Source organism: Xanthomonas cassavae CFBP 4642, from assembly GCF_000454545.1.
GTDB lineage: Bacteria > Pseudomonadota > Gammaproteobacteria > Xanthomonadales > Xanthomonadaceae > Xanthomonas > Xanthomonas cassavae.
This window is the reverse complement of sequence record NZ_CM002139.1, coordinates 1,908,725-1,958,685: the sequence shown is the minus strand read 5'-3', so window position 1 is coordinate 1,958,685 and position 49,961 is coordinate 1,908,725. Positions and strand designations below refer to the sequence as shown.

The window sequence follows — 49,961 nt, the reverse complement described above, 5'->3', positions numbered from 1 at the left end:
CCGCGTACCAGGATCGGGGGCGGCCTCCCGGATCCTGGTACGCCCATGGCTGCCGACCTGGCAGCGTCCAGCACCGTGATGTGGGAACAAGATGTGGACCCCTTCGCAGGGGCAGCGGATGATTTCCCGGCATTCAACGAAGAGGAGCTCGCATGGTTGATGGAGCTATTTCCTCAGTGAGGCTCAGTCGGGGGGACTATCTGAGGGTTGGCAGGGATTCGTGTAAGAAACCTTTACTGACAGCAAGTTAGCCCACTTTTGGCTGTGTTTTACACGAATCCCTGCCAACCCTCACATCCGCCTGTACCAAAACCCCGGATCGCAGCTGTACGTGGGCACGCAGCACGCCGCACCTGCCGGACGCTTTGGCGTGTTCACCGAGCAGACCGATACCAGCGCGCGGCTGACCTTCGGGCAGGATGCCGAACTGTATCTATGGAACAACCTCAACCCGATCGCGCAGGCTCCGTTCGAGGGCGGCAGCGTCATGGCCTACCGCGCCAATGCCGGGGCCTGGTTCGGGCTGGGCATCCAGAGCGATTACCGTAATCTGGCCGCCTACGCCGGTGGCGCGCTCAAGTTGCACCTGAAGACGACCACGCCATCCACTTTCAAAATCGGCATCAACACCAGTTTTGGCGATAGCTGGGTGGATTTCGTGGCTGGTGGCAACCAGTACGGACTGGTGCGCGATGGAGCCTGGCACGAGGTGAGCATTCCCTTCAGCGCGTTCTACGATCTGGACCTGCAGGCAGTGAAACAGCCTTTCATGCTGGTGGCCGATCCGCCTGCAGCGGCGGTGGAGATCGCCATCGACAAGGTCTATTACCAGAGCCGGTGAACGCGGCGATGCACTGCAGCCAGCGATCAGCGCTGGCTGCAGGCACCGTTCGACACCAGGGTGCCCCGCTGCCGGGACGGAATGCAGCCGCTCAAGGCGCGATAACCGCCGAAGCTCAGGCGCTGGCGGCCACGCCCTTCAACAGGTCGATGAGCTGGCGCAGGCGATACGGCTTGGGCAGGAAATCGACCCGCGCCGGCAGCGGCGGCAGTTGCGCCTTGGCAAAGCCCGATGCCAGGATCACGCGCGCCTGCGGCAGCAGCTGCGCCACCTGCTCGCTCAATTCGATGCCCGACATGCCGTTGGGCATGCGGATGTCGCTGAACACCACATCGTAAGGACCACTCTCGCGCAGCATGCGCAACGCGCCGTGGCCATCGTCGGCGGTGTCGACGCTGATGCCGGCGTCGCGCAGGGCTTCGCCGATCAACTCGCGCAGTTCCTCTTGATCTTCCACCATCAGCAGGCGCAGGGGTTCAGTCATGCTCGGCCTCCTCGATGGCCGGGAGAAACAGGGTCACAGTGGTGCCGCGTCCTGGTGCGGTCTGGATCTCGGCAAAACCGCCGGACTGGGATGCAAAGCCGAAGACCTGGCTCAATCCGAGGCCGGAGCCCTTGCCAACATCCTTGGTGGTGAAAAACGGTTCGCTGGCGCGCTGCGCCACGTGCACCGACATGCCCGGGCCGTCGTCGCGCACCGCAATGCCGACATAGCGACGCGCGGCGCCGTGCGGGTCCAATGGCGCAGCGCGTTGCTGCACGGCGGTGCTCAAGGTGATCGCGCCACCGTTGGGCATCGCATCGCAACTGTTGAACACCAGGTTGAGCAGTGCCGATTCGAGCTGACCGGGATCAACGCACACGTCCGGCAATGCGTCGGGCAGCTGCAACGCCAGGCCGATCCCGGCCGGGCAGGCGCGGCGCAGCAGCTCCAGCGCGCGCGTCACCACCGCATTGGCGGCGTGTCGTTCCGGTGCCAGCCGTTGACCGCGCGCAAACGACAGCAGTTGCCGCGTCAGCAAGGTGCCGCGATCCACCGCCGTCTGCGCCGCTTCCACCAGCATGCGCGTGCGCGCATCGTCGCCGGCGCGCAAGGCGATCAGGTCCAGGCTGGTCACCATCACCGTCAGCAGGTTGTTGAAATCGTGCGCCATGCCCAGCGTCAACCGGCCCAGCGCTTCCACCTTCTGCGATTGCAACAGCGCATGCTGCGCCTGTTGCAGCAGTCGCTGCGCTTCGTGGCGCTCGGTGACATCGCGGGTGATCTTGGCAAAGCCGACCAGCACGCCGAATTCCAGCACCGGTTCGATCACCACGCTGGCCCAGAAGCGGCTACCGTCCTTGCGCAGGCGCCAGCCTTCGGTGGCCAGGCGCCCCTGCTGGCGGGCAAGCTCGAGATTGCGCATCGGCTCGTTGCGCTGCACATCCTCGGGCAGGTAAAACCGCGAGAAATGCGCGCCGAGTACCTCATCGGCGCGGTAGCCCTTGATGCGCTCGCCACCGTATTCCAGCTGCGCACATGCCCTGCCACATCGAGCATGTAAATGGCGTAGTCGGAAACGCTTTGCACCAACAGCTGGCACTGCCGGCTGTCGTGAGACAGCGGCCCCGCGTTGTCGATGGCCGTCTGGGCATCCATCTGGCGATGTTTTCCCCGAAAAGCGCGCGACCATAGTGACGTGCGCGTGAAGGTTGCGTGCAAGCCGTCACAGCCGTAAAAGCGTCAAAAACCCGGCGATTTGCGCGTGAAACTTATCGGCTACCATGACCGCCCTCCCAGTTTCGGTCCGCGCCTCATGCAGAACATCTCGACCACACGCGACCGCTGGATCTGGGTGTGCGCGGCGGCCTTGATGGCGGGGACATTGGGCGCAGAGCTGGTGACGCCGCTCGGCTATGCAGTGTGGCTGACCTATTTCATAGCCGTTGGCGTCACCGTGTTCCAGAACCGCCCGCAGGCTCCCATCGTGGTCGGCGTGCTGTCGTGCGTGCTGCTGGCAACCGGCTTTCATCTGGCGCCGCCCAGCACCAATTCGAGTTTTTCGTCGATCAATCGCAGCATCGGTGGCGTGTCGTTCCTGGCGATGGCGCTGGTGGTGACGCAGGCGATTCGGGCGCGGCGCCAGGCCGAAGTGGCGCTGTGGCTGCAGCAGGCCGAAAACACCGTGGAAGCCAGCCTGCGTGGCGACCAGAGCCCGCAAGACCTGGCCGATGCCGCGGTGCGCGCCCTGTGCGAGACGCTGGATGCGCAGGTCGGTGCGTTGTATCGCATCGAAGGCGATCGCCTGCGCCTGACAGGCGGCGCCGCGCTGCCGGTGGACATGCCGGCCTCGCTGCCGACCACTGCCGGCCAATGGGGCGAGGTATTGCAGCGGGCGGCGGTGCGCCGGGTGCGCGGCGTGGATGCCGGGCATCTGCAGATCGCCTCCGGCCTGGGTAAGAGCGCCTGCCAGGAACTGTTGCTGGCCCCGGTCACCGCCGATGGGCGGGTAATCGGCCTGCTGGAGCTGGGCCGTGTCAGCGCTGCGCGCCCGGCCGCCACGCGCGAGGAAGAACTGCTGACACGCTGTGGCGAAAACATCGGCCTGGCCTTGCGCACCGCGCTGCTGCGCGCGCAGTTGGTGGCCCTGCTGGAAGAAACCCAGCGCCAGAGCGAGGAACTGCAGACGCAGCAGGAGGAACTGCGCGTTGCCAACGAAGAATTGGAAGAACAGAGCTGCAGCCTGCAGCAGTCGCAGAGCGATCTGGAGCAGCAGCAGGCCGAACTGGAACAGACCAATGTGCAGCTGGAAGAGCGCACCCAGGCGCTGGAAGCGCAGAAGCAGGCCTTGCTGGTTGCGCAGAACCAGCTGGTGCGCAATGGCAATGAGTTGGCGACCGCGTCGCGCTACAAGTCCGAGTTCCTGGCCAACATGTCGCACGAGCTGCGCACGCCGCTCAACAGCGCGCTGATCCTGGCCAAGCTACTGGCCGACAACAAGGACGGCACGCTCAGCGCCGAACAGGTGAAATACGCACAGGCGATCCTGTCGTCCAACAACGACCTGCTTGCGCTGATCAACGACATCCTGGACCTGTCCAAGATCGAGGCCGGGCATGTGGAGCTGGCCGATGAAACCGTGGACACCGGCAGCATCGTGCAGCGGCTGCGCGACACCTTCGAACCGCTGGCGCGGCAGAAGGGCCTGATCCTGGAGATCGAAGCCGAGGTCGGCGCCCCCAGCCAGCTGGTGGTCGACAACCAGCGCCTGCAGCAAATCCTCAAGAACCTGCTGGCCAACGCGGTCAAGTTCACCGAACACGGCAAGGTGCGTCTGTCGCTCCAGGCGCATACGACCGGGCGGGTGCTGTTCAAGGTGGAAGACACCGGCATCGGCATTGCGCGCGAGCAGACCGAGGTGATCTTCGAAGCATTCCGGCAGGCCGACGGCAGCACACGGCGGCGCTATGGCGGCACCGGCCTGGGGCTGTCGATCTCGCGCGACCTGGCGCAACGCATGGGCGGCAGCATCCGCGTGGATAGCGAACCAGGACGCGGCAGCTGCTTCACGCTGGAACTGCCCACCGACGGTGCACCGGCAGAGCGCGTCACCACCCCTGACACCGACCTTGCTGCCACTGCACCAGCATCGGCAGCCGGATCTGCGCAACGCCCGCACGCGGGCCTGGCGACTGCAGCGCGACCTGGCGAAGCCAGCACCGCCGTGCTCACGCCGCCGTTGCCGATTCCCGCCGCCAGCGCCGTGCCACTGCAGCCTGCGCTGGACGACCGCGATCAACGGTTGCGGCCGGGACGCCTGATCCTGGCGGTGGAAGACGACACCCGCTTTGCACAGGCGCTGGTCGATCTGGCGCATGAGCTGGATTTCGACTGCGTGGTGGCGCCCAGTGCCGAAGAGGCGTTACGCCTGGCCGCCGAACTGCGCCCGAGCGGTATCCTGCTGGACATCGGCCTGCCGGACGCCTCCGGCCTGAGCGTGCTCGAACGCCTCAAGCGCGACCCCGCCACCCGCCATATCCCGGTGCATGTGGTGTCCGCACTGGAACGCAGCCAGATTGCGCTGGAACTGGGCGCTGTGGGCTATCTGATCAAGCCGGCCACACGCGACTTGCTGGCCGGTGCCATCCGCCAGCTGGAAGAAACCAACGAACGTGCAGTGCGACGCCTGCTGATCGTCGAGGACGACAGCGCCTTGCGTGCCAATCTACAGCTGCTGCTGGCACGCGACCAATTGGAGATCGTGGCCGTAGGCACGATTGCCGAGGCGTTGGAGCAACTGGCCGGCTCCACCTTCGATTGCATGGTCACCGACCTGGCACTGCCGGATGGCAGCGGCTACGACTTGCTCGAACGCATGGCCGGCAACGATGCAGTGGCCTTCCCGCCGGTGATCGTCTACACCGGCCGCGCACTGACGCGCGATGAAGAGCAGCAGCTGCGTCGTTACTCCAAGAGCATCATCATCAAGGGCGTGCGTTCGCCCGAGCGCCTGCTCGACGAAGTGACGCTGTTCCTGCACAGCGTGGAAGCCTCGCTGCCGAGCGACCAGCAACGCCTGCTGCGCGAGGCGCGTCGCCGCGATGCGGTGCTCGACGGCGCTACCGTGCTGCTGGCCGAAGACGATGTGCGCAACATCTTCGCGCTGTCCAGCGTGCTCGAACCATTGGGCGTGACACTGGAAATCGCCCGCAACGGGCGCGAGGCGCTGGAGCGCCTGGCCACGCGCGACGTGGACCTGGTGCTGATGGACATCATGATGCCGGAAATGGATGGTCTGACCGCGATGCGCCAGATCCGTGCCAATCGGCAATGGCAGGATCTTCCCATCATCGCGCTCACCGCCAAGGCCATGGCTGACGACCGCGAACGCTGCCTGGAAGCCGGCGCCAACGACTACATCGCCAAGCCCATCGACGTGGACAAGCTGGTGTCGCTGTGCCGCGTCTGGTGCTCGCGGCAATGAACCCGGTGGAGCTGTTCGACCTGGAATTGCGGGTGCTGCTGGAGGCTGTCTACCAGCGCTATCACTACGATTTCCGCGATTACGCGGTGTCGTCGCTGCGGCGGCGCATGCGCCATGCGATGGCGCGCTTCGAGTGCACGCGCGTGGCAGACCTGCAGCACCGCCTGCTGCACGAGCCGGATACCTTCGCACAGGCGATGCAGTTCTTCACGGTGCAGGTGTCGGAGATGTTCCGCGACCCGGCGTACTTCCGGGTCCTGCGCGAACATGCGCTGCCGGTGTTGCGTACCTATCCTTCGATCAAGCTGTGGGTCGCCGGCTGCAGTACCGGCGAAGAAGTCTGGTCGCTGGCGATCCTGCTGCACGAGGAAGGCCTGCTGGAAAGAGCGGTGATCTATGCCACCGACATCAATCCCGAAGCGCTTGCCACGGCCGAAGCCGGTGCCTACGGCATCGACCGGATCGCGCAGTTCAGCCGCAATTATCTGGATGCCGGCGGCCTGGGCTCCTTGTCGGATTACTACACCACCGCCTACGACGGTGCGGTGTTCGACCGTCGCCTGAAGCGCAATATCGTGTTCGCCGATCACAGCCTGGCCACCGATACGGTGTTCTCGGAGGTGCATCTGGTGTCCTGCCGCAATGTGCTGATCTATTTCAACCGCAGCCTGCAGGACCGCGCGGTGGGACTGTTCTTCGAGGCACTGGTGCACCGCGGATTCCTGGGCCTGGGCAGCAAGGAATCGTTGCAATTCGGCACGCATGCGCAGGCATTCGAAACCTGCGCGCGCGAGCAGCGCCTGTACCGGAAGGCCGCATGAGCGCCCTGCCTGCGCACCCGCGCTTCGATGCGGTGGTGATCGGTGCATCGGCCGGCGGGGTCACCGCGCTGCAGGCGCTGTTGTCCAGCCTGCCGCCTGCCTTGCCGATGCCGGTGCTGGTGCTGCTGCACCTGCCGCGCGACCGCGCCAGCCACGTGGCCGAACTGATGGATGCGCGCTGCGCGCTGCCGGTGCGCGAGGCCGAGGACAAGCAGCCGTTGCTGGCCGGCACGGTCACCATCGCTCCACCTGATTACCATCTGCTGGTGGAAAGCCGCACCAGCCTGGCGCTGTCGATGGATGCACCGGTGCTGTTTTCGCGCCCGGCGATCGACCCGCTGTTCGAGTCGGCCGCCGATGTGTTTGCCGAGCGCCTGCTGGCGATCCTGCTCACTGGCGCCAGCAGCGATGGCAGCGCCGGCGTGGCGGCCGTGCGCGCCGCCGGCGGCACGGCCTGGATCCAGCGGCCCGACGATGCAGCCTCTCCCTTGATGCCCGCCTCCGCGCTTGCCCACGCCGGCGCCGATGCGGTGCTGACCCTGCAGGCGATCTGCAGCGAACTGGAAACCTTTCGCCCATGAACCTCACTGCGACCGGCCCTGCTGCGCCCGGCGACGAACCCGCCAGGATCCTGATCGTGGACGATGTGCCGCAGAATCTGGTGGCGATGGAAGCGCTGCTGCAGCGCGACGGCATCGAAGTGCTGTGCGCCGCCTCCGGTGCGCAGGCGCTGGAGCTGCTGCTCGAACACGACGTGGCGCTGGCCCTGCTCGATGTGCACATGCCGGAGATGGATGGGTTTTCGTTGGCCGAACTGATGCGCGGCTCGCAGCGCACCCGGCATGTGCCGATCATTTTCCTCACCGCGTCGCCGAACGACCCGATGCGCGCCTTCCAGGGCTACGAGACCGGCGCGGTGGATTTCCTGCACAAGCCCATCGAGCCGCACGTGATCCTGAGCAAGGTCAATGTGTTCATCGAGTTGTACCAGCAGCGGCGCCTGCTCAAGGCACGCAACGCCTCGCTGGAACGCGCGCTTACGCTCAACGAAACCATGATGGCGGTGCTCACCCACGACCTGCGCACGCCGTTGTCGGTGATCCTGTTGTGCGCCGACAAGCTCAGTCTGGACATGGAGACCAATGGCTCGGCGGCACGCACGCTCGACCACCTGGAAAACAGCGCGCGCCGCATGGCGCGCATGGTCGAGCAGCTACTGGATTTCTCGCGCCTGCGCACCGATGGGTTGCCGATGCAGTTCGGCCCCTGCAATGTCGGCGAGGTGACGCATGGCGCGGTGGGTGAGGTGGCGCAGGCCAATCCGCACACCACCATCGACCTGCGCACCGAGGGCGACCTGCACGGCGATGGCGACGGCGACCGGTTGGCGCAGGTGGTGTCCAACCTGGTTGGCAATGCCGTGCTGCATGGCGGCCAGCATCCGGTGCAGGTGCATCTGGACGGGCGCGAGGCCGACACCCTGCGGCTGTCTGTACGCAATGCCGGGCATATCCCCGACAGCCTGATGCCGCGGCTGTTCGAGCCGTTCAAGGCCAGCTTCCATGCCAGCCAGGGACTGGGGTTGGGGCTGTTCATTGCCGATCAGTTCGTCAAGGCGCATGGCGGCACGCTGCAGGCGCGCAACGAAAACGGCGAGGTGGTGTTCGAAGCCCGGCTGCGCCGCCACAACCTGGCGGCCTGACCGCCGCACCGGTTCCGGCACCCGCACCTCACCGCAGGTACCGATCGCATCCTGCGGCCGCGGCCCGCCAATGGGTGTCCTGCCCCATCAGCGGAGTTTGGGCACCGTTATCGGCCAGACCGAGCCTGCGCGGGCCGCGCGCAGCCGCCGAGCGAGCCCGACAGGCGCTGCCCGCGGCGCACGCGGCGTGACAGCCGACTCAAGCAGTGCCGACCGGCCGCATGCGCCGTATGCTCGTATGGCAAGCGCGCTGGACGCACGTTCCTGTCCTCTTGGTCGCACCAACATCCCTTGGTCATCCTCAGGTGCACGCCGTGCACCCAGTCTGCGGAGGTGGTTATGTCGTATATCGATGGGTTTGTGCTTGCCGTGCCTACGGCCAACAAGGACGCGTTCATCGCCCATGCCCGCATGGGCGATGCGGTCATCATGGAATACGGCGCGCTGCGCGTGGTGGAGTGCTGGGGCGACGATGTCCAGCACGGGCAATGGACCGACTTCTATCGCGCGGTCCAGGCCACCGAGGACGAAACCGTGATGTTTTCCTGGATCGAATGGCCGGACAAGGCCACCCGCGACGCAGGCATGCGCAAGATGATGGAGGACCCGCGCATGGACCCATCGGTCAACCCGATGCCCTTCGACGGCAAACGCATGATCTATGGCGGCTTCGTTCCGGTAATGACTTTGCCGGAATAGCGCTGGAAGAGAGGTCCGCTCGCCTGGACGACAGCGCCAGGCGCATGACATCACTCAGTGCACGGTGCCTTGTGGATGGCGAGGTCACGGCACCGCACAGCCCGGTACTTCGGACTGCTCCCATTGGTAGGTATCGACCGGCGCGCCACGCGGCAAATACCTGACTTCGTAAATCTTCCCTTCCCTGGACAATTGCAGCCTCAGGGTCTTGGTCGGGTCCAGCATCACGCGATCACCCACGCCGCCCTTGAGCAGCATATCTCCCTCGCGAACTCCTGCCTTCTCCGCTTCCGATCCATGCACCAAGTCGACAATCTTGCCCGGCGGCGTGAAGGCGCTCATCGAAAAACCAGGGTCGAACGGGCGGGTCTTGCGAAGTACACGCCGAAAACAGGGGCCGTAAGCATCGGAGGGCGGGAGCACCAGTCCGCCGGCCATCATGGATTCAAAGTCCGCAACACCTTGCGGACCCAGTTCATCGCTCAGTATTTTGCGCCAGAGGGCCGCGTTGACGGGAGTGCCGGCAACATGCGCGTCGATCACTGTGTGAATCAAATTGTCCAGCGAACGCTTACCGCCGGACTTTGCAAGCACCGCTGCATCAACTTGCGCGAAATACAGTGATCCCCGCTGGTAGGGAAGCAGGCGCACACGGGCATCGCTCCAGAACTTTTCCACCACCTCGGCGTTGGTCCCGTTGCGTTTGGCACTGGTGTAGTACTGCGCGGCAGTACGATTGAGGTCCTCCAGGAAAACGGAAGCGTCGATCAGCCCCGCCCTCAGCGGCAACGCACGCTGGTAGTACACGGCCAACCCTTCGTTGAACCATGCAGACTTGGTGTTGCCTGGATCGTTCTCTTCGTCCAGGCTGACCATGAGTGCATGCACCATTTCGTGCCCAAGTAACAAACGGACGCCCTGTTCGGTGGTGTCGGGGCCGTAGGTAAATGCGAAGCCGTCCTTCAGGCCAATTCCGCTTCCCGGATTCACTGGATTAGGACGGGCAAATATGCTGAATTTCGCGGCTTGACTGCGAAAAAAATGCGCATAGAAGCGCCGCAGATCCGCACTCCAGCGCATGACCTGGTCCATCGCGAATGTCGGGGTCCCGGCCCAGCTTCCGGTCAAGGCTCCGTCCTCGGACTGGAACACCCCCACCGCACCATGCATGAAGAAAAAATCACGCAGGGCATCGACAGTGAGCGGCTGCCGGGACTTCTGATCGCCGACGCCCAGGTTACTGATAGCCCGGGTGCTCTTCGCGCCAGGCGGCAGCACCCAGCGAATCCATACGGTGCGTTGAAGGTCATCATCGGGCAGTGCCAAAAAAGACGCGCCAGCGCCCGAGAAGGCATATTCGCCGGTTCGCAACTCGGTCATCGGGCTGCCGACCAGCGGCTTTTGCGCATCGATGGAAATTCGGTATCTCACCCGCACCGTGCCAACGACCGTGCGATCTGCCTGCCAGCGACGCATGACATCGTTAGGCGTCAGCTCGAGATCCTGCACCGTCAGCCTCAGCGGCCCCTTGGCATCTGCCACCTGCAGATCGCTCAGCTGATCGGCACTGGTCACGGTTGAGTCGCTAACCTTGCTCAGTTGCAACACGGTCTCGCCTCGGTCGGCTGTCACTCCATCAATGTCCAATGCAACATCAAGATAGGGAAGAGCGCCGTGTGCATCGAACTCGGCAGGACTCAACTCCAATATCAGACGGTGACCGTTGACCGGCGGAGTCGCAGCGGCAACCGCCCCCCCCCAGATTACCAACCCCGCCAGGCAAAACCGCACCACGCCTTTGATGACGTGCGCTACGCGCTCAAATCGGTCGCTCACAAGACCGGCATCTACTAAGCCAACGCAGAAGCGAGGGGCAATCGTCGTGTTGTGCATGGGAGTATTGTCGGGTTCGGGCACTACGGCGAGAGTTTGCCAGCGAGAAAAAGACGCCACCTATGCAAAGGGTCATCTTGCGCCAAAATCTACTGAAATGAGAACGCAACTGCGCTTTTTCGGAGAGAAGTCGTAACGTCGAACAATACACCTGCGACCAGTTTGTTATCGATACCCGGACAGTCGCCATGCCCACGATTCCACTGCTGGTCAGCTGGTCGGCTGCCCCGCCTGTGCCGCATTGAATCGTCTGCCGGAAGTGCGCTTGCGCGATGCTCCGCGCTGCGGAAGCTGCCGTATGGCCCTGCTCACCGGCGCGCCGGTGGCGCTGTCGGCTGTCGATTTCGACAAGCACGCCGTGCGCAGCGAACTGCCGCTGGTGGTGGATCTGGGCGCGGTGATGCGGGCGGTGCCTGAGCATGGCACCGCACTTCGCCGCCGCTGCGGCCACGCTGGAGCCGCAGATGCGGCTGGCCAGGGTGGACACCGACCAGCATCCGGCGCTGGGCAGGCGCTTTGGCATTGGCAGCATTCCCACTCTGCTGGTACTGCGCGGCGGGCACGAGATTGGCCGGCATTCCGGCCCGGTGAGCAGCGCGCAGATCGTCAGCTGGGTGCGCTCGGTCCTGAGCCAGGGCTGACAACGCCGGCGGCGCATCAACGCCACTGGCTTGGCTGACACACCAGACGGGGCCGCGACGGCTGCGCCGCGGCCTTGCCTCAGACAGGCGTTACTGCCAGTTGACGTTGACCGACACCCCCACGATGCGCGGCTCGTTATAGACCGCCGCCATGTAGTTTTCGATCACGCCCTTGACGTTCTCTTCGTTGGTGATGTTACGTGCGAATGCCGCCACCTCCCACGCACCGTAACCGCCGGTATAGCCCAGCTTGAGGCCGCCTTCGAAGTTGCCGTCGGCGCGGAACTCGGTGGAGTCGTACAGCACGAAGCTGGTCTCGCCCTGCCTGTTCCAGTCGGTGGACACGAAGAACGCGCCGTCGTTGCCCACAGGGATGTCGTAGCGCGCCGCCAGGTTGAGGGTGTACTTGGGCGCATTGGGCAGCGGGTTGCCGTCGATCTGCGCAAAGGTGTTGGCACCCACGCGGATGGTCGGGTCGTTGACCGTGCACACCACCACGCCATTGAGTGCGCAGGCCTGTGCATAGACGCGCGTGTCGTGGATTTCGCTGTGCAGCAGGCTCAGGCCGGCAGTGAGCGACAGGTTGGAGATCGGGCGCCAGTCCAGGTCCGCTTCCAGGCCGTAGGCCTTGGCCTTGTCGGCATTGAACAGCACACCGTTGCCGTCCGAGTCGTTGCCGTTGAGCTGGATGTCATCGACGGTGTAGGTGAAGCCGCTGACATTCAAACGCAGGCGATTGTCGAACAGGCTGCTCTTGATGCCGGCTTCCCACGACAGGATGGTTTCCGAATCGGCGGTGGTGAAGTCCGAATTGAACACCGCGCTGCGACCCTGGATGGTCGGGCCGCGGAAGCCGCGCGCAACGCGTGCATACACGCTCAACTCCGGGTTGAACGCATACATGGCGCTCAGATCCCAGCTGGGCTGGGTGTCGGACAGACGTACCTCGCGCCGGCCGCGGTAGGTCACCACGCCGGCGGCGGTGTCGGCGCTCTTGAGCAGGCGGGTCTCCTTGGTGTCCTTGGTCTGGCGGATGCCGGCGGTCAGCGTCAGTGCGTCGGTGGCCTTGTAGCTGAGCTGGCCGAAGCCGGCCCACGAGGTGTTGGTGTTGCGCAGGCGCACCCAGTTGTTGGGATTGCGCGCGGCGGTCTGCAGGAAGTACGCACGCTGATAGAAATCGGTGGTGTCGCGGCCATCGAAGTAGAACGCGCCCAGCTGCCACTGCAGGGCGTCGTCGCCTTCGCTGGCCAGGCGCAGTTCCTGGGTGTACTGGTCCAGGTCGCGGATCTGGCCCATCGACTGGCCGAAGCCGTTGGGCACGCCGTTGACCGGGTAGTTGGCCGCTGCGCCGCCATCGGTGTCGCCACGGCTGTAGCCGGAGGTGGTTTCGTAGGCGGTGATCGAGGTCAGCGACACGCCGCCGAAGTCGTAGATCGCCTTGAGTGAGCCGCCGTCGGTCTGGTACGCCTGCGGGTTGTCATGCGCTTCATCGTAGGCCACGCGATCGCGCGGCACGTCCACCTTATCGCTGCCGCGGGTCACCGCATTGCGCAGGAACAGCGTGGAGGTGCCGTCGTAATCGCGTGTGTGCACCGAGCCCAGCAGCGAGAACGCATCGTTGGGCTTGAGCAGCACCTGCAGACGCGCATTGCGGTCGTTGTAGCCGCCCATCGCATCCTTGCGCGGAGTGCGCGTGCCATCGGCGCTGCTGCCGGCGAAGGTGTTGTCCACCCAGTCGTCGCGGTGCTGGTACAACGCCGAGACGCGGAACGACAGCACATCGTTGATCGGGCCGCCGAAGCCGCCGTCCAGCGATACGGTGTTGTAGCTGCCGTAGCTGGCATCGAGACGGCCGGTGTAGCTGTCGCTCGGCCTGACGGTGTCGAACTTGACGATGCCGGCGGTAGTGTTGCGACCGAACAGGGTGCCCTGCGGGCCGCGCAGCACTTCGACCTGGTCCACGTCGTAGACCGGGTTGGACTTGAGCACCACATGCTCCAGCACCACGTCGTCCTGGATGATGGACACCGGCTGCGAGGCGCCCAGATAGAAGTCGATGTTGCCCAGGCCGCGGATGTAGAAGCGCGGGAAGATGCGCCCGGTGGTGGTCTCGGCATAGAAGCCCGGCACGCGGCCGGACAGTGCCAGCAAGGTGTCGTCGCCACCGGCGGTGTACTGGCGCATGGCCGCGCCCTGCACCACGCCCACCGACACCGGCACCTCCTGCAGGTTCTGCTCGCGGTGCTCGGCGGTGACAGTCACCGTATCCAGTGCCGTCGGGCTGCCCTCGCCCTGGGTCGTCGGCGCCTGCTGCGCGGCGGCGGCCGCCGCCATCCAAGCCAGCAGCAAGCCGGCGCAGGCGCGTGCCAGCGGCCTGCGCTGCAATGCGGTGCGGCTGCGCACGGCGTGCGGGGTAGCGGGCGTCAGCGACGGCGAGACAGGCGAGTACAACGACATGCGGGTGGGTCCTTGGGTGAGTGACGCGAGAATGAGTCCGTTCGGCATGGGCATGCCGGAAGGGGGCGCAGCATGGCGACGCGCGCACGATATGTCAGCAATGTTGCAGCGAAGTGGCAGCCGCGACCGCCCCGGCCGGCGGCCGTGGTACAGGCAGTCGTGCTGGGCTGCCATGGCAGATCGTCTGCGCCCTGTCCTGCCACGAAGTGTCATGCTGCCGCGGGGCTGGCGCCGGGCCAGTGCAACGAATGCGGAAGCGGGTGGATTCCGGGTTCAAGCCCGCGACCAATCCAGAACACATCGAAGGCCCGCACCTGTTCCGCCGCGATGGCTATTACTACCTCACCGCGGCCGAAGGCAGCACCGGTGAGCAGCACGCGCAGATGATCTACCGCAGCCGCCAGATCAGCGGCCCATACGAGCCCTGGAGCGGCAATCCGGTGCTCACCCAGCGCGACCTGGACCCCAGCCGCAGCGCACCGATCACCTCGGCCGGGCATGCGCAATTCGTCGAGCTCAAGGACGGCGCGTGGTGGGCGGTATTTCTGGCCACCCGTCCGTACCAGGGCGATCAGTACAACCTGGGCCGGGAAACCTTCCTGTTGCCGGTGACCTGGCGTGACGGCTGGCCGGTGGTGCTGCCGCACGGCAGTGCGGTGCCACCGGTCGCCACCCGTCCCGTCCTTGCCCGCTGGCACGCAGGCCCTGCCCACCAGCGGGCCGATGCAGTGGAGCGAGCGTTTCCAGGAGGCGCGGGTCCCGATGCAGTGGATGACCATACACCCGCCGCCCCCGCCGTGGCACCTGCCTGGCCCGCAGGGCTTGCGCATCGCGCCGTCGAAGGTGGCGCTGGGCGATCTCGGCCGCGGCCAGCCGGCGTACCTGGGGCACCGCCTGCAGCATCACCACGCCACTGTCGTTGCGCAGGTGGATGGCAGCGCGCTGGCACCCGGCGGGCAGGCCGGCCTGGCTATCGTGGCCAAGGAAAGTCACTTCCTGGCGGCGATGCTGGTACGCGACGATGCCGGCGCGGCGGTGGTGCTGTATCGCCGCGCCGGGCTGCAGGACCCAGGCATCGGCACGGAGCTGGCGCGTGCACCCCTGCCCGACGCAACCCAACCGGTGCAGCTGCGCTTCGCGCCGGATGGCCGCGCGACTGCAGGTGGATGACGCCATCGGCACCGGCCAGTGGCAGACCTTGCTGGAACAGGGCGACGCCAGCGTGCTGAGCACCGACACCGCCGGCGGATTCCTGGGCGCCACGTTCGGGCCGTACGCGTCTTGGCGCTGAGCGCAGCCGCGCTACCGATGCGAATTGTGGGGCGGGGGCTGAGGCGGGAGATTAGGGATTAGGGATTAGGGATTAGGGATTAGGGATTAGGGATTATCGCAACGTACACGTGCGAGCGCATCGCCCCGCGCGCGGCGCGGAACCACGCCGCTGTAGCGCGCCTCTCCATGCACGACCTCGCTCCGCGTGCACACAGGAAACACCTGCAGCAGGCTAATGCGGCATCTCACGCGCTGGCGATCGTCGCGCGTCACGCACCAGACGATGTCGAAGAACGCATCGCCCTCCAGCGCCACTGCCGCGCACCGCTCCAGGCGCCACCCTCTTGCGTCTGTACCACGCGTCCGGCCTGGTGGTTGCAGCTAATCGCAGCCAGCCGTCGCTGCGGCCAGCGCAGCGGCCGCTACGCGCGCGCCAGCGCGCTGCTGTCGAGCATCTGCCCGACGGTATTGAGCAGGTCGTTGAGGCTGAAGGGCTTGGGCAACAGGGCCATGCCGTCGGCCAGGAACTCCTGCCGGGTGATCGCGTTTTCTGCGTAGCCGGTGATGAACAAGATCGGCAGTCCCGGCCGCAACACCCGTGCCAGATCGGCCATGTCGCGCCCATTCATGCCCGGCAGGCCGACATCCGACACCACCAGATCGATCGGCACCTCGGTGCGCAGATGGGTCAGCGCGCCGTTGGCGTCTTCGGCTTCGAGCACGAGATAGCCCGCATCGGTGAGTACCTCGCTCACCATCATGCGCACCACGTCGGTATCGTCCACCAGCAGGATGCGCGCATTGTGCGTGCGCGGCGTGCTCGGTGCCGGCGCCGGTGGCAGCTCGCTGGCGGTCAGCCCACGCGGCAGCAGCAGCGTCACCGTGGTGCCCTCGCCCACCTGGCTGGTGATGCGCGCGGTGCCACCGGACTGACGCGCAAACCCGTAGGTCATCGATAGGCCCAGACCGGTGCCTTCGCCAATGGGCTTGGTGGTGAAGAACGGCTCGAACACCTGGTTGAGGATGGCCGGCGCGATCCCGCTGCCGTTGTCGATCACCTTCACCGCCACGTACTCGCCGTCGTCCAGCTCCGGGTCGTCGAGCGCGGTATGCGCGGTGGTCTGCACGCGGATGCTGCCCTGGCCCAGCAGCGCGTCGCGGGCATTGATCACCAGGTTGAGCACCACGTTTTCCAGCTGGTTGGCATCGGCCACTGCCACCAGCGTGGCGTCGGCCAGGTCCAGTTCCAGCACGATGTTTTCGCCGATCGAGCGGCGCAGCATGTCTTCCAGCGAGCGCACGCGCAGGTTCACGTCGAACGGCTGGGTATCCAGCGATTGCTTGCGCGCAAACGCCAGCATGCGCTGGGTCAGTGCCGCCGCGCGGTGCGCCGAGCCGGTGGCGATCTCGGCCAGCCGTGGCACCCGCTCGATGCGATTGGATTCCACTGCCAGCTGGATCATGTCCAGGCCGGAAATGATGCTGGTCAGCAGGTTGTTGAAGTCGTGCGCGATGCCGCCGGTGAGCTTGCCCAGCGCTTCCATCTTCTGCGCCTGCAGCAGCTGGATTTCGGTGCGTTGCCGCTCGGCGATCTGGTGCGCCAGTTCGGTGGTGGCGGTGTCCAGTTCCTGGCGCTGTTCGCGCTCGCGCAGCCGCTGTTCGGTCACGTCCTCGACCATCAGCAAGCCCAGATCCGGCTCGCGGTACGGCGATACCCGCCACTCGGTTTCGCGTGCCCGGCCATCGTGCAGCAGGGTCAGGGCGCCGCTCCAGCGTTCGCGTCGCCGCAGCGCGGTGGTCAGCGCCTGCACGGTCGCGGACTGGTCCAGCCCGGCCGCCTGGATCGCCTTGGCCGGGCTGGCGCTGCCGATCAGGCGCTGAAACGCCGCATTGACCTCGTGCGTGTGCAGCTGCGCATCGACCACCGCGATCGGTGCGCTGATGTGTTCGAAGATCTCGCGAAAGCGTGCCTCGCTGGCCCGCAGTTCCTCTTCGGCGTGGCGCGCGCGCAGCAAGGTGCGCAGCGTGGCGACCAGCACGTTCGGGTCCACCGGATGGATCATGTACGCATCGGCGCCGGCATCCAGCCCAGTGATCATGTCGCCGGTGGCGATCGAGGCGGCCGAGACGTGCACCACCGGCAGCAACGCGGTGCGCGGCTCGGCGCGCAGCGTGCGCACGATATCGAAACCGCTCGTGTCCGGCAGGTTGACGTCCAGCACCACTGCCGCGAACGCCTGCACGGCCAGCTTGGCCAGGCCATCGGTGCCGGTGCCGGCCTCCTCGACCACGAAATGATGGTGCTCCAGCACGCGCCGCACCGAGTAGCGCGTTACCGCATTGTCGTCCACGACCAGGATGTGGTGCTTACTGCCCAAGTGCCTTCTCCGCTGCCAGCGTCACCGGCAGCACCACGAAAAATTCCGACCCCTGCCCCACCACGCTGTTGATGCCGACCCTTCCGCCAAGCAGTTCGGCGAAGCGCTTGCAGATCGACAGGCCCAGCCCGGTGCCGGTCAGGCGCTTCTGCAACGGCGAGTCCACCTGTACAAAATCCTCGAACAAGGCCTCGTGAAGCTCCGGCGCGATGCCGATGCCGGTGTCCTGCACGCTGAAGCGCACGTGGCGCTCGTCTTCCAGCTGCGCCAGCACGCGCACATGGCCTTGCGGGGTGAACTTGAGCGCGTTGGAAATGAAGTTGCGCAGGATCTGCGCCAGCTTCTTGTCGTCGGTGTACAGCATCGGCAGCACCGGCGGATCTTCGAAGATCAAGGTGGGGGTGCCGACATCGGTGAGCGGGCGGAACATGCCGCGCAATGCGGCGAACAGGTCCATCAGGTCGAACCAGCCCGGCGAGATGGTGATGCGCCCAGCCTCGATCTTGGCCAGGTCCAGCAAATCGTCCACCATCTCGCTGAGTTCGCGCGTGGAGGCGCTGACAAAGCGCACCTGCTTGAGCTGCTCGTCGTTGAGCGGCCCGTCCATGCCGTCTTCCAGCAGCCGGGTGATGCTCAGGATCGAGCCCAACGGGGTACGGAATTCATGGCTCATGTACGACAGGAAGCGGCTCTTGAGCTCGGACACATCGCGCAACTGCTCGGCCTGCTGGTCGAGCTCGGCGTACAGGGCGAGCACGCCCTGGTTGGTTTCTTCCAGCTCCTCGCGCAGGGCCTGGTTCTGCTGGCGCAGGGTCTCCAGTTCGGCCAGCGGATCGCCGGCCGGTACCGCATCGGGTGCGTTCATTGCAGGCCTCCCAGGCGCATGACGAAGACGCAGGCATCGTCGCGGCCGCGCGCGTAATCGCGCGCCAGCACCGCGGCGATGATGCGTGGATGGCGCGACAGCACGCCGGGGTGATCGCGCAGGTTCCAACGCGATTGCAGGCCGTCGCTATGCATCACCAGCACCTTGCCGGCGGCCTGTGGAAAGTCGAAGGGTTGCGCCTTGCGAAACTGCACGCCGACGATGCCCGGGTGCGAAGGCATGCCGCGCACGCCGTCGCCATCGCTCAGCGTCGCGGCGATATTGCCCACCCCGGCAAAGCGCACCCGGCCGGTTGCGACGTCGAACTGCATCACCGCCGCGGCGCCGCCGCGGGTGCCGGACATGGCGGCGTGCAGCCGTGCCAGACGCTCGCCGGGCTCGCCGCTGGCCACCGCGGCGGCGCGGGCACCCGCATCGGCGGCATCGGCGGCGCCGGGCCCGTGGCCTAGGCCATCGATCACGGTGACGGTAGCGCGCTGCGCATCGACACACAGCTGCCAGGCGTCGCCGCAGAGGGTTTCGCTGTGCAACGGCAGGCGGATCGCACCATAGGGCAGGTCCTCCGCCGTCTCCTGCGTGGCGTGCACGCGCGCCAGTACCACCGCACCGGTGGCATCCGAATACGCATCCAGCAGCGCGGCATGCCGCTGCACGGCGCCCAATCCGTTCCCGGGCGTGCTGCCGGTGGAATAGCCATCCGGCAGGCAGTCGGCGAGGACGAAGCCGGGGCCGTGATCGAGCGAGCACAATTCCACGCCAGGACCATGGCGGCCGGCCACGCTGCACAACTGCATCTGCCCGCCACCGGCATGGTTGAGCAGGTTGGTGCATAGCTCGGTGGCCACCAGCGCCACGCGCCCGCAGGCGTCTTCGTCAAATCCGCAGGCCTGGGCCAGCGCCACCGCGTCGCGGCGCACCTGGCCCACCTGGGTGGACTCCTCGACGCGGATCACCTGGGTGAGCGCGCCGGCAACCGTCACTTCCATTTGGTGATGGTGATACGGGTGCCCTTGCCGGCTGCACTATCCAGCACGAAATCGTCCACCAGCCGCCGGCTGCCGGACAGGCCCAGCCCCAAGCCGCTGCCGGAGGTCCAGCCGTCGGTGAGTGCCAGATCCAGGTCGGCAATGCCCGGGCCTTCGTCGCGAAAGGTCAGCTGCACGCCCTTGCGCATGCCGCTTTCGACCAGCGCCCAGTCCATGTCGCCGCCACCACCGTAGATCACGGTGTTGCGCGCCAGTTCGCTGGCCGCAGTCACCAGCTTGGTCTGGTCGACCAGCCGCAAGCCGCATTGCACCACCAGCTTGCGCACGGTCTGCCGCGCCAGCACCACATCCTGCTCGGTGCGGACCGGTTGCGAACCGGCGCTCATGATTGCGGGTCGGGTTGTTGCAGCAGGCGCATGCCACGTTCGACATCGAGCGCAGTGCGCACCGACGGCAGGGTCAGCCCCAGTTCGACCAGGGTGATCGCCACCGCCGGCTGCATGCCCACAACCACGGTCCGCGCACCCATCAGCGCCGCCAGCCCGGAGATGGTGCTGATCATGCGGCCGATGAACGAATCGACGATATCCAGTGCGGAAATATCGATCAACACGCCGCGCGCGGAAGTGGCGCTGATCTTTTCCGACAAGTCTTCCTGCAGCTTCAGCGCCAGTTGGTCATGCATGTCCACCTGGATGGTGACCAGCAGCAGGTGACCCATGCGCAGGATCGGGATGCGCTCCATGTCAGAGCACCTTGCTCACGGTCACACCGGTGCGCTTGAGCGCCAGCGCCAGCGCATCGGCCAGGTTGGCCTTGGTCACGATGCCCTGCAGATCCAGCCCCAGATGCACGATGGTCTGCGCGATCTGCGGGCGCACACCGCTGATGATGGCGTCGGCGCCCATCAGCCGGATCGCGGTGACGGTCTTGAGCAGATGTTGCGCCACCAGGGTGTCCACCGTGGGCACGCCGGTGATGTCGATGATGGCGATCTCCGAACCGGTATCGACGATGCGCTGCAGCAGCGATTCCATCACCACCTGGGTGCGCTGCGAATCCAGCGTGCCGATCATCGGCAGCGCCAGTACGCCTTCCCACAGCTTCACTACCGGCGTGGACAGCTCCAGCATCTCTTCCTGCTGGCGCACGATGATGTCTTCGCGGGTCTTCTGGAACGTCTTGACGGTGTACAGGCCCAGGCGGTCGAGCAGCTCGGACAGCGCCCACAGCTGCTGGCCCAGTTCGTCCGGGACGCTGGCGTATTCGCGCTGTACCAGCGCGAACAACACGCGCTTGAGCGAGAAGATGAAGTTGGCAGTTTCCTGCGAATCGAACCCGCGGGTGGCGCGGTCGCGCGAGAGGGTTTCCAGGAAGCGGCGTACCTCGCTCCACTCGGCGCTGTCCAGGCTGCTGCCATCGTCCTTCAACGCCGCCACCAGCAGACTCAGGAATTGCGCGCTCTGGGTTTCCAGCTCCTGCCGGGGCAGGCGCACGTCGTTACCGACATTGGATGCGAGCCAGGCGGCCAACAGGGCCGGCTCCTGGCCACGAATCGCATTGATCGAGCGCTGCTGCAGTGCCACCATGAGATCACCCGCCAAGAAAGAAAGAGAGGCTGGGCATGCGGGCTGGACTGCGCCCGGATCGACGCGGCGCCCCCACGCCGAAGCGCATCAGAGTAAAGCAATTCAGTTTCGGCAACCAGCGACCCAAGCTGTAGCGGTCATGGCCGCCGGCCGCTGCAGTTTGACATTGCCGCAACGGCGGGAACGTGCGCTGGCCCACGCCTGCGCAGATGCGCCGCTTGAGCCTGCCTGAGCGCCCGTCGCCGATCGGACCTGGCGCAGCCGGCTGGAAGGACGGCGTCTGCCCACAGCGCGCGGGGATGCTCACCGCGTGCACCGTCTCCCGGAGACACCTTGCCGGGCAAGATGCCTGGCCGGATCTGCCTGCCACGCAAGCGCCCGGCTCCGGGGCATGGCCACGCCAAGCACCCGCCGCCGCAGACCCGCGGACGCGCGCCTGCGCAGGCGCGCAAGCAGCGGCATCCTGGCGACCCATGCAGCGCGCATCACCGCGGGTGCGCGCTGCGGATACGCGCTGCAGCGACACAGCGTTGCAGCGATTCCGCTGCGCCCGCGGCAACGCCTCCACGCAGACATAGCACGGCTGCGCGCGCCGTCGGCAGGACTGCAACGCGGTGTGCCATCGGCGCCGGTGTCGCCCGGCAGCGCGGCATGCTCTGATCGCGCCCCTGCTCTCTCGGACCTCAATGCCCCATGTCATCGTTGTTTTCTGCGTACCAGCTGAAGGATGTCACGCTCCGCAATCGCATCGCGATCCCCCCCATGTGCCAATACACCGCCGTCGATGGCATGAGCAACGATTGGCATGACGTGCACTATGCCGCGCTGGCGCGCGGTGGTGCCGGGCTGGTGATCGTCGAGGCAACCGGCGTTTCGCCGGAAGGGCGCATCACGCCCGGTTGCCTTGGCCTGTGGAACGACGCACAGGCCGAAGGGCTGGCGCGCATCGCCGCCTCCATCAGCGCTGCCGGTGCGGTACCGGGCATCCAGATCGGCCATGCCGGGCGCAAGGCGAGCGCCAACCGTCCCTGGGAAGGCGACGACCATATCGCCGATGACGATGCGCGCGGCTGGGAGACCGTATCGCCATCGGCGGTCGCCTTCGGTGGCGGCCTGTCCAAAGTGCCGCGCGAAATGACGCTGGACGATATCGCCCGCGTGCGTGGCGATTTTGTTGCCGCCGCGCAACGCGCCCGCGATGCCGGCTTCAAATGGCTGGAGCTGCACTTTGCCCACGGCTATCTGGCGCAGAGCTTCTTCTCGGTGCATGCCAACCTGCGCCAGGACCGCTACGGCGGTGATGCCGACGGCCGCGCGCGCTTTCTGCTGGAGACGCTGCAGGCTGTCCGCGCGGTCTGGCCCGACCATCTGCCGCTCGCCGCCCGCTTCGGCGTCATCGAATTCGACGGCCGCGACGAACAAACGCTGGCCGAGGCGATCGACCTGACACGCGCATTCAAGCGCAGCGGCCTGGACCTGCTGAATGTCAGCATGGGATTCAGCACGCCGGCCGCACAGATTCCGTGGGGCCCTGCCCTGCTGGCGCCGATTGCCGAGCGCGTCAGCCGCGACGCGCAGCTGCCGGTCGCCTCGTCCTGGAACATCGACGATCCGCACGAAGCCAACCGCGTTATCGCCGATGGGCAGATGGAATTGGTGATGGTTGGCCGCGCACACCTCGCCAACCCGCATTGGCCGTATCAGGCGGCACTGGCGCTGGGCGAAGAACGTCCGTCATGGCAGCTGCCGCCGTCGTATGCACACTGGCTGGAGCGCTACGGCGCGCGCAGCTGATCGAGCGGCCGCGAGGTCGCCGCTGACCGCGGCGTCCTCGCGCTTGCAATCTCGCTGAGCCACCTGCCGCGATGGTATCGAAGGCATCGATGGCATCGATGGCATCGAAGGCAGCGCAGAGACCGCCAGCCGGTCGGGACGCACTACGCCCCGCCTGCCACGCCCACGTCTGGATCTTCGATCATTCCCCTGGCCGCACTGGTTGCAGGCGGCCGCCCTACAGCCCATAACGCTCCACCGCCTCCAGATGCGGGCGCGGATCCTGGTCGCAGGCCTCGGCCAGGCGCAGCCAGCACATCGGGTGCGACCAGCGCGAGGTGGTGCAGCGCAGGACGCGATGCAATTCCTGCGGCGACACGCTGTCCGGGAGCGCCACGGTGAACAACACCCCCGGCAAGCCCGACGTCGCATCGTCCGGATCGAACGCATCCGGCTGATCCGGATCCATGACACGGTAGTCGCCGCGACTGTGCACCCACATCTTCCAGCCGCGCGTTTCCATGTCTGCACGCATGGCCTCGACCACCTCGTCACCCGGATGCACGCCATCCACCAGCCAGCTGCTGCCATAGCCGCCGGTCTCCAGCACATGCACCTGCGCATACGTTGGCACGAAGCGCTCGCGTTCGGCCTCATCTTCCGGCGCCGGATACAGCAGGTCCGCATCGAACACCACCCTGTCGCCGACATGCTGGCGCCGGTGCGCAGGCGCGTTCTCGATGATGCGTGCGGTCACCGGGCCGGTGCGGCGTGCGTAGTAGTCGGCCGCCTCGCCATCGTCCACGCAACGCACGATCACCCAGCCCCAGTCTTCTTCGACAACCCCGCTGGGGCTGCTCAGTTCCATGCCGATCGCCGCTGCCGAGGCCCGCACCGCATCCCAGTCCTGTGCGGCGCTGGCGGCGGTCATATGGTCCCAGTGCGCGGAGCGCGGCTCGTCCATCGTCGCGATCAATTGGCGGTAGACCTCGGCCGCCTCGGCAAAGCGTCCGGTGTTGAGATACATGCGCGCCAGCAACCCGCGCGCGCCATGCGAGCCGGGCGACAGTTCCAGCAAGGCGGTGCACGCCTGCTCCAGCGCCGGCCAATCGGCCAGCCGCTGGGCAAGTTGCGCCTCGCACCACAGCGCGGCCACCGGCACCTGCGGGCGATAGAGCTGCGCCAGCTTGCGCACGCCGGCATCATCGCCACGGCCCAGCAACAAATTCATCAGCCGGAAGGTCGGGCTGGTTTCGCGGTCGGCGTGCCGCTGCACGAATTCCCACAGCAGCGCGATCGCCTGCTCGTCCGCCGCGCAGGCGCTCAAGGCCGACGCGGCGGTATCGACCAGCTCCGCATCGTCGGGACACTCGGCCACCGCCTGCAGCAACCACTGCGCCTCCTGCTCGGGGTTGCGCACCACGTCCTGGCCCTGCGCGTTCAACCATTCCAGCAGCTGATCGGCCGGCACCGGCGCCTCCTCGCCCGTGGGCGCCGGCTCGATCCGGGCGGCCCAACGGTCCAGCGCCTGCGTGGCACCACGGTCCTGCCGCAACTTGGGCAGGTGCGTGCGGGCGAGCGCCAGATGCCGACGTGCCGTCCACACCGCACCCCGTTGCAGGGCCAGATCGATCGCAAGTTCCGCCGCCTCGATCAAAATGCGATGCGCACCGACCTGCGCGTAATGATCGAGCATCAGCTGCACGCGGCTCCCCAGGTCCCAGGTATTACGCTCGGGTGCACGTGTCACCAGCACCGCCACTGCGCGCAACCAGTGCAGGCGATAGCGTGGCGCCACCTCGCGCCAGGGCAGCAGGGCGTCCATGGCCTCGTCGTCGCGATTGAGCAGCGCCAGCGCACGCGCTTTCTGCAGTCGGCGCGGCTGACTGCAATTGGCCCACTCTGCACCCTCGCGCGCCGCCTCGCGCTCGCGCTGTTCGATCAGTGCCAGTGCCTCGTCCGCGCGCCCCAGCGACAGCAGGATCGAGATCCGCATGTCAGGCACGCCGTCGTAGATCTGGCCACCGTGGGCCACGATGGTTTGCGATTGCTGGTCCAGATAGCTCAGTGCCGCATCGCCACGCCCGTCGTCGAGCAGGGCATCGGCTTTTTTGCAACTCAGGCACTGATAGCACGACCAACTCGGGTCGATACGGCCCAACGTCTCATCGCAGACCTCGATGCGCTCTTGCACCCAGCCGGGGCCATCGATGTTGGCGTAGCACGCCGCAAGATCCTGGGTGACGCAGACCGATTGCGGGCATTCCACTGCGTCGGCACGGTGCGCGCGCTCGAACAGTGCCACCGCATCGCCCAGCGCGCGTTCGCCTTCGCACAGGTTGCCGACCCGGTTGCGCATCTCCCAATGGCCGACAAACACGTCCAGCCACGGATTGGCCAGCGTCTTGCCCAGCGCACGCGCCTCGGGCAGCAAGGCTTCGGCACGTTCGATCTGCAGATCGCAGATATGGTCGGTCAGGCGCGTCAGCAGCTGCGCGTTCTGCGGCTGCCCGGCTTCGCCCAGGTCGTCCTGCAGCTTTTCCACCCAGTTCCAGATTTCCATCGTACGTCCTTCGGTGCGGCGCTCAGCGCGCCAGCAGTTGGCTCACGGCCTCGGCAAGATCGCCGAAAGCCTTGTTGAGATCGGACCCGCCCGATTCGGCTCCACCGGGCTGCGGTTGCGCCCTCCCCTGTGCCGCGACGATCACCTTCAGTGAGCGCAGCAAGCGCGCGGCGACCGCGGCTTGCGGGTTGCCAACGCGCTGTGCGGCCAGCAAGGCCTGCAGCGCTTGATTGTCCAGATTGAGATATAGCCGCTGGGTCTGACGCGCTTCGATGCGCGCGGTGAACTGCCGCACCAGCCGCAATGCAGCCGTCGACACCCGTTTGTCGCTTTCGTCCTGTTCCAGCCGGCGCTTGAGCTCGGCCTCGCGATCGGGCACCACCACCAGCGGCAATTCCGCAGGGCTGAAGCGTGCCGGCACCAGCGCTTCGCCATCGCCCAGGTGCTGCTCCAGCCACGCCAGTTCATCGGCCGGCAGGCGATCCAGATGGAACAACTGACGGTTGCCATGCTCGGTTCCCAGCTCGACCAGGCGCACCCCCTTGGCCTGCGCCCAGCGGCGCAGGAACGGCACCACCGCATAGCGGTTGCCATAGGCCACCGGCACGCCCATGGCACGGAACAGCATCTCTTCGAAGCCGCTGTCGCTGTCCAGGATGACGTGCACCGCGCCACGCGCCGGCAACTGCTGCGCCGGCAGGTCGCCCTGCGAGGTCGGCACCCGCACATGTTCCAGCAGCAATTCGAACAGGCGCTCGTCGCACAGTGCCGCGCCCAGCAAGGCCTCGTTATGCCGCAGCAGGATGCGACGCCATGCCTCCGGCTGCTGCCGCGCCACATCCGCCAGCCCCTGCACCAGGGCCTCGGACAGCGCATGCTGCACCGAGCTGTAGACCGCATCGCGCTGCAGGTCCTCGCGGCTTGCCGTCGGCGTCAGGCGATTGGACTCGATCACCCCGCCGATGAAACCGGCCCACGGCGGCAGCAATTCGCGCGCGTTATCGTCCAGCAGCATGCCGCGCAGAAACACCGACAGGTTGCGGTTATCGCTGGTGCCGTAGGTGGCACCGTCCTGCACCCACAACAGGCCCACCGCATCGCTCCCCTCGTCCGCACGTACCGGCATGCAGCACAAGGGTTCGAAGTTGCGCTCGAAGCGCGCAGCGAACTCGCGTTGCCGGCGCCAGGCCTGCACCGGATGCAGCGGCACCGCGTCATGGGCGCGCCACGGCGGCGGTTCGGGATTGATCGGCTGCGTAGTGGCACCGACCCAGATCGGCTCGCGCAACAAGGCGCAATAACGCGCCAGGATCTCGTGCAGGCGCCCGTCCTGCGCCAATGCCAGGTATTGGTCGTGCAGCTCCAGCACCACCTCGGTGCCCACCTGCGCACGCGCCGGTATCGGGCTCACCGTGTAGTGCTCGGCATTGCCGGAGAGGTAGCAATGGCCCAGGGTCGGCGTCTGGTAGGAGGTGGTACGCACGGTGACACGGCGTGCCAGCACGAAGGCCGACAGGAAGCCCAGCCCGAACATGCCGATCAGCCCGCTGTCTTCGTGCCCACCCTGGCGCAGCCTGCGGGTATAGCCCACGCCCACGGTGGCCAGGTAATCATGGATTTCCTGCTGGGTGAGCCCGGCGCCGGTATCGACGATACGCACGATCCCCTGCGCCGGATCGGCCTGCACGTGGATGCGCGATTCACCCTGCCACTGCGGCTGCTCCAGGCGACGCCGCAGGATCGAGTCGTGCGCGTTCTGTACCAGCTCGCGCAATGCGACCACCGGCGTGGAATACAGATGCTTGCTCAGGACGGACATCAATCCATTGAGGTCGACGCCTGCGCGGCGGATCTGTGAGGCGTCCGTCGCTTCGGAGATAGGATCTTGCATGATGGTCGTCGTTTCCTTGGCGGCCACGCCCATCCTCGGACGCGCCTCCTGAGTGGCAGTGCGAGCCGGCAAGGATAGCCGCAAGCATCTTGCACGCACGTCTCACTTGGGCTCCTGCCCTACCCTGCGTGCCGACGACGGTGCCTGCATTACTGTAGGAAACCACGCGCACGGCCAGGCGCTGCCGCCCGGCCGTGCGCGGCCAACTACCGCTGCAAGGTTTCCATCGGCGCTTCATTGAAATGCTGGCGATACCCCTTGGCGAGCGCTGAACGACTGCCAACGCCCCAGCGGCTGGCCGCCTGCAGCACGCTGCCGCAACCGCCCTCGGCCAGCAGTTCGTCGCGGATGCTCTGCATGCGATAACGCCGCAACACCTGGGTCGGCGACAACCCGGTGGCCGACTTGAATGCCTGCTGCAGCGCACGCCCGGTCACCCCGATCTGCGCGGCCACTTCATTGATCGACAGATCCGAGCGGTGCGCATTGGTGATCATGTAGCTATAGGCACGGCGGTACTTGGCCGGCAGGCGCGCGGAGATATCGTCGCTGACATGCGCCGGCGTGCCGCTCTCCAGCAAGCGCGGCGCCTGCACTTCGCTGCGCAGGCATTGCACCGCACCCAGCGCGTAGCGGTTGTACAGCAGCAAGGCCTGTTCGGTACGCCCCAGCGTCTGGCTGATCTTGGCCTGGCAATACTCGAATTCCAGATTCCAGCGCGGTGCATGGTGCCGGCCGGCGCCGGCCAGGGCACGCTCGGCCAGGTCGGCACGACCCACCGCCAGGGCAGCCAGCGCCAGTTCCACCTGCGCATCCTGCCGCGCGCACGGTGGGCAACCGTTGGCTGCCGCCGGCAGGGCGTCGATCTGTGCGTCGAAACCAAAGGTGTCGCCGCCGGCAATCCGCAGCAGGTTGCGGACATGCCGCAATCGCTGCGCAAGCACCGGCATGCTTTCGGCAAGATCGGCGATGCAGGCGCGCAGCTCGCTCGGTTCGAACGCATGGGCGGCGTCTTCCTGGCGCAACGTGGCCTGCCAGAACACGTGGTCGCTCATGCGGTCCGCGCGGCGGATGCGCAACTGCGCGAGCATGTCCAGGCGCAGCGCCGTGGCGATCCGCAGCCAGTCGGATGCACCGCCTTCCAGCTCCGACAGCACTTCATGGGCACGCTCGAGCGTTTGCAGGGCCAAGGTGCTCTGGCCAAGGTGGAAATGGGTCAAGGCCTTGCCGAGCAAGCCTTCGCCACCCAGGCAGGCCGGCGTGTCGCGGTCCACCGCAAGCTGCGCAAAGCAGTTCAACGCGGCGCTCAGCCTGCGCTGGCTCAGCATCAGCCAGGCAGTATTGCGGCACGACAGCAGGCGTAGCTGGCGCTGATGCCCGCGCATCGCCTTCAAGGCATGCCGGTAGGCGTCTTCAGCTTCTTCTTGATATTCGAGTATCAACAACGCATCGCCGCTGGCACCGAGCAGACTGACTTCATCGTCAGTCCCTTCGGGCGTTCCCTGGCCGTCACGGCGTTGTTGAAGATGTTGCAGACCTTGCGGCCAGGCACCAACCAGCATCCTGCTTGTATAGGTAGGAAGACGATCTGCATACGACAATGCGGAGATCGCTGCGAAGTAGGTGGAAAGGATCATGCCGGGCTCTCTCATAGGGGGATGAGCAAAAGACAACAACGCGCCGGTCTCGCTGGCGCAAACGATTGTATGCAGGGGATCCAATGGAATTTCTCACCCGATGGCACCGCAAAAATCAAAAAATCTCACTCTGTCTTCCTGCACGTCGGCCGTGCGTTGCTGCAAATGCCGAACGCTTTCGCGAACGACGGACATAATGTCCAGCGCTAGACATCACGCACCATTCGAGTGGGTATTGAATAAGCGATGCTGCCGCGCGCTGCGCGGTGTTCCGGCAACGTCTGCCAACGCACCGCTTCGATGCGGATATCCCTGCATCGGCGATCGCCAAGCGTCTTGCATGCGGCGCCAGAGACGAGTAACGGCGTCCGCGCCGTGGGCGATGGACCGGGACCGTGCAGCTGGTCATCCACCTCATGCAGCTATTCCATACAGGCGGCGAGACCATCCGAATCGCAATACCTTGGTCTAGACCTCTGCAGACCAATCGGCCTTCTTTATCTGGATCTGCGAACAGGCCTGGGATCCAAGGAACGCAGCGATAGCGGCTTGCACCGCTGTTTCGTTCGGCCCATGCCCTAGCCGTAAGAGCTGCTGCACGCGTAGATGAGCGCAGGTTAAAGCGCGCCTACCTAAACCCGAAGAAAAGTGCGCAGCAATGAAACTTTCTGTCTTTGGAATGGTACATACCATTCGTTCGACCTCGGTCAGACGCTCCCCCCTGGCAGCCCGGATGGTTTGGCGATGCACCTCTCTATCGATGTGGGTTTCACCTTGGTGCCTGCGGTTCGTCGCCGGCATCCCACGCACGACTGGTACGTGTGCCGTCATGGGAAGGCCGACTAATGCACGGCAATCCTCTCCCCGCCAAGCAAGGATCGGCTTTCCTGTTGACGCAGGACGCGCGTCTGGCCTCGCAGGTCAATGCGAGCCTCGCCCCGCTGGGTCCGCAGTTCGCGGTGTTTTCCGACGAACTCGAGCTGCTGCGTTGCTTGCGGCACTCGCCTTGCGAGCTGCTGATCTTCGATGCGACCTGTGTCGCCTCGGACGACAGCTCGGTGCTCGCCTGGCAGCGCTGCCACAGCGGTCAGCCCACCCCGTTGATCGTGCTGGGACGCTTCGACAGTCCCGACGATATCCTGGCCTGGTACCGTGCCGGCGCCCAGGAAGTGTTAGCCCTCCCATTCAACTCGCATGAGCTGCAGGTCCGCTCGGCGCTGGCGATCTCGCCGGTGGCCCACAGCTGCCAGGAATCGCAACACCTCAGTGTGGGCCCGTATCACCTGATCCGCGAGGAAAACACCGTCTACCTGCACGGCAAGCCGATTGTACTGACGGCACGCGAGTTTTCGATTGCCTGGCTGCTGTTCTCCAGCCCCGGGGTCTGTTTCCGTCGCTGCCAGTTGGCCAAGGCCGTCTGGGGCAGCCATACCGAGTTCACCGACCGCACGATGGAGCAGCACATTTACAAGCTGCGCAAGAAACTGCAGCTGTGCAACCACAGCGGGGTCGTCCGCATCAGGACCGTGTATTCGCACGGCTACAAGCTGGAACTCGCCTCGCAGGACAAGGACCCGCTGATATCGGGCAAGAGCAGCAGCTCAAGCACCGGCCACCATGCGGCTGCCTGCTAACGACGTTTTCGCACGTTGGGCGCTGGTCACGCGCCTCATCGTCTGCCTGCCGTAATGTCCGCGAGCTTCGCTCAGCGGCGATGTAGCCGCCTGTTTGTGTGTGTTTCGGCGTAGCGCGTCAGCAAAGCACTTGCGTTAATCGAAATTGCAGGCCATCGAGCGCCAGGCACCTTGGTCCAGCGCGGCATACGATTGCAGCCAACAGCGACGAACTTGCGTGTGCGGCCTTGCTACCGCCCCGGTCAAGAAATCGATCCGACTTCGGTGCAACGCAGTCGCCAGCCATCGCATAAGCGACAATGGCGCAGGGAACCCCTGCGCCATTGCTTGAATCAAACCTGGGGCGTAACGCGGATTACTTCAGGCTCTCGCCATACTGGTTCGGGCCGGGGGTGCCTTCCAGGCACATGAAAACCAGCATGATAAAACCACCGATGTACAGCATGAACATCCAGTATTCCTTGCGACGCGAGCGATCTTGAAAGTCGGCATGGCGCTTGAGCGGCAACAACATCCATTCCATCGTGGCTCTTCAGTTCGAGCAATCAGCGGTCTTCGTGATCCGGTGCACAGTGCAGCAGGCCGCACAGGTGCCATGGCCGCTGCCTGGTGAAAACGGTTTTTTAATACCCAAAACGCAGTTGCGAGCAGCCAGCCGACAGACGCTCACAGGCGCAACGAGATGGCTCGCCTTGCCCATCGGCAGCGCTCACTTATTCCGCCGCCTCCAGCGCCTGGCTCAACCGCTCCACCGCAATGATCTCCATGCCCTTGATGGTGGCCGTTTTCGGCGCATTGGCGCGGGGCACGATCGCGCGCTTGAAGCCATGCGTGGCGGCCTCCTTCAAGCGGTCCTCGCCGTTGGGCACCGGCCGAATCTCGCCAGACAGCCCCACCTCGCCAAACGCGATGGTCTTCTCGGACAACGGCCGGTCGCGCAGCGAGGACAGCACCGCCAACAGCACCGGCAAGTCGGCTGCGGTCTCCTGCACGCGGATGCCGCCGACCACGTTGACGAACACGTCCTGGTCGCCGACCACGATGCCGCCATGGCGATGCAGCACCGCCAGCAGCATCGCCAGCCGGTTCTGTTCCAGCCCCACCGCCACCCGGCGCGGATTGGACAACGGTGAGGCATCCACCAGCGCCTGCACTTCCACCATCAACGGCCGGGTGCCCTCGCGGGTCACCATCACGCAGCTGCCCGGCTGCTGGGTGCTGCCGCCGGACAGGAAGATCGCCGAGGGGTTGGAGACCTCCTTGAGCCCCTTCTCGCCCATCGCGAACACGCCGAGTTCGTTGACCGCGCCAAAGCGGTTCTTGAATGCGCGCAGCAGGCGGAACCGGCTACCGCTCTCCCCTTCGAAGTACAGCACCGCATCGACCATGTGTTCGAGCACACGGGGGCCGGCGATGCCGCCTTCCTTGGTGACATGGCCCACCAGGAACACCGCCGTACCGGTTTCCTTGGCAAACCGCACCAGCCGCGCCGCACTCTCGCGCACCTGGCTGACCGACCCGGGCGCTGCAGTCAGCGACTCGGTCCACAGCGTCTGCACCGAATCGGCCACGATCAGCTTCGGCCGCGCCACGCTTGCATGCTGCAGGATATGTTCGATGCCGGTTTCGGCCAGCGCATTCAAGCCTTCCAGCGGCAGATCCAGGCGCACCGCGCGCCCGGCCACCTGGGCCAGCGACTCCTCACCGGTGACGTAGAGCACCGGCAACGTGCCCGCCATGCTGGCCAGCGCTTGCAGCAGCAGGGTCGACTTGCCGATTCCGGGATCGCCGCCAATCAGCACCACTGCCCCCTCGACCAACCCGCCGCCCAACACCCGGTCGAACTCGCCGATGCCGGTGGACACGCGCGCCTGCTCGGTTTGCTGCACATCCTTGAGCGCCATGATCTTGGGCGCTTCGGCCTTGCCGGCCCACCCACTACGCCGCGAGGCAGCCGGCGACGCCTTGCCGCCAGGGGCCGCGCTTTCCAGCACGATTTCGCTGAGCGTATTCCACACCCCGCATTCGGTGCACTGCCCCTGCCACTTGGTGTACTCGGCGCCGCACTCGCCGCAGACATAGGCCGTCTTCGCCTTCGCCATTTTGCTATTGCCTGTTTCCGGAAGCTGCCAGCATAGTGGCTGGCCGTCTCAAAAGACGCGACCACGTGGTTGTTTGGAAGCACCGTGCCTGCACCGCCGCGCGCAGCACCCGCAGTGCGTCTGAGATTCGCCATCGCCGCGCAGGCGGCTCGCTGACGCCCTGGCCAGTGCCACGCGAACATGGGCGCCGCACGTCTGCACTCATGCACTTTGACGGCCTCATGAAGCCAGGGATCCGGCAGTCATCACAGCGACGCAACCGGTTACTTCTTTTGACTTTTGCGCCGGCCCCATAATGAAGCTCGCGCATGCCCGTGGACCACCTGGCAACGCTTGTGGTCGCTCTGGGCGTTTCACACGCCCCTGCTTGCAGCGCTTGTAGCGTCGTTGCGGAGATCGGCCGCGCACTCGTGGATTGGCGGCATCGCGCATGGGAGGGTCGGTTCTCTTCGCTGCAGATTTGCAAACAGCGCAAGGCACGCAATCAACGGACGAGGTCATCATGAAACTACTCATTATTGTGCTGTTCGGATTATTCGGGCTTGCCCATGCGGGCGCGGCGCGCGCCGATGGGTGCGGCGGCAATCTCATCGACCACAAGCCGGTGAGCATCGCAGGCGAAAGAGTCGGCGAACTACAGCTGTACTACAACAGCGGCAACGGCAAGAATTGCGCGGTTTTCGCGCATCTGGGCTCTACGCGTGGAAAGTCACTGGTCACCAGCGTGGAGGTGTACGTCTGCAAACCCAACCGCACCAATTGCGGTGTGTGGCAGTGGGATTCGTGGTGGGATCGCGACGATGGAACCTACGCCTATCAGGCAGGTCCGGTGCGCATCGACGGACGCGATAAATGCGTATAGGCAATGGGATACCTGGACTACAAGGGACAAACCGGAGTTGCCGTCTCCGGCGTGCATTGTCGCTAGCGCAGCACCCCTCGCAGCGCGAACGCTGCATGTAACAACGGCGGCGTTATCGATGACCGATAGCGAGCAAGGCGCAGCTTCTAGGCAGACCAGTACGGGCAGGCGGCGTGCCAGCGTCGCCTGACCGAATGAATCACCCGTCGGCTCGGCGATGCAAGACCCAACAGCGAGCCAACGGATAAAAACGTGGCACGTCGCGCTCAGCGCGCCTTATACAACTCGCTCAAGCGATCGGGCTTGCCGGCAATACGCTCCAGGTGCGGATACAACAGACCGCCGTGGTAGTCGATGCGCACGGTGTCGTAGCGGTCGCCGCGCTTGACCAGCAGTTCGATCGGGGCCGTCGTGCCCTTGGCCGCCTTGATGGCGTCCTTGATCACTTCACCACTGAACGCGCGGCCGTTGACGGCAACGATCATATTGCCGTTGATCAGGCCGGCATTGAATGCCAGGCTGTCCCACAACACCTCGTTGATTTCGCCGGACCCTTCAAGCGACACACCCAGCGAATAGGTCAGGTTGACGTCGTTTTCGTTGCTCTCGTAGGTGTTGATGGCCAGGTTCGGCTGGTCGGTGTAGACCAGCTTCCAGCCATTGGCCTCGATGCCACCGTTCAACGAGCCATGCCCGTCCATGCGGCTGCGCAACAGGCTGGCCCAGTCGTAGGCGGCCACGCCGTTGAGGGTGGCGACGATGTCGTCGAAGGTGTACGGATTGACGTCCCAGTCGCCATTCTTCATGCCGAAGAAGGCCTTGCCGAAGTCGTCGATCGAGCGCTGGTTGTTGGTCAGCTCGCGCAGCTTGCTGTCCACTTCCAGCCACATCATCTGGCCGCCGGAATAATAGTCTTCCGCCATCTGGTAGCTGCGGTAGGCCTTGGGCCGGCGCATCGACATGGTGGGGTCATTGGTGGTGTCCTGCACCGTGCGCCACGCCATGCCCGGGCGACCGCGCTCATAGGTGGCCGCAACGCCGGCCAGCATGTCGCGCGCCTGGTCCTGCGTCCACAGCCCCGAACGTGCCGCCATCACCTCGCCCCAGAACTGGGTCTGGCCTTCGTACAGCCACAGCAGGCTGTCGCCCATGGGCACATTGAAGTTGGGCGTGGCCAGATCGGCGCCGCGGCGGTATTTGCCGTTCCAGGAGTGGTTGTATTCGTGCGCCAACAGGTCGCGCATGGTCCAGCTCTTGTCCCACTCGGTGAAGTAATTGGTCGGGCCGCTGTTCTCGCTGGAACGGTGATGCTCCAGGCCGATGCCGCCCAGCTTCTTGGTCAGCGCCAGCAGGAATTCGTAATGATCGAAATGCCGCGCGCCGTACAGCTTGTCCATCTGCTGCACCAGCGCCGCATGCGCCTTGATCTGCTCTGGCTTGGCCTCCAGCGCATTGGCCTCGTCGGCAAATACGTTGAGGTAGACCGGCTGCTTGCCGGTGCTCAGCTCGACCCGCTTGTAGTACTTGCCGGCAAACATCGGCGAGTCGACCAGGTCGTCGAAGTCGATCGGTTTGAAGGTGACCGTGTCGCCCACGCGGCGGTCGGTTTCCAGCGCGGTGGCATAGCTCCAGCCAGCCGGCAGGGTGACGCTGGCCTGCGCCTTGATGTTGCGCGCGAAATAACCGGCCGGATAGATCGCCGTGGTGTTCCACTGCAGGTTGAGCATTTCCGGGGTCATCATCACCCGGCCCTGGTTGTCGGCCTGCGGCGAAAGGAACTTGAATTCGGCGGTCAGTTCGCTGGCGCCCTGCGGTACGTCCACGGTGAAGGCATACACATCGAACTGGTCGCGAGCCCATGGCACCACCTTGCCGTCGGCCTTGACCACCAGCCCGGCCAATTTGTCGATCGGCCCGGTCGGCGAATGGTTGCCGGGAATCCACTGCGGGTAGAGCAGCGTCATCGGGCCCGGCTTGGCCGGCATGCTGGTCTTGACCTTGAAGATGCGGTGGGCCAGGTCGGTGGCATCGACGTCGATCTTCAGCGTGCCCTTGAACGGCACGTCCTGCGGCCGCGCGGTTTGCGCCGCGGCGGGCAAGGACAGCGCTGCCAGCAGCGACACGGACAACAAGGTGGGCATCTTCATCGCAACTCCGCAGGTGACCTGGAACAGGCAAGCCCATGATGCTAAGCGCCAACCGGGCGTTACCCGTATGCCATTGGTCATGCCACAGGCCATGGACGGGCAAAAAAAAAGCCGCCGATGACTGGCGGCTTCCTTCGATCCGGCCCGCGGCCGTCTCAATGCATCATGTTGACGTTCATGTTGTGCAGCACCCACAGCGAGCCGACGATCACGATGCCGATGATCAGCAACGAGAACAGGCCCACCTGCACGTTGGAGCGCTGCTCCGGCGAGCGGTCCATGTGCAGGAAGTACACCATGTGCACCAGCATCTGCACGGCAGCCATCAGCGAGATCACGATAACCGTCACGCCCTTGGAGAACGCGCCACTCATCACCATCGCAAACGGGATGACGGTGAGGATCACGGCCATGACGAAGCCGATCAGGTAGGACTTCAAACCGCCGGCATGCGCGTCGGCGGCATTTTCGGTGTGGTGGTGATTGGCCATTACAGCGCTCCCAACAGATAGACGACAGTGAACACACCGATCCAGATGATGTCCAGGAAGTGCCAGAACAGGCTCAGGCACGCCAGACGCGTGCTGTTGCGCGCGGTCAGGCCATGCTTGGAGATCTGGATCACCAGCACCGCCATCCACAACAGGCCCGAGGCCACGTGCAGGCCGTGGGTACCCACCAGGGTGAAGAATGCCGACAGGAACGCGCTGCGTCCCGGGCCAGCACCTTCATGGATCAGGTGGTTGAACTCCCACACTTCCATGCACAGGAAGCCGATACCCAGCAGCGCGGTGACGGCCAGCCAGCCGTACAGGCCGCCCATCTTGCGCTTGTGCGCGGCAATCATCGCAAAGCCGAAGCTCAGGCTGCTGAACAACAGCAGGAAGGTTTCCACCAGCACGAACTTGAGATCGAACAGCTCCTTGGCCGTCGGCCCATCCACCGTGGCGCCGGAAAGCACCGCATAGGTGGCGAACAGGCCGGCGAACAGCAGGCAGTCGCTCATCAGGTAGACCCAGAACCCGAAGACGGTGTTGCCACCGGCGTCGTGATGCGCGTGGTCGTGATCGTGGCCGCCCGCGTGGGCGGGGTGGTCAAGCGTGGTCGAAGAAGCCATGGTCATACCACCTTCGCGGCCTGCGCCGCCTGTTGCTGTTCGAGCAGGGCGAAGCGTGCGTTTTCGATGCGCTCCACTTCGTCGGCCGGCACCCAGTAATCGATGTCGTTATCGAAAGTGCGCGCGATGAAGCTGCCGATCATGCCCACCAGGCCGAGGATGGCCAGCCACCAGATGTGCCAGATCAGACCAAAGCCCAGCAGCACGCTGAAGGCACCCATGTAAACGCCGGCACCGGTGTTGCGCGGCATGTGGATCGGCTCGTACTTGGACGGACGCAGCCAGCCCTTGCCGTTCTGCTTGTCGGCCCAGAACTGATCGCGGTCGTCGATGTGCGGCAGCACGGCGAAGTTGTAGAACGGCGGCGGCGAAGAGGTTGCCCACTCCAGCGTCCGGCCATCCCACGGATCGCCGGTGTAGTCCATATGCTCCTTGCGCTTCCACACGCTGTAACCGATCTGCACCAGGTTCAGGAAGATACCCAGGCCGATGATCGCAGCGCCCACCGCAGCGACGTACAGCCACGGCGCCCACTCGGGATGGTTGTAGGTGTTCATGCGACGGGTCATGCCCATGAAGCCGAGCACGTACAGCGGCATGAAGGCCACGAAGAAGCCGATGATCCAACACCAGAACGATGCCTTGCCGAGCTTTTCGTTAAGCTTGAAGCCGAATGCCTTCGGGAACCAGTAGGTCAGGCCCGCCAGGTAACCGAACACCACGCCGCCAATGATGACGTTATGGAAGTGCGCGATCAGGAACAGGCTGTTGTGCAGCACGAAGTCCACGGCCGGAATCGCCAGCATCACGCCGGTCATGCCGCCGATGGTGAAGGTGATGATGAAGCCGATCGTCCACAGCACCGGCGAGGTCATGTGCACGCGACCGCGGAACATGGTGAACAGCCAGTTGAAGATTTTCACGCCGGTCGGAATCGAGATGATCATCGTCGTGATGCCGAAGAAGGCATTGACGTTGGCACCCGAGCCCATGGTGAAGAAGTGGTGCAACCACACCACGAACGACAGCACGCCGATGCACGAGGTGGCGTAGACCATCGAGGTGTAGCCGAACAGACGCTTGCGGCTATAGGTCGCAATCAACTCGGAGAAGATACCGAACGCCGGCAGGATCAGGATGTAGACCTCCGGGTGACCCCAGATCCAGATCAGGTTGACGTACATCATGGCGTTGCCGCCGCCGTCGTTGGTGAAGAAGTGCGTGCCCAGGTAACGGTCGGCACCCAGCAACGCCAGCGCCACGGTCAGGATCGGGAACGCCGCGATGATCAGGATGTTGGTGATCAGCGCGGTCCAGGTGAAGATCGGCATGCGCATCAGGGTCATGCCCGGCGCGCGCATCCGCATGATCGTCACGAAGAAGTTCACGCCGGTCAGCAAGGTGCCCAATCCGGAGATCTGCAACGCCCAGATGTAGTAATCGACGCCGACCCCCGGACTGTATTCCAGTCCCGACAACGGCGGGTACGCCAGCCAACCGGTCTGCGCGAACTCACCAACGCCCAGCGAGATATTGATCAGCGCCGCACCGGCCACGAACAGCCAGAAGCTCAGCGAGTTCAGGAACGGGAACGCCACGTCGCGCGCGCCGATCTGCAGCGGCACGATCAGGTTCAACAGGCCGGTCATGAACGGCATGGCCATGAAGAAGATCATGATCACGCCGTGCGCGGTGAAGATCTGGTCGTAGTGATGCGGAGGCAACACGCCCTCGCCGCCACCGCCGGCCAGGGCCTGCTGGGTGCGCATCATCGCCGCATCGGCGAAACCGCGCAGCAGCATGACCAGCGCCACGATGATGTACATCACGCCGATGCGCTTGTGATCCACCGAGGTGAACCACTCGTTCCAGAGATAGCCCCACAGCTTGTACTTGGTGATGGCGCCCGCGATCAGCAGGCCTAGCAGGCCGGCGCCACCCAGCGCGACCATGATGATCGGCTCGTGGTACGGAACCGCCTCGATGGTAAGTTTGCCTAACATCACTTGTCTCCAGAAGTGCACATGGCAACCGGCTCAGCGCCCGATGCCTGATGGTCGCCGTGGCCCTTGTTGTGGCCCGGACCATTCATGTATTTGTCGACCAGCGAGCGGAACATGCCGTCCTGCACCGACGAGTAGTAGGTGACCGGGTACTGGTCCTTGTCGTTGCGATTGGCGGCCAGCACCTGGTATTCGGCGGCATTGAGTGCGGTTGGGGAGGCCTTGACCTTGGCCACCCATGCATCGAAGCCGGCCTGATCGACCGCATGCGCCTTGAAGCTCATCTTCGAGAAGCCGTGACCGCTGTAGTTGGTGGACAGGCCGAAGTATTCGCCCGGCTCGTCGGCGACCAGATGCAGCTTGGTTTCCATGCCGGCCATGGCGTAGATCATGGTGCCCAGATGCGGAATGAAGAACGAATTCATCACCGTGTCGGAGGTGATCTTGAAGTTCAGCGGCGTGCGCACCGGGAACGCGATCTCGTTGACCGTGGCGATGTTCTGGTCGGGGTAGATGAACATCCACTTCCAGTCCAGCGACACCGCTTCGATGGTGATTGGCTTGACGTCCGAATCCAGCGGCCGGTACGGGTCCAGCGCATGCGACGAGCGCCAGGTCAGCACCGCCAGCACCAGGATGATCACGCACGGGATCGACCACACCACCACTTCGATCGCGGTGGAGTGCGACCAGTCCGGCTCATAGCGGGCCTTGGTATTGGAGGCGCGATACTTCCACGCGAACGCAATCGTCATCACGATCACCGGGATGACCACGATCAGCATCAGCACCACCGAGGTGATCAGCAGCTGCTTCTCGTCGTGGCCGATCTGGCCTTTCGGATTGAGGATGGCCGAGTTGCAGCCTGCCAGCAGCAGGAAGGGCAACATCAGACCTGGACGCAGTAAACGCCCGAGCTGTTTCAGCGGAATCATCGGTCGATCCAAGTGCGAAGGAACGCCAGCCTCGTTCGTCGTATCGGCAAGGAACATGTCCGACAGAGCCCTTCCCGTTGAAGGCGGGCCCGCGCAGACCGAAGACACGGGTTAGCACGCCAATTTTAGTCTTTGCTGCACCTGCACGAAACCCATCGGCAATGATTTGCCGCAATAAATGCGCACAACATTGTGCGACATGTTGTCGCAGCGCAGCGAACCGCCGCAGCGTGCCCTGATGCCTGCCGACAACGACATGAAAAGCGAGGCAAGCGACTGCATCCACCAGCGTGGACTGCCCACAGGCCAGGCCAAACGCAATTGGGCCGGCCAAAGGCCGACCCAGTGCAAGGTGATGGTGCCGGAAATAGGAATCGAACCTACGACCTACGCATTACGAATGCGCCGCTCTACCAACTGAGCTATTCCGGCGAGCCGCCAATTGTAGGAGCGCGGCCAGCCTGCGGTCAATCGCCGGCATCGGCTGTGCCCGGCCGTCGACCGATGCGTGCCCTGCTTCAGCCGACCAGGCGCAGCCGCAGTTCCTTGGGCAGCGCGAACACCATCGATTCCCGCTCGCCTTCCAGTTCTGAGACGCCCGCCGCGCCGAGCTCGCGCAGCCGCGCCAGCACGCCATCGACCAGCACCTGGGGCGCCGAGGCGCCGGCGGTCAGGCCGATGTGCTGTTTGCCGACGATCCAGGCCGGATCGATCTCGCTGGCGTTGTCGATCAGGTACGACTCCACCCCGTCGCGTCGGGCCAGCTCGCTCAGGCGGTTGGAATTGGAGCTGTTGGGCGAACCCACCACCAGCACCAGATCGCACTGCCGGGCGAGATCGCGCACGGCATCCTGGCGGTTCTGGGTGGCGTAGCAGATATCGTCATGGCGCGGCCCCTGCATCGCCGGGTAACGCGCACGCAGGGCCTCGATGATGCCCATGGTGTCGTCCACCGAGAGCGTGGTCTGGGTGGTATAGGCAAGATTGTCCGGCTGATCGATCTGCAACGTGGCGACCTGCTCGATGTCTTCCACCAGGTGGATCTTGCCCGCGCCGCGTTCGCGGTTCCATTGCCCCATGGTGCCTTCCACTTCCGGATGCCCGGCATGGCCGATCAGCACCACGTCGCGGCCGGCCCGGCAATGCCGCGCCACCTCGAAATGCACCTTGGTCACCAACGGGCAGGTGGCGTCGAACACCTTCAGTCCACGCCGCTCGGCTTCCTGGCGCACGGCCTGCGAGACGCCGTGCGCGCTGAAGATCACCGTGGCCGCATCCGGCACTTCGTCCAATTCCTCGACGAAGATGGCGCCGCGCTCCTTGAGATCGTCGACCACGAAGCGGTTATGCACCACTTCGTGCCGCACATAGATCGGCGCGCCCAGCGTCTCGATCGCACGCTTGACGATCTCGATCGCGCGGTCGACACCGGCGCAGAAACCGCGGGGATTGGCGAGCAGGACATCCATACGCTTGTTCTCTTCGACAGCCCGGCCAGGGTGGACGGACATTTCAGGGGGTGCATCTGCCGAGCACGCGATGCTGTGCGTTCGGCAACAGGCCTTGCGGGACGGTCGCACCACCGCTCGGGACCGGGATTATCTCGCTTTTCGGCTGCGCTTGCCGTCGAGCAGACCGAACACTGCAATCCCGATGGCGCCCCCCACGATCGCCGAATCGGCGATATTGAAGGCCGGCCAGGTATGGCTGCCGATGTACCACTGGATGAAATCGACCACGTGGCCGTGCATCAGGCGGTCGATCACGTTGCCGATCGCCCCGCCGATCACCAGCGCGTACGGCAGCGCGCTGCGCCAGTCCCCGCGCGCGGTACGCGACAGCCAGAACGCCAGCAACCCGCTGATGCCCACCGCCAGCGCGGTGAAGAACCACAGCTGCCAGCCACCGGCATCGCTCAGAAAACTGAAGGCCGCGCCGGTGTTGTAGGTGCGGTACCAGTTCCAAAACCCCTCGATGACCGGCACCGGGGTGTATTCAGGCAGGCTGGACAGCACCCAGGCCTTGCTCCACTGGTCCAGCCCCACCACGGCAACGGACAGCAGCAGCCAGATCAGGGCGGAGGGTTTGGGGCGTTGACTCATAGTGAAAGGTCGCAAGTAGGAGTTGCTTCTCCGGCACGGGAGAAGATGCCTGGGTGGCAATGACACAGAGCACACCGGCAAGGATGGCATGGGCGAGCCACTCGGCCACCCTGCCCTGTGTTCCGGCGTCGTGCGCGCTTCAGCATACGAGCCCCGTGGCGGGCCAGGCGCCAGACCCGTTGCTTGAGGCGGAAGCGCACCGGCACCGCAGTGGCGCATGGGCGGCAACGCGGGCCGCGCGCCGCAACCGCAGCCGCGCGGGCCCGCTCGGCCCTGCATCAGAACCAGCGACGGTCCTCGCCAGGGCCTTCGATGTTGCTGACGCAGCGGCTGCACAGCTCCGGATGCCGCGCATCGCTGCCCACGCTGGCCTGGTGGTGCCAGCAGCGCACGCACTTGGCCTTGGTGGTGGACTGCGCACTGACGAAGATGTCGTCGGTGCTGGCCGCGGTCACGGTGACATCGCCACTGATGAACAGGAAGCGCAGTTCCTGGCTCAGCGGCTGCCAGCGCGCGGCGGTCTGCGCATCGGCGGCCACGGTGATCTCCGCTTCCAGTGCGGCGCCGATCGCGCCATTGGCCCGCATCGGTTCCAGCACCTTGGCCACCTGCTCGCGCAGCGCCAGCAACTTGTCGACATCGGCACTGGTCAACGCCGCATCGGCCGGCAACGGCGCCAGGCCGTCGTACCAGGTCGCGAACAGCACATTGCCGGCATGCTCGCCCGGCAGGTAGGCCCACAGCTCGGCGGCGGTGAAGCTCAATACCGGCGCGATCCAGCGCACGAACGCCTCGGCCACGTGATACATCGCGCTCTGCGCAGAGCGGCGGCCGCGCGAATCCTCGGCCATCGTGTACAGACGGTCCTTGGTGACATCCAGGTACAGCGAGCCCAGGTCCACGCTGCAGAAGTTCAGCAGCGCCTGCACGATCTCGGCGAAGTCGTAGCGCGCGTAGGCGGCCACGATCTTTTCCTGCAGCTCGTGCGCGCGATGCACGATCCAGCGATCCAGCAGCACCATCTCGTCCAGCGCCACCAGATGCTGCCGTGGAGCGAAACCATGCAGGTTGCCGAGCAAAAAGCGCGCCGTGTTGCGCAGACGGCGATACGCATCGGCATTGCGCTTGAGAATCTCCTGCGACAGCGACATCTCGTTGCTGTAGTCGGCTGCAGCGATCCACAGGCGCAAGATGTCCGCGCCCAGCGTCTTCATGATGTCCTGCGGCTCGATGCCGTTCTTTTCGGACTTGGACATCTTGCGGCCGTGCTCGTCCACGGTGAAGCCGTGAGTCAGGCACTGCCTGTACGGCGCGGCCTTGTCCATCGCCACGCCGGTCAGCAGCGAGGACTGGAACCAGCCGCGGTGCTGATCGGAGCCTTCCAGATACAGGTCGGCCGGCTTGGGCAGGCCGCGGTCCACCAGCACCGCCTCGTGGGTCACGCCGGAGTCGAACCACACATCCAGGATGTCGGTGATCTTGTCGTAGTCGGCGGCCTCGTCGCCCAGCAGCTCGGCCGCGTCCAGCGTGTACCAGACATCCACGCCACCCAGCTCCACGCGGTCGGCCACCTGCCGCAGCAACTCGGTGCTGCGCGGATGCGGTTCGCCGGTTTCGCGATGCACGAACAGCGCGATCGGCACGCCCCAGGTGCGCTGGCGCGAGATGGTCCAGTCCGGGCGACCTTCCACCATGCCGGCGATGCGTGCCTGGCCCCATGCCGGGTACCAGGTCACCTGCTCAATGGCCTTGAGCGCATCGGCGCGCAAACCGGCTTTTTCCATCGAGAAAAACCACTGCGGCGTGGCGCGGAAGGCAATCGGCGTCTTGTGGCGCCAGCAATGCGGGTAGCTGTGCTCCATTTTGCTGGCCGCCAGCACCACACCGGCGGGACGCAACGCCTCGATGATGATCTCGTTGGCCTTCCAGATATGCAGCCCGGCCAGCACGGTGTCACCCAGCGGCGGCGTCGACGGCAGGTACACGCCGCGGCCATCCACCGGGTTGATCTGCGCGGCGCCATAGCGCTCCAGCAGGCCGTACTGCTTGGAGACCTGGTAGTCCTCCTGGCCATGGCCAGGCGCGGTGTGCACGGCGCCGGTACCGTCCTCGGCCGACACGTGGTCGCCCAGCAGCAGCGGGATCTCGCGCTCGGCATAGAACGGGTGCGCCAGCAGCATCTGCTCCAGCGCTGCGCCCTTGGCGTGGCCATGCACCACGACGTGATCCACGCCGTAACGGGCCAGCGCCCTGGCAGCGAGCGCTTCGGCGACCACCAGCCAGCGCGGCTGGCCACGATCGGCCGGGCCTTCGACCAGCACGTAGTCCAGCTCCGCGCCCAGGCTCACCGCCAACGAGGCCGGCAGCGTCCACGGGGTGGTGGTCCAGATCGGCACCGCCACACCAACGCCTGCCGGCAGGCTGGCGCCGAATGCGGCAGCAACTGCGCCCGGGTCGCGCGCCGGATAGGCGATATCCACGGTTGGCGACAGCTTGTCGGCGTATTCGATCTCAGCCTCGGCCAGCGCCGAACCGCAGTCGAAGCACCAGTGCACCGGCTTGACGCCGCGGGTGAGGTGGCCGTTGTCGACGATTTTCGCCAGCGCACGGATCTCGTTGGCCTCGAAACGGAAATCCAGCGTCTTGTACGGGTTGTCCCAGTAGCCGATCACCCCCAGGCGCTTGAAGTCGCGGCGCTGCAGATCGATCTGCTCGGTCGCGTATTCGCGGCACTTGTGGCGGAACTGTGCGGCATCGAGCGTGACGCCGACCTTGCCGTACTTCTTTTCGATGGCGATTTCGATCGGCAGGCCGTGGCAGTCCCAGCCAGGGATAAACGGCGCATCGAAGCCAGCCAGATACTTCGACTTGACGATGATGTCCTTGAGGATCTTGTTGACCGCATGGCCGAGGTGGATCTGGCCGTTGGCATACGGCGGGCCATCGTGCAGCACGAACAGCGGGCGCCCGGCCGCGTTGGCGCGCAGCTGCGCATACAGCCCCTCGCGCTCCCAGCGGTCCAGCATCGCCGGCTCGCGCCTGGGCAGGTCGCCGCGCATCGGAAATTCCGTCGCAGGCAGATGAAGAGTGGCTTTGTAGTCTTGGGTCACAGGAATCTACCGTTGCGCTGGATTTTTTACTAAGTCCGCACAGGGATGTGCGGGCTGTTGCGAAGGACTCGCATGGATGTTGTCTGCACCGGGAGCCGCAGCACCTTGCGCGCGACTGCTTTCGGTCTCCACGGACACATCGTGAGCCTGCCGCAGGCCGCCACTACGTCCGGTGCCCACCAGCATTCGCGACGGACTGCCCTGAAGCACCGCGCGCGCCTGCTCGGCATCGCGATGCATCTGCGCGGTCAGCGCCTGAAGGCCATCGAACTTTTCCTCGTCGCGCAGCTTGGCGACGAATTCGACCTCCAGATGCCGGCCGTACAGGTCGCCCTGAAAACCGAACAGGTGCGCCTCCAGCAGCGGCTCCACGCCAGCCACGGTCGGCCGTGTACCGAAGCTGGACACCGATGGCCATGGCTGTGCGGCCACGCCATGCACCCAGGTTGCATAGATGCCCGACAGCGCCGGCGTGCGCGAAAACCGCAGGTTCGCGGTGGGGTACCCCAGGGTGCGCCCCAGCTGCTTGCCGCGCACCACCCGTCCTCCGATGGCGTACGGGCGGCCGAGCAGATCGGCGGCATGCGCAAACTCGCCCGCCACCAACAACTCACGGATGCGTGTGGCGGAAATGCGCTCGCCATGCAGATGCACCGGCGCAATCTCCCCGGCTGCAAATCCGTGCTGTTCGCCCAGGGTGCGCAGCAACGCGATGTCGCCGCCACGGCGATGGCCGAAACGGAACTCCGGGCCGATCCATACCTCACGGGCGCAGAGCCGGCCAACCAGCGCCAGGCGCACGAAGTCCCCGGCACTCATCGCCGACAGGCGGCCATCGAAACGGATCAGGCCCACGCTGTCGGCGCCGAAGCCGAGCAGCCCTTCGATCTTGGCGCGTGCCAGGGTCAGCCGCGGCGGTGGTGCGGCCGTGGCGAAGAACTCGCGCGGCAATGGCTCGAAGCTCAACGCCACTGCCGGCACGCCGAGCGCGCGCGCGCGGTCAACCGCGTGCTGCACCAATGCCCGATGCCCCAGGTGCAGGCCATCGAAAGCGCCGATGCAGACCACGCTTCCGTGCGGGAACAGCGTCCCGCCCTCGACGTCTCTAAACAGCCTGCTCATTCCTCGATCCAAACACATGCCGGCCCGCGGCCGACCCTCGCTGATGCATAACTTGTAAGTATAGCCGTGCCTGTCAACCCGCATGGCCCGCATCGATCACGCAAGCGCTCACCGGCACGACGCCCCGCCAGCCTCGGGCACGCACGCCCGGATAGGCCGCGGCCGGCAACCAACCGCCCGCCGTCACGGTCGGCATGCGCCGCGGCACATACCGCATGCCGGCTTGCCCTGACCGATTCCAGCCCCCGGCAATGCACGCCCGCAACCGCCGCAGAGCCCCACCTCCATGCTCAGCTCTCGCGCAGATCCCGCGGCCGCAAGCCCAGCGCCAGCTGGGCCACCACATAGGTCAGCCCGCCACTGCCGACCAGCACCGCCAGCCAGCCGATCCGCTGCCACTTGTCCATTCCGGTGAACGACGGCAGCCACCACAGCAGGCCCAACAGCACCGCCACCATCGCCGCACACGCCAGCAGCAGACGCGTCGCATAGCCTCCCCAGCCCGGCCGGCGCTGATACACGCCGGCCTTGCCCAGCCAGTACCACAGCAGCCCCAGGTTGAGATAACTCGACAGCGCGCTGGCGATACCCAGCGCCAGATGCAGCCCCGGCTGCTTGCCCAGCGCCTGCGTCACGCCCTGCGCCTTGAGTTCGGGCGGCACCATGAGCTGGTACAGCACTGCCAGGAACGCAAAGTTGAACACCATATTGGCCACCAGCGCCGCCACGCCGGCGCGCACCGGGGTGCGGGTGTCCTGGCGCGCGTAGAAGGCCGGCAGCACCACCTTGAGCATGGCGTAGGCCGGCAGCCCGAAGCTCAGCCCATACACCGACATCGCGGTCATCCGGGTATCGAAGGCAGTGAAGCGACCGTGTTGGAACAGCGTCGCCAGCAGCGGCTCGGCCAGCAGCAGCAAGCCCAGCATGGCCGGCATCGCGATCAGCAGCGTGGTGCGAAAGCCCCAGTCCAGCGCCCCGGAAAACGCATTGCGGTCGGTCTTGACGTGATGGCGCGCCAGCGCCGGCAGGATCACCGTGCCCAGCGCCACGCCAAAGACACCCAGCGGCAGTTCCAGGAACCGGTCGGCCAGCGACAACCACGACTGCGACCCATCGGCCAGCCGCGCAGCGATCACCGTATCCAGCATCAGGTTGATCTGGGCGATCGACGAGCCGAACAGCGTAGGCACCATCAAGGTCAGCACCTTGCGCACATCCGGATGGTTCCAGCCCCAGCGCGGCAGGGTGAGCAGGTCGATGCCCTTCAGCGCCGGCAGCTGGAACAGCAACTGCAACACGCCGGCCACCAGGACGGCCCAGCCCAGCGCCAGGATCGGTACATCCAGCCGCGGTGCCAGCCACAGCGCGCCGCCGATCATGCACAGATTGAGGATCACCGGCGTCAGCGCCGGAACTGCGAACCGGTGAAAACTGTTGAGCGCGCCACCGGCCAATGCGGTGAGCGAAACGAACAGCAGGAACGGGAAGGTCAGCCGCAGCAGGTCGACCAGCAGCCCGTACTTCACCGGATCGGTGGCCGCGCCATCGGAAAACACCGCCGCCAGTTGCGGCGCAAAGATCAGCCCCAGCGCAGTGATCAGCAGCAGCATGCCACCCAGAGTGCCGGACACACGCGCCATCAACTCACGCAAATCGGCATGCGGCCGGGTTTCCTTGACCTCGGTGAACACTGGCACGAAGGCGGTGGCGAACGAGCCTTCGGCGAACAGCCGACGCAGGAAATTGGGGATCCGGAACGCCACCCAGAATGCGTCGGTCACCGCATTGGCGCCGAAGGTGGTGGAAATCGCCAGGTCGCGTACCAGGCCCAGCACCCGCGACACCATGGTCATACTGCTGAACGAGAGCAGGCCTCTCAACATGCCGGGCTTGCTCACTCTGCATCCCTCTTGACAACTGACTTGACGTACATAATTGGGTCCATCATACTTTCGCGCTTGCTTTTTCCACCATACCGATTTTTCAGGAACCCACCACCGTGGCCAATATCAAGTCCGCCAAGAAGCGCGCCAAGCAGACCGTTGTGCGCAATGAGCGCAACACCGGCCAGCGCTCGATGCTGCGCACCGCCGTCAAGAAGGTGATCAAGGCCCTTGACGCAAACGATGCTGCAGGCGCCGAAGCCGCTTTTGCCGTCGCTCAGCCCATCCTCGACCGTTTCAGCGCCCGCGGCCTGATTCACAAGAACAAGGCTGCGCGTCACAAGAGCCGTCTGACCGCACGCATCAAGGCCATCAAGGCCGCGTAAGCGATCAGTTGGCACATTGCCGGGAGCCTGGCTTCCGGCAATACAGAAAAACCCGGCCTTGGCCGGGTTTTTTGTGTGCGCGTGTGTGCACTCAGCCTGCATTGCGTGCCTCGAGCTCGCCCTCGCGTTGGCGATCGAAGAACGCCATCACGTCCTTCATGATCGGGAAGGTGCCATCGCGCCCCAGCGCCGAGACCAGGTACCAGGGCGCCGTCCAGCCCAGCTCGGCCACAATGGCCTCGGCAGCGGCACGCGCCTCGTCCTCGAACATCAGGTCGGCCTTGTTGAGCACCAGCCAGCGCGGCTTCTTCAGCAACTCCGGATCATGCCGTTCAAGCTCGCGCTCGAGGGTGCGCACCTGGTCGGCCGGCGACACACCGTCCACGCCACCATCCATCGGAGCCATATCCACCAGATGCAGCAGCAGGCGGGTGCGCTGCAGATGGCGCAGGAACTGCGTGCCCAGCCCGGCGCCATCGGCGGCGCCCTCAATCAGGCCCGGCACGTCGGCAATCACGAAGCTGCGGTAGGCCTCGACGCTGACCACGCCCAGATTGGGATACAGCGTGGTGAAAGGGTAATCGGCCACCTTCGGCGTGGCCGACGACACTGCGCGAATCAAGGTGCTTTTGCCGGCGTTCGGAAAGCCCAGCAGGCCCACGTCCGCAAGCAGCTTGAGCTCCAGCTTGAGCAGCCGCTCCTCGCCCTCTTCGCCGGTGGTGGACTGGCGCGGCGCGCGGTTGACCGAGCTCTTGAAATGCATATTGCCCAGACCGCCCTTGCCGCCCTTGGCCACCAGCAAGCGATCGCCGTGCTGGATCAGGTCGCCGATCACTTCGTCGGTCTGCACATTGATCACCACGGTGCCGACCGGCACCACGATGACGCGATCCTCGCCACCCTTGCCATAGGCCTGGCGACCCATGCCGTTCTCGCCGCGCTGCGCCTTGAAGGTGCGCTCATGGCGGAAGTCGACCAGGGTGTTCACGTTCTCGTCGGCCACGATCCACACGCTGCCACCAGCCCCGCCATCGCCGCCATCGGGCCCACCCAGTGGAATGAACTTCTCGCGGCGAAAGCCGACACAGCCATTGCCGCCATTACCGGCGGTGACCAGGATTTCCGCTTCGTCGACTAACTTCATGAGATTTGGGATTCGTAATTTGGGATTGGCAACACCACCGCAGGACACCGTTTGGCGGCCTCGGAGACAGCAGGAAGCGACGATGTCGGAACCTATTGAAATCCGCCGTTGCGAATCCCCAATCCCGCATACCGAATCCCGGCTCTCAAACGCAAAACCCCGCAAAAGCGGGGCTTTCCGTCTCGTCCGCATGGCCTTGCAGCGCATGCGAACTGGCCTGCATGGAGCGGGCGATTACGCCTCGGCAACCACGCTGACGGTACGACGCTTCTTCGGGCCCTTGGTGGAGAACTCCACCTTGCCGTCGACCAGCGCGAACAGCGTGTGGTCGCGACCCAGGCCGACGCCGGCGCCCGGATGGAACTGGGTGCCGCGCTGACGCACGATGATGTTGCCGGCATCGATGGCCTGGCCACCGAAG

The 49,961-nt window shown here is 65.3% G+C and carries 37 protein-coding genes, 1 tRNA gene and 4 pseudogenes (1 of these 42 cut by a window edge); 13 read left to right on the top strand and 29 right to left on the bottom strand.

Features of this window, described 5'->3' with window-relative positions; all coding sequences use genetic code 11:
• The coding region (locus XCSCFBP4642_RS24410; protein WP_033898177.1) for a hypothetical protein at nt 1–180 on the top strand (180 nt) is incomplete at its 5' end.
• Between the two features lie 112 nt (nt 181–292).
• Nucleotides 293–841 (top strand): annotated as a pseudogene (locus XCSCFBP4642_RS28375) (glycoside hydrolase family 16 protein); the annotation flags it as partial.
• A gap of 115 nt (nt 842–956) precedes the next feature.
• On the opposite strand, the gene XCSCFBP4642_RS0108790 reads toward XCSCFBP4642_RS28375, so the two are convergent.
• Nucleotides 957–1,325 (bottom strand): response regulator, encoded by a 369-nt coding sequence (locus XCSCFBP4642_RS0108790; RefSeq protein ID WP_029219457.1) that lies wholly within the window; start codon nt 1,323–1,325, stop codon nt 957–959.
• Nucleotides 1,318–2,480, bottom strand: a pseudogene (locus XCSCFBP4642_RS24400) (PAS domain S-box protein). The gene XCSCFBP4642_RS0108790 and the pseudogene XCSCFBP4642_RS24400 overlap by 8 nt, the downstream one beginning before the upstream one ends.
• Before the next feature lie 157 nt (nt 2,481–2,637).
• On the opposite strand from XCSCFBP4642_RS24400, the gene XCSCFBP4642_RS0108780 reads away from it, so the two are divergent.
• The 5 genes from XCSCFBP4642_RS0108780 (at nt 2,638) to XCSCFBP4642_RS0108760 (ending at nt 9,027) form a co-directional block, all read left to right on the top strand.
• The gene (locus tag XCSCFBP4642_RS0108780; RefSeq protein ID WP_029219456.1) at nt 2,638–5,805 is read left to right on the top strand and encodes a response regulator; all 3,168 of its coding nucleotides are present in this window, start codon (nt 2,638–2,640) and stop codon (nt 5,803–5,805) included.
• Nucleotides 5,778–6,626: a CheR family methyltransferase gene (locus tag XCSCFBP4642_RS0108775; RefSeq protein WP_029219455.1), complete on the top strand. Its 849-nt coding sequence runs from the start codon at nt 5,778–5,780 to the stop codon at nt 6,624–6,626. Before XCSCFBP4642_RS0108780 ends, XCSCFBP4642_RS0108775 begins: the two co-directional genes overlap by 28 nt.
• Nucleotides 6,623–7,207, top strand: a complete 585-nt coding sequence (locus XCSCFBP4642_RS0108770) for a chemotaxis protein CheB (protein WP_029219454.1) — start codon at nt 6,623–6,625, stop codon at nt 7,205–7,207. Before XCSCFBP4642_RS0108775 ends, XCSCFBP4642_RS0108770 begins: the two co-directional genes overlap by 4 nt.
• Nucleotides 7,204–8,328 carry a hybrid sensor histidine kinase/response regulator gene (locus XCSCFBP4642_RS0108765; protein ID WP_029219453.1) on the top strand — a complete coding sequence of 375 codons (1,125 nt, stop codon included), beginning with the start codon at nt 7,204–7,206 and terminating at the stop codon, nt 8,326–8,328. The genes XCSCFBP4642_RS0108770 and XCSCFBP4642_RS0108765 overlap by 4 nt, the downstream gene beginning before the upstream one ends.
• A 339-nt stretch (nt 8,329–8,667) precedes the next feature.
• Nucleotides 8,668–9,027, top strand: a complete 360-nt coding sequence (locus tag XCSCFBP4642_RS0108760) for a DUF1428 domain-containing protein (protein WP_029219452.1) — start codon at nt 8,668–8,670, stop codon at nt 9,025–9,027.
• A gap of 84 nt (nt 9,028–9,111) precedes the next feature.
• Here the strand turns inward: XCSCFBP4642_RS0108760 and XCSCFBP4642_RS0108755 are convergent, their stop codons facing one another.
• Nucleotides 9,112–10,920 carry a M61 family metallopeptidase gene (locus XCSCFBP4642_RS0108755; RefSeq protein WP_084624443.1) on the bottom strand — a complete coding sequence of 603 codons (1,809 nt, stop codon included), beginning with the start codon at nt 10,918–10,920 and terminating at the stop codon, nt 9,112–9,114.
• 214 nt (nt 10,921–11,134) lie between these two features.
• Here XCSCFBP4642_RS0108755 and XCSCFBP4642_RS24395 point away from each other — a divergent pair.
• Nucleotides 11,135–11,561, top strand: a pseudogene (locus XCSCFBP4642_RS24395) (thioredoxin domain-containing protein).
• A 90-nt stretch (nt 11,562–11,651) separates the two neighbouring features.
• Here XCSCFBP4642_RS24395 and XCSCFBP4642_RS0108745 read toward each other — a convergent pair.
• Nucleotides 11,652–14,018 (bottom strand): TonB-dependent receptor, encoded by a 2,367-nt coding sequence (locus tag XCSCFBP4642_RS0108745; RefSeq protein ID WP_029219450.1) that lies wholly within the window; start codon nt 14,016–14,018, stop codon nt 11,652–11,654.
• 260 nt (nt 14,019–14,278) lie between these two features.
• On the opposite strand from XCSCFBP4642_RS0108745, the pseudogene XCSCFBP4642_RS29970 reads away from it, so the two are divergent.
• Nucleotides 14,279–15,309 (top strand): annotated as a pseudogene (locus tag XCSCFBP4642_RS29970) (family 43 glycosylhydrolase); the annotation flags it as partial.
• An 86-nt stretch (nt 15,310–15,395) separates the two neighbouring features.
• On the opposite strand, the gene XCSCFBP4642_RS29965 reads toward XCSCFBP4642_RS29970, so the two are convergent.
• The 7 genes from XCSCFBP4642_RS29965 to XCSCFBP4642_RS0108695 form a co-directional block, all read right to left on the bottom strand.
• The gene (locus XCSCFBP4642_RS29965) at nt 15,396–15,605 is read right to left on the bottom strand and encodes a hypothetical protein (RefSeq protein ID WP_029219447.1); all 210 of its coding nucleotides are present in this window, start codon (nt 15,603–15,605) and stop codon (nt 15,396–15,398) included.
• Nucleotides 15,606–15,712: 107 nt separating this feature from the next.
• A complete protein-coding gene (locus tag XCSCFBP4642_RS0108720; protein WP_029219446.1) occupies nt 15,713–17,668 on the bottom strand; it encodes a response regulator in 1,956 nt (651 codons plus the stop codon).
• Nucleotides 17,658–18,533 (bottom strand): sensor histidine kinase, encoded by an 876-nt coding sequence (locus XCSCFBP4642_RS0108715; protein WP_029219445.1) that lies wholly within the window; start codon nt 18,531–18,533, stop codon nt 17,658–17,660. The genes XCSCFBP4642_RS0108720 and XCSCFBP4642_RS0108715 overlap by 11 nt, the downstream gene beginning before the upstream one ends.
• A complete protein-coding gene (locus XCSCFBP4642_RS0108710; protein ID WP_029219444.1) occupies nt 18,530–19,540 on the bottom strand; it encodes an ATP-binding protein in 1,011 nt (336 codons plus the stop codon). The genes XCSCFBP4642_RS0108715 and XCSCFBP4642_RS0108710 overlap by 4 nt, the downstream gene beginning before the upstream one ends.
• Nucleotides 19,531–19,926: an ATP-binding protein gene (locus XCSCFBP4642_RS0108705; RefSeq protein ID WP_029219443.1), complete on the bottom strand. Its 396-nt coding sequence runs from the start codon at nt 19,924–19,926 to the stop codon at nt 19,531–19,533. The genes XCSCFBP4642_RS0108710 and XCSCFBP4642_RS0108705 overlap by 10 nt, the downstream gene beginning before the upstream one ends.
• Nucleotides 19,923–20,285, bottom strand: a complete 363-nt coding sequence (locus XCSCFBP4642_RS0108700; protein ID WP_029219442.1) for an STAS domain-containing protein — start codon at nt 20,283–20,285, stop codon at nt 19,923–19,925. The genes XCSCFBP4642_RS0108705 and XCSCFBP4642_RS0108700 overlap by 4 nt, the downstream gene beginning before the upstream one ends.
• Nucleotide 20,286: 1 nt before the next feature.
• Nucleotides 20,287–21,129 (bottom strand): STAS domain-containing protein, encoded by an 843-nt coding sequence (locus XCSCFBP4642_RS0108695; protein WP_029219441.1) that lies wholly within the window; start codon nt 21,127–21,129, stop codon nt 20,287–20,289.
• Between the two features lie 693 nt (nt 21,130–21,822).
• On the opposite strand from XCSCFBP4642_RS0108695, the gene XCSCFBP4642_RS0108690 reads away from it, so the two are divergent.
• A complete protein-coding gene (locus tag XCSCFBP4642_RS0108690; protein WP_029219440.1) occupies nt 21,823–22,923 on the top strand; it encodes an NADH:flavin oxidoreductase/NADH oxidase in 1,101 nt (366 codons plus the stop codon).
• Between the two features lie 217 nt (nt 22,924–23,140).
• Here XCSCFBP4642_RS0108690 and XCSCFBP4642_RS0108685 read toward each other — a convergent pair whose 3' ends face one another.
• From XCSCFBP4642_RS0108685 to XCSCFBP4642_RS0108675, 3 genes are all read right to left on the bottom strand, one after another.
• A complete protein-coding gene (locus XCSCFBP4642_RS0108685) occupies nt 23,141–25,465 on the bottom strand; it encodes a tetratricopeptide repeat protein (RefSeq protein ID WP_029219439.1) in 2,325 nt (774 codons plus the stop codon).
• Between the two features lie 22 nt (nt 25,466–25,487).
• Complete coding sequence (locus XCSCFBP4642_RS0108680) at nt 25,488–27,356, bottom strand: ATP-binding protein (protein ID WP_029219438.1); 1,869 nt, start codon at nt 27,354–27,356, stop codon at nt 25,488–25,490.
• 206 nt (nt 27,357–27,562) lie between these two features.
• On the bottom strand, nt 27,563–28,918 hold the full coding sequence (locus XCSCFBP4642_RS0108675) for a helix-turn-helix transcriptional regulator (protein WP_029219437.1): 1,356 nt from the start codon (nt 28,916–28,918) through the stop codon (nt 27,563–27,565).
• Between the two features lie 920 nt (nt 28,919–29,838).
• On the opposite strand from XCSCFBP4642_RS0108675, the gene XCSCFBP4642_RS0108670 reads away from it, so the two are divergent.
• Nucleotides 29,839–30,627, top strand: a complete 789-nt coding sequence (locus XCSCFBP4642_RS0108670) for a winged helix-turn-helix transcriptional regulator (RefSeq protein WP_029219436.1) — start codon at nt 29,839–29,841, stop codon at nt 30,625–30,627.
• A 355-nt stretch (nt 30,628–30,982) separates the two neighbouring features.
• Here the strand turns inward: XCSCFBP4642_RS0108670 and XCSCFBP4642_RS29150 are convergent, their stop codons facing one another.
• Entirely contained in the window at nt 30,983–31,150 is a 168-nt protein-coding gene (locus XCSCFBP4642_RS29150; RefSeq protein WP_160170360.1) for a DUF805 domain-containing protein, read from the bottom strand.
• A gap of 190 nt (nt 31,151–31,340) precedes the next feature.
• On the bottom strand, nt 31,341–32,729 hold the full coding sequence (gene radA / locus XCSCFBP4642_RS0108660; RefSeq protein ID WP_029219435.1) for a DNA repair protein RadA: 1,389 nt from the start codon (nt 32,727–32,729) through the stop codon (nt 31,341–31,343).
• A gap of 415 nt (nt 32,730–33,144) precedes the next feature.
• Here radA and XCSCFBP4642_RS0108655 point away from each other — a divergent pair, with 415 nt between their 5' ends.
• A complete protein-coding gene (locus XCSCFBP4642_RS0108655) occupies nt 33,145–33,591 on the top strand; it encodes a hypothetical protein (RefSeq protein ID WP_235048282.1) in 447 nt (148 codons plus the stop codon).
• 266 nt (nt 33,592–33,857) lie between these two features.
• Here the strand turns inward: XCSCFBP4642_RS0108655 and XCSCFBP4642_RS0108650 are convergent, their stop codons facing one another.
• From XCSCFBP4642_RS0108650 to murJ, 11 genes are all read right to left on the bottom strand, one after another.
• Complete coding sequence (locus XCSCFBP4642_RS0108650; protein WP_029219433.1) at nt 33,858–35,738, bottom strand: M61 family metallopeptidase; 1,881 nt, start codon at nt 35,736–35,738, stop codon at nt 33,858–33,860.
• Nucleotides 35,739–35,893: 155 nt separating this feature from the next.
• A complete protein-coding gene (cyoD, locus tag XCSCFBP4642_RS0108645) occupies nt 35,894–36,229 on the bottom strand; it encodes a cytochrome o ubiquinol oxidase subunit IV (RefSeq protein ID WP_029219432.1) in 336 nt (111 codons plus the stop codon).
• Entirely contained in the window at nt 36,229–36,861 is a 633-nt protein-coding gene (gene cyoC / locus XCSCFBP4642_RS0108640; RefSeq protein ID WP_029219431.1) for a cytochrome o ubiquinol oxidase subunit III, read from the bottom strand. Before cyoC ends, cyoD begins: the two co-directional genes overlap by 1 nt.
• Nucleotides 36,858–38,858 (bottom strand): cytochrome o ubiquinol oxidase subunit I, encoded by a 2,001-nt coding sequence (gene cyoB, locus XCSCFBP4642_RS0108635; RefSeq protein ID WP_029219430.1) that lies wholly within the window; start codon nt 38,856–38,858, stop codon nt 36,858–36,860. Before cyoB ends, cyoC begins: the two co-directional genes overlap by 4 nt.
• Entirely contained in the window at nt 38,858–39,793 is a 936-nt protein-coding gene (cyoA, locus tag XCSCFBP4642_RS0108630; RefSeq protein ID WP_029219429.1) for a ubiquinol oxidase subunit II, read from the bottom strand. The genes cyoB and cyoA overlap by 1 nt, the downstream gene beginning before the upstream one ends.
• A gap of 356 nt (nt 39,794–40,149) precedes the next feature.
• A tRNA-Thr gene (locus tag XCSCFBP4642_RS0108620) sits at nt 40,150–40,225 on the bottom strand.
• An 86-nt stretch (nt 40,226–40,311) separates the two neighbouring features.
• Complete coding sequence (gene ispH / locus XCSCFBP4642_RS0108615; protein ID WP_029219427.1) at nt 40,312–41,262, bottom strand: 4-hydroxy-3-methylbut-2-enyl diphosphate reductase; 951 nt, start codon at nt 41,260–41,262, stop codon at nt 40,312–40,314.
• A gap of 129 nt (nt 41,263–41,391) precedes the next feature.
• Entirely contained in the window at nt 41,392–41,895 is a 504-nt protein-coding gene (gene lspA, locus XCSCFBP4642_RS0108610) for a signal peptidase II (protein ID WP_029219426.1), read from the bottom strand.
• Nucleotides 41,896–42,173: 278 nt separating this feature from the next.
• A complete protein-coding gene (gene ileS / locus XCSCFBP4642_RS0108605; protein WP_029219425.1) occupies nt 42,174–45,005 on the bottom strand; it encodes an isoleucine--tRNA ligase in 2,832 nt (943 codons plus the stop codon).
• Between the two features lie 6 nt (nt 45,006–45,011).
• Entirely contained in the window at nt 45,012–46,127 is a 1,116-nt protein-coding gene (locus XCSCFBP4642_RS0108600; RefSeq protein ID WP_029219424.1) for a bifunctional riboflavin kinase/FAD synthetase, read from the bottom strand.
• 290 nt (nt 46,128–46,417) lie between these two features.
• On the bottom strand, nt 46,418–48,010 hold the full coding sequence (murJ, locus tag XCSCFBP4642_RS0108590) for a murein biosynthesis integral membrane protein MurJ (RefSeq protein WP_029219423.1): 1,593 nt from the start codon (nt 48,008–48,010) through the stop codon (nt 46,418–46,420).
• 116 nt (nt 48,011–48,126) lie between these two features.
• On the opposite strand from murJ, the gene rpsT reads away from it, so the two are divergent.
• Nucleotides 48,127–48,396 (top strand): 30S ribosomal protein S20, encoded by a 270-nt coding sequence (gene rpsT / locus XCSCFBP4642_RS0108585; protein ID WP_002807888.1) that lies wholly within the window; start codon nt 48,127–48,129, stop codon nt 48,394–48,396.
• 91 nt (nt 48,397–48,487) lie between these two features.
• Here the strand turns inward: rpsT and obgE are convergent, their stop codons facing one another.
• Nucleotides 48,488–49,540, bottom strand: coding sequence for a GTPase ObgE (obgE, locus tag XCSCFBP4642_RS0108580; RefSeq protein WP_029219422.1), 1,053 nt, complete (start codon nt 49,538–49,540; stop codon nt 48,488–48,490).
• 234 nt (nt 49,541–49,774) lie between these two features.
• Nucleotides 49,775–49,961 carry the 3' portion of a 50S ribosomal protein L27 gene (rpmA, locus tag XCSCFBP4642_RS0108575; protein ID WP_003484326.1) on the bottom strand. The gene runs 74 nt beyond the window's last position, so 187 of the gene's 261 nt are visible here — the last part of the coding sequence; the start codon falls outside the window, past its right edge; it ends in the stop codon at nt 49,775–49,777.

Coding starts and splice junctions, on each gene's coding strand:
- XCSCFBP4642_RS0108790 (WP_029219457.1), bottom strand. CDS start 1,325: ATGACTGAACCCCTGCGCCTGCTGATGGTGGAAGATCAAGAGGAACTG.
- XCSCFBP4642_RS0108780 (WP_029219456.1), top strand. CDS start 2,638: ATGCAGAACATCTCGACCACACGCGACCGCTGGATCTGGGTGTGCGCG.
- XCSCFBP4642_RS0108770 (WP_029219454.1), top strand. CDS start 6,623: ATGAGCGCCCTGCCTGCGCACCCGCGCTTCGATGCGGTGGTGATCGGT.
- XCSCFBP4642_RS0108765 (WP_029219453.1), top strand. CDS start 7,204: ATGAACCTCACTGCGACCGGCCCTGCTGCGCCCGGCGACGAACCCGCC.
- XCSCFBP4642_RS0108760 (WP_029219452.1), top strand. CDS start 8,668: ATGTCGTATATCGATGGGTTTGTGCTTGCCGTGCCTACGGCCAACAAG.
- XCSCFBP4642_RS0108755 (WP_084624443.1), bottom strand. CDS start 10,920: ATGCACAACACGACGATTGCCCCTCGCTTCTGCGTTGGCTTAGTAGAT.
- XCSCFBP4642_RS0108745 (WP_029219450.1), bottom strand. CDS start 14,018: ATGTCGTTGTACTCGCCTGTCTCGCCGTCGCTGACGCCCGCTACCCCG.
- XCSCFBP4642_RS0108715 (WP_029219445.1), bottom strand. CDS start 18,533: ATGAACGCACCCGATGCGGTACCGGCCGGCGATCCGCTGGCCGAACTG.
- XCSCFBP4642_RS0108710 (WP_029219444.1), bottom strand. CDS start 19,540: ATGGAAGTGACGGTTGCCGGCGCGCTCACCCAGGTGATCCGCGTCGAG.
- XCSCFBP4642_RS0108705 (WP_029219443.1), bottom strand. CDS start 19,926: ATGAGCGCCGGTTCGCAACCGGTCCGCACCGAGCAGGATGTGGTGCTG.
- XCSCFBP4642_RS0108700 (WP_029219442.1), bottom strand. CDS start 20,285: ATGGAGCGCATCCCGATCCTGCGCATGGGTCACCTGCTGCTGGTCACC.
- XCSCFBP4642_RS0108695 (WP_029219441.1), bottom strand. CDS start 21,129: ATGGTGGCACTGCAGCAGCGCTCGATCAATGCGATTCGTGGCCAGGAG.
- XCSCFBP4642_RS0108690 (WP_029219440.1), top strand. CDS start 21,823: ATGTCATCGTTGTTTTCTGCGTACCAGCTGAAGGATGTCACGCTCCGC.
- XCSCFBP4642_RS0108685 (WP_029219439.1), bottom strand. CDS start 25,465: ATGGAAATCTGGAACTGGGTGGAAAAGCTGCAGGACGACCTGGGCGAA.
- XCSCFBP4642_RS0108680 (WP_029219438.1), bottom strand. CDS start 27,356: ATGCAAGATCCTATCTCCGAAGCGACGGACGCCTCACAGATCCGCCGC.
- XCSCFBP4642_RS0108675 (WP_029219437.1), bottom strand. CDS start 28,918: ATGCTGGTTGGTGCCTGGCCGCAAGGTCTGCAACATCTTCAACAACGC.
- XCSCFBP4642_RS0108670 (WP_029219436.1), top strand. CDS start 29,839: ATGCACGGCAATCCTCTCCCCGCCAAGCAAGGATCGGCTTTCCTGTTG.
- XCSCFBP4642_RS29150 (WP_160170360.1), bottom strand. CDS start 31,150: ATGGAATGGATGTTGTTGCCGCTCAAGCGCCATGCCGACTTTCAAGAT.
- radA (WP_029219435.1), bottom strand. CDS start 32,729: ATGGCGAAGGCGAAGACGGCCTATGTCTGCGGCGAGTGCGGCGCCGAG.
- XCSCFBP4642_RS0108650 (WP_029219433.1), bottom strand. CDS start 35,738: ATGAAGATGCCCACCTTGTTGTCCGTGTCGCTGCTGGCAGCGCTGTCC.
- cyoD (WP_029219432.1), bottom strand. CDS start 36,229: ATGGCCAATCACCACCACACCGAAAATGCCGCCGACGCGCATGCCGGC.
- cyoC (WP_029219431.1), bottom strand. CDS start 36,861: ATGACCATGGCTTCTTCGACCACGCTTGACCACCCCGCCCACGCGGGC.
- cyoB (WP_029219430.1), bottom strand. CDS start 38,858: ATGTTAGGCAAACTTACCATCGAGGCGGTTCCGTACCACGAGCCGATC.
- cyoA (WP_029219429.1), bottom strand. CDS start 39,793: ATGATTCCGCTGAAACAGCTCGGGCGTTTACTGCGTCCAGGTCTGATG.
- ispH (WP_029219427.1), bottom strand. CDS start 41,262: ATGGATGTCCTGCTCGCCAATCCCCGCGGTTTCTGCGCCGGTGTCGAC.
- lspA (WP_029219426.1), bottom strand. CDS start 41,895: ATGAGTCAACGCCCCAAACCCTCCGCCCTGATCTGGCTGCTGCTGTCC.
- XCSCFBP4642_RS0108600 (WP_029219424.1), bottom strand. CDS start 46,127: ATGAGCAGGCTGTTTAGAGACGTCGAGGGCGGGACGCTGTTCCCGCAC.
- murJ (WP_029219423.1), bottom strand. CDS start 48,010: ATGTTGAGAGGCCTGCTCTCGTTCAGCAGTATGACCATGGTGTCGCGG.
- obgE (WP_029219422.1), bottom strand. CDS start 49,540: ATGAAGTTAGTCGACGAAGCGGAAATCCTGGTCACCGCCGGTAATGGC.